Below are 56476 nucleotides of genomic sequence, written 5' to 3' on the forward strand. Positions count from 1 at the left end.
TGTCTTCAGTCATGCGCCAAGGCGGACAACCATGGCCTGACTGGAATGGCACGTTGCAACAAATGTGGGAGCGGGCTTGCCCCGCGAAGCGCCGCGCGGGCGGCGCTCGATTTGCGCCGCGCCCCAAATCTCAAGACAACCACTTCGCCACAAACAAAAAGGGCCGAGCATTCCACATGCCCGGCCCTTTCATGTTTCACCCAACCTCCATCTGATTACTGCTTGGCCACCTTGGTGCTGGCACTGAGGTAGTCAATCAAGATGCGCCCAGTTTCAGACAGGTAAGCATCATCTTCCGGCTTGGTGTTCTCATCCTCCACCGGCAGCGCATCCTCGTCCTCTTTCTTCAGCTCTTTCAGCGGCTCTTCACCCTTGGCCTTGCGGCGGGTGTTTTCCAGGGCCAGCTGCTTGGCCTCGACCTCGTCGTGGCGGGCGCGGCGGTCCTGCTCGTTGAGGCTGACGGTCTTCTCGTCCATCAGCTTCTTGGTCAGCGCCAGGCGGTCGCGGATGTAGGTGAATTCCGCATCCTTGTCGCTGCGCGCTTCATGCTGGGCCTTGAGCTGCGTCAGGTACGGCTTGAACGGGTCTGCCGCCGGCTTGACCACCGGGCGGATGGTATCCCACGGCATGGCCTCGGGCAGAGCGCTTTCACCGATTTCCTTGGTGTCGATGATCGACGGGTAATCGATGTCCGGCAGCACACCCTGGTGCTGCGTGCTTTGCCCGGAAACCCGGTAGAACTTGGCCAGGGTCAGCTTCAGCTCGCCATGGTTGAGCGGCTGGATAGTCTGCACGGTACCTTTGCCGAAGGTCTGGCCACCGATGATCAGGGCGCGGTGGTAGTCCTGCATGGCGCCGGCGAAGATCTCCGAGGCCGAAGCCGAGAGACGGTTGACCAGCAGCGCCAGCGGGCCTTTGTAGAAGGCGCCGGGGTTTTCGTCCTCGAGCACGTCGACACGGCCGTCGCTGTTGCGTACCAGCACGGTCGGGCCTTTCTCGATGAACAGGCTGGTCAGCTCGGTGGCTTCCTGCAAAGAACCACCGCCGTTGTTGCGCAGGTCGATGACCACGCCGTCGACCTTTTCCTTCTGCAGTTCGGTCAGCAGTTTTTTCACGTCACGCGTGGTGCTCTTGTACTCCGGATCGCCGGCACGGTATGCCTTGAAATCCAGGTAGAAGGCCGGGATCTCGATGATGCCCAGCTTGTAGTCACGGCCGTCCTGCTTGAGCTTGAGCACCGACTTCTTCGCCGCCTGCTCTTCAAGCTTGACCGCTTCACGGGTGATCGAAACGATCTTGCTGGTCTGGTCGCTAGGTGCGTTGCTGGCCGGAATGACTTCCAGGCGCACCACCGAGCCTTTCGGGCCACGGATCAGCTTGACCACTTCGTCCAGGCGCCAGCCGACCACGTCGACCATTTCCTTGTTGCCTTGGGCGACGCCGATGATCTTGTCGGCCGGGGCCACTTGCTTGGTCTTGGCGGCAGGGCCTGCCGGCACCAGGCGGACGATCTTGACCTGGTCGTTGTCGCTCTGCAGCACCGCGCCGATGCCTTCGAGCGACAGGCTCATGTTGATGTCGAAGTTTTCGGCGTTGTCCGGCGACAGGTAATTGGTGTGCGGGTCGTAGGACTGGGCAAAGGTGTTGATGTAGGCCTGGAAGATATCCTCGGCACGGGTCTGGTCCAGGCGCGCCAGCTGGTTCTTGTAGCGCTTGGTCAGGGTTTCCTGGATCTGCTTGGGCTCTTTGCCAGCGATCTTCTGGCGCAGCACTTCGTCCTTGACGCGTTTGCGCCACAGGTCGTCGAGCTCGGCCTGGTTCTTCATCCACGGGGCATCCTTGCGGTCGATCAGCAAGGTCTCCTTGGTGGTGAAGTCGATCTTGTCGACGCCCTTGTTCAGCTCGGCCAGGGCAAAGTCCAGGCGCTGTTTGACGCGATCGAGGTAGCGTTTGTAGATGGTGAAGCCAGGCTCGAGGTTGCCGCTTTTGAGGAAGTCGTCGAACTGCGTCTTCCACTTGTCGAACTCGGCGACGTCGGCCGCAGTGAAATAGCTGCGCGCAGGGTCGAGCAGCTTGATGTAGCTGTCGTAGATGATCACCGAGCGGGCGTCATCCAGTGGCGGCTTGCTGTAATGGTGGCGCTTGAGCAGCTCCACCACATTCAGGCTGGCGACGATTTCGTCACGGTCCGGCTGTAGGCTGTCCCACTTGTTGGCGGCCGCCGCATTGCCGCCGAGCGTGAGGCTGCCGAGGCCGATCATGAGGGCCAGGGCGGTGCTAGGTAGGAAATGCTTCATGCTGATTCGACGTGGAGGCAATTGATCACGCATAGTAGGCCGTCTTTTCCGTTGCCGGTTCCATGGAGCCGGACAAATACTGCAAAAAGCCCGGGGCGAGGGTTCCCCAGGCTCAGTCATGATTCAACTATGGAGGCACTGTGAAGGCATTGCAAGGCGAAGACGGACATGTGGAGTGGGTTGAGGCGGTGCGCCCGGCCCTTGACGCCGGCCAGGTACGCATTCGAGTGGCCGCTGCCGGGCTGAACCGCGCCGACCTGTTGCAAATGAAGGGGCTGTACCCGCCACCGCCAGGCGCCAGCCCCTACATGGGCCTGGAGTGCGCCGGGGTGATCGAGGAAGTGGGGCCAGGCGCCGACTGGCGCGTGGGCGACCGGGTCTGCGCGTTGCTGGCCAGCGGGGCGATGGCCGAGGAAGTGGTGGTGGATGCCCGCCATGTGCTGCCGGTGCCCGAGGGCCTGAGCCTGCACGAAGCGGCGGCGCTGCCCGAGGTGTATGCCACGGCGTGGTTGAACATCTTCCAGTTGGGCAACCTGAAAGCGGGCGAAAAGGTGCTGGTGCACGCAGGGGCCAGTGGCGTCGGCTCGGCGGCCATTCAGCTGTGCAAGGCGTTTGGCAACCCCGTGTATGTGAGCGTTGGTTCGCAGGACCGCCTGGCGTATTGCGAGGCTTTGGGGGCTGCCGGTGGGGTGGTGCGTAACGAGAACCTCGAAGCGCTTGAAGGTTTCGGGCCGTTCGACGTGATCCTCGACCCGGTCGGTGCCAGTTACGGGGAACTCAACCTCAAGCTGCTGGCGCGTGACGGGCGTTGGGTGATCATTGGCTTGATGGGCGGGCGCAAGTTCGAGCTGGACCTGGCGCAGGTGCTGGGCAAACGCCTGGAGATCACCGGTTCCACGCTGCGCAACCGCGACGACGGTTTCAAGGCCGAGTTGTTGCGCGAGTTGCTGCAGCAGGTGTGGCCGCTGTTCGCCGAAGGGCGCTTGTCGCCGCAACTGGTGGATACCTACCCGGTCGCGTTCGCCCAGGCGGCGTATGCCGCACTTGAGAGCAACCAGGTGTCGGGCAAGCTGGTGATGGTCATCGACCCGAGCTTGGTTTAACGCTTGAAGGCCTCATCGCCGGCTCCCACAGCAACCCCACACTATTTGAAGCTGTGGTGAACCTGTGGGGGCCGGCTTGCCGGCGATGAGGCCGGACCAGCCGCTGAAGTTTTTCAGCTCCAGCTCAGTATCGGCCACCCATTCTTCTCGGCATGCTCACGCAACACCGCATCCGGGTTCACCACATGCGGATGGTCCACTTTCAGCAACAGCGGCAAGTCGTTACGCGAATCGGAATAGAAACTCGCCCCCTCCAGATTCTCCTGCTCCTGATCCAGCCATTCCAGCAACCGAGTGATCTTGCCCTCTCGGTAGGTCAGCACCCCATGAGTGTTGCCGGTATACACCCCGTTCACCGCTTCCAGTTCGATCGCCAGGTATTCATCCACGCCTAGCCGCGCCGCAATCGGCCCCACCAGGTGCGTACCGCTCGCCGAGATGATCAGGATGCGGTCGCCACGCTTGCGGTGCTCGGCAATGCAGCGGCAGGCATCGCCAAATATGATCGGCTCGATCACCTCCTCGACCCACGGCTCGACCAAGTGCTCGACTTCTTCCAGCGTGCGCCCGGCAATCGGCTCGAGGCTGAAGGCCATGTAGTCCTCCATCGCCAGGTGGCCCTTGCCGTAGGCCTCCATCAGCTCATGATCGCGGCGCAGGAAGGCCTTGCCGTCGACCCAGCCCAGCCGCGCCATCTGCTCGCTCCACAGTGACGCGCAGTCCCCGTGGATGAGGGTTTCGTCGAGGTCGAAAATTGCCAGTGCCATGTGTTGAATCTCCTTAGGCCACTTCCCGTAGCGCCGTGGGGTTGATCGACAAGGATACCCGTTGCCCGTCCGCGTGCAGGTCGGCGGATGAGCGGTTGAGCACATCGACCACCAGTTCGACGTCGCGCACCCGCACCCGGTAGCGGATCACGTTGCCCAGCAGGCTGTGGCTGCGGACCTCGCCGTCCAGTTCGCCTTGGCGGCCCAGGGTGATCGATTCCGGGCGGATAGCCAGGCGGCTGGCTACCGGGCGCTGCAACAGGCGGCTGGCGCTGTCGGGGTCGAGCAGGTTGTAGTTGCCAATGAAGCCGGCGGCAAACAGGTCCACCGGCGCGGTGTAGAGGGTTTCGGCATCGCCGCTCTGGACGATGCGCCCCTGGTTCATCAGGAAGATGCGGTCCGACAGGGTCAGCGCTTCTTCCTGGTCATGGGTGACGAAGATGGTGGTCAGCCCCAGTTCGCGCTGGATGCCGCGAATCTGCTCGCGCAGGTGCTTGCGGATGCGCGCATCCAGTGCCGACAGTGGCTCGTCCAGCAGCAACAAGCGGGGGCGTGTGACCAGCGAGCGGGCCAGGGCCACGCGCTGGCACTGGCCGCCGGACAGCTGGTGCGGGTAGCGCCCGGCAAAGCTGCCCAGCTCTACCAGCTCCAGGGCCTCGCGCACCCGCGCCTGGCGCTCGTCGGCTTTCACTTTCTGCATGCGCAAGCCGAACGCGACGTTCTGCTCCACGGTCATGTTGGGGAACAGCGCGTAGCTCTGGAACACCATGCCGATGCCGCGCTTTTGTGGGCTGAGTGGCACGATGTCCTGGCCATCGAGCAGGATCTGCCCACTGTCCACCGGGGTCAGCCCGGCGATGCAGCGCAGCAGCGTGGACTTGCCGCAGCCGGACGGGCCGAGCAGCGTGACGAACTCGCCGCGTTCGATCTGGCAGTCGATGTTCTCGAACACCTGCGTGCCGGCGTAGCTCTTATGCAGTTTCTGTACGCTGACGAAGCTCATGTCAGGTCTTGTCCTTGTTCAAGCGGTTGGCGACCCAGGTCAACACCAGCACGAAGGCGAAGTACGAAATCACCAGGGCGCTGTTGAAGTGGCCGCTGCTGTTGCGCATGTTGTTCAGGTACACCTGCAGGGTTTCGTAGCGGGTACCGACCAGCAGGTTGGCGAACACGAACTCGCCGAACAGGAACGAGAACGACAGCAGCAGCGCCACCATCAAGCCCTTGCGCAAGTTCGGCAGCACCACCAGGAACGCTGCCTGCCAGGTGCTGGCGCCGAGCAGCTGGGCGGCGTCCATCAGGTCGCGCAGGTTGATCGCCTGCAGGTTGTTGGTGATCGCCCGATACATGAACGGCAGGGCGATGGTGAAGTAGCAGCCGATCAGGATCCACGGCGTGCCGACCATGGCCATCGGCCCGCTGCCGTACAGCTGCAGCAGGCCCACCGACGACACCACCGGGGGTACCGCGAACGGCAGCAGGATGAGGATGTTCATCAGCGCGTCGAGCTTGGGGAAGTGGTAGTGCACCACGAACAGCAGCGGCAGGATCAGCACCACCGACAGCAGCAGGGCGCCCATGCACACCAGCAGCGACTGGCCGAAGGCGGCCAGAAAGCGCGGCTCGCTCCACAGTGCCAGGTACCACTTCAGTGTCAGGCCGCTGGGCAGAAGGCTGGCCGACCAGCTGGTGGCCAGCGAATAGAGCAAGGTGCCAGCCAGCGGCAGCAGCAGGATCAGGAACAGCAGGTACACCACGAGGCGGTGGTACAGGCTGGCAGCGTTGGAATCAGCGCGCATGGTAGCTCCTCTTGAGCAGCCATTGATGCACCACCGTGACCAGGGTCATCAGGCCCACCAGCACCATGGCCAGGGCGCTGGCCAGGTTGGGGTCAAGGCTGATGTCGCCGGCCACCAGCCCGGCGATGCGGATCGGCAGCACGTTGAAGTTGCCGGTGGTCAGTGCATACACCGTGGCATAGGCGCCCAGGGCATTGGCCAGCAGAATGACGAACGTGCCGAGCAACGCCGGGGCCAGCACCGGCAGGCCGATGTGCCGCCAGAACTGCCAGTGGTTGGCGCCGAGCAGCGCGGCCGACTCGCGCCAGTCCTCGCGCAGGGCGTCGAAGGCCGGGTAGAGCAGCAGCACGCCGAGTGGGATCTGGAAGTAGGTGTACACCAGGATCAAGCCGCTTTTGGAGTAGATGCTGAAGTCCTCCAGCAGGCCGACCTGCTTGAGCAGCAGGGTCAGTGCGCCGTTGAAACCCAGCAGAATGATGAAGGCAAAGGCCAGCGGTACGCCGGCGAAGTTGCTGGTCATGTTGGCAAAGGCGCTGACGAAGTCGCGCAGGCGCGAATCCACCTGGCGCAGCGAGTAGGCGCCGAGGGTGGCGATGACGATGCCGAACAGGCTCGACCAGAAACTGATCTCCAGGCTGCGCTGCAGCGCCTGCAGGTAGAACTTCGAGGCAAACACCTTGCTGAAGTTTTCGATGCCCCAGCCGGCTTCCGATTGCACGCTGTTGATCGCCACCCAGGCCAGCGGTGCAATCTGGAAGATGACGAAGAACACGGCGAACGGCAGCAGGCAGAGCAGGGCCAGGTAGCGGCCACGGGCGCTGCGGCTGTGGGTGGTGGTCACTTGAGCAGCTCCCGGCAGACGGTCTTGTCGTGGGGCACGCCGAGCAATTCGCAGATGGTCCCGCACAGTTCGGTCTGCAGCGGCTTGGCGGCAGGGTCCAGGCTGAAGGCGTCGCCGAACACGAACAGCGGCACCTCGCGCTCCTCGGCCAGCAGGCCATTGTGCGAGCGGTCATTGTTCATGCCGTGGTCGGCGGTGACCAGTATCTGGTAACCCTCTTCGAGCCAGCGCGGCAGGTAGTCGGCCAGCAGGATGTCGGCGCTGCGCGCGGCGTTTCGGTACTGGCTGCTGTCCAGCCCGTGGCGGTGGCCGGTGTCATCGATGCTCATGGGGTGCACCAGCAGAAAATTCGGTGCATGGCGGCGGCGCAGGTATTCGGCGTCGGCCAGCAGGTGTGAATCGGGGTAACGGTCGTCCCAATAGAACAGGCCATGCTGGATCGGCAGCTTGGGCGCGTGGGTATGGCGGTCGCGTTGCGGGTCGAAGGGGGAGCGGTTGTACAGTTCGCTCATCCAGTGATAGGCCGCGGCGGCGGTGCCCAGGTTGGCCTCGCGGGCATAGTGGAACACGCTGCGCTGGTTGGACAGGCGGTTGACGTTGTTGTGCACGATGCCGCTGTCGATCGGTGGCACGCCGGTGAGGATGCACTCGTACAGCGGCCGCGACAGCGACGGCAGCTCGCATTCCACGCGGTACAGCGCGGCGCGGTCGGCTTCGACATAGGCGTGCAGGTGGCCCATGGCGTGGTGGGCGACCTGGTGGTTGAGGCCGTCGAGCAGGACCAGGATGACGTTGTGTTGCATGGTGGCTCCAGTCAATAACCGCGTTGCCTTCATCGCCGGCAAGCCGGCTCCCACAGGTACACCACAGGGCTGAAAACTGTGCTGCCCGGTGGGAGCCGGCTCGCCGGCGAAGAGGCCGGTTCAGGCGCTAGAAAACTAGCCCCTTACTCCATCTCGATGATCACTTGCTCCTGCCACATCTGCGGCAGCTTCTTCGAGGTCGCTTCCCACACTTCGGCATTCTTGATCGGCTGCGCAGCACCGTACTGCTCGTTGGGCAGCAGCTTGGCCTGCACGTCGGCCGGCAGTTTCAGGTGCTCGGCGCGGATCGGCCGGGCATGCCCCTTGGCGAGGTTGATCTGCCCGGCGTCGCTGAAGATGTATTCACGTGCCAGCTTGGCCGCGTTCGGGTGCTTGGCGTACTTGTTGATGATGGTGGTGTAGCCCGAGGTGATCGACCCGTCCGAGGGGATCAGCACTTCGAAGCGCTTGGGGTCGATCTGATCACGGTAGCTCAGGCCATTGAAGTCCCACACCACGCCGACTTCCACTTCGCCTTTTTCCAGGGTCTGGATGGTCGGGTTGGCCAGCGACAGGCGTTTTTGCTGGGCCAGCTTGGTGAACAGCTGCAGGCCCGGCGCGACGTTGCTCTCGTCACCTTTGTAGGCGATGGCCGCGGCCAGTACGCCGTTGGCAGCCTGGGCGGCGGTACCGACGTCACCGATGGCGACCTTGTACTTGCCTTTTTCCAGGTCATGCCAGGTTTTAGGGCGTTCCTCTTCCTTCACCAGGTCCTTGTTGATGATGAAGGCGATGGTGCCGGTATAGGCCAGCGCCCAGTGCCCGTCCTTGTCCTTGGCCCATTCCGGTACCTGGTCCCAGGTGCTCGGCTTGTACGGCTGGCTAACACCCTTGGCCACGGCTATCGGGCCGAAGGCTGCACCCACGTCACCGATATCGGCGCTGGCGTTGTCCTTCTCGGCCTCGAACTTGGCGATTTCCTGGGCCGAGCTCATGTCGGTGTCGCTGTGCTTGAGGCCGTACTTGCTGGCCAGGTCATCCCAGGTGCCTTTCCAGTTGGCCCAGGCATCGGGCATGCCCACGCTGTTGACGGTGCCTTCCTTGCGGGCGGCGTCTTCCAGGGCCTTGAGGTCGGTGCCGGCAGCCATGGCCGAAGTACACAGGGTGATGGCCGAGCCGAGCAGTGACGCCATGAACAACTTTTTCATCCGAAGCTCCTTGGGTGGGTGCCTTACGCGATCGTTGTTATGAGTGAAGCCTTTGCTTGGGAACCTTTGGTCTAGGTCAGCAAACCTTGCGCCAAGGTAGGCCGGTTGCATGACAGTTTGATGTAGGAGAGGGCCTGAACCGGCTGCTGGAGGTTCCTGGAAATACAGCGTAGCCCAGATCGCAAGGCCCGATTCATCAGGGTTGGCGCGAATCTGGCAGTCATCCTGAGGAGGCCGCTCAGCGCCTTTGTCACAGGATGTTCATCAGCCCTGCCTAGGCTTGCACTATTCTCCAAGTGCCCTGTTCTGGGGCTGGACTAGTCCAGATAGGTAACCCTTGATGCAGTCGATGCCACCGCGTGCGGTAACAGCCATCTGCCATGCGTTGCAGGAGCAGATCGAGCACGGCCTGTTGGCGCCGGGCGGCAAGCTGCCGGCCGAACGCAAGCTCAGCGACGTGTTCGACACCACGCGCATCACCCTGCGTGAGGCGCTGGCGCAGCTGGAAGCCCAGGGGCTGATCTACCGTGAGGAGCGGCGCGGGTGGTTCGTCGCGCCGCAACGGCTGACCTACGACCTGATCGAGCGGAGCCACTTTCATGCGATGGTGCGGGACCAGGGGCGGGAAGCAGCCACCGAGTTGCTCTCGGCGCGCCTGCAGCCGGCATCGGCGGCGATCTGCGCGCGTTTGCGCCTGCCGGCGCTGTCCAGCGTGGTGCAGATCTGCAGGTTGCGGCGCATCGATGGGCGGGCGGTGCTGTATGCCGAGCATTACCTCAACCCGCAGCATTTCCCGGCGATTCTCGAACAGGACCTGGCGCAGTCGCTGACCGAGATTTATGCACGTGTGTACGGCATTCGCTATGGGCAGGTGTGCTTCGAGATCTTGCCCACGGCGTTACCGGTGGACGCGGCGGCGGCACTGCGGGTGACCACGGGCAGCCCAGGGCTGCACATCACCCGGGTCAACAGTGACCAGCATGGGCATCTGATCGACTGTGACCTTGAGTATTGGCGGCATGATGCGATCCGCATCCGTGCCCATGCCGGGTAGGGCTTTGCAGCCCACTCGCCGGCAAGCCGGCTCCGTACAGCGCTGCCTTTGAGAGCAGTGGGGTGCTTGTGGGAGCCGGCTTGCCGGCGATGAGGCCTTAACTGGAGGCACCGGCCTCTGCCATGCCGCCACCGCCCGCGGTCACCACCTGCACCGACAACCGCGGCGTCGCCAGGTCCAACCCCGCTTCATCCAGCTGCCGCTTCAGTGCCAGGTTGAACGCCCGCGACACTTCCCACTGCTTGATCGGCGCGGTCTTGAAGCGTGCCCGCAAGATCGCCGAGCCCGACTCGAAACTCTCGACCCCCTGCAGTTCCAGCGGCGACCAGATATTGCGGCGCATCAGCGGGTCGTTGCGCAGCTTCTGCCCCACTTCACGGATCAACGTGATGGCCTGGTCGATATTCATGCTGTGCGGGATGGCCACGCGGAAGATCGCGTAGCCGAACTCGCGCGAGTAGTTCTTGATGCTCTTGATTTCGCTGAACGGGATGGTATGCACGATGCCGTCGATGTCGCGCAGGCGCACGGTACGGATGGTCAGGCCCTCGACCGTGCCCAGGTGGCCGCCAACGTCGACGTAGTCGTCGATGGCCAGCGAGTCCTCGATGATGATGAACAGACCGGTGATCAGGTCGGCTACCAGCGACTGCGCGCCAAAACCGATCGCCAGGCCGATCACACCGGCACCGGCCAGCAGCGGCGTCACGTTCATGCCCATGTTGGCCAGGGCGACGATCACCGCAATGATGAAAATCACCACGAACATCACGTTGCGGATCAACGGCATCATGGTTTGCGCACGGGCGTTGGCCAGGCCGCGGCGCGAACGCACCAGCGCGTGGTGCACGGCGGTGTCGGCGAGAATCCATACCAGCCAGGCGACAATCAGCGTGCCAGCCAGGCCCAGCAGGCGCAGGCTGACTTCATGGCCATCACCCTCGGCAAAGCTGATCATCGACTGGCCCCAGACGCGCAAGCCCAGCTCGATGAACACCAGCCAGATGAACAGGTGCACCAGCACATAACCGAAGTTGCGCAGGCGTTCGGTGTACACCGCCTGGCGCTTGTTGGCGCGTTTGGGGTTGGCGGCGTGGCGGCGCACCAGGCCGTTGAGCACCATGCACACCACCACCAGCACCGTGCACATCAGCGACTGGCGCAGGGCGGTGCTGGTGTCGCCGGCCGAAACGAAGGTGGCGAACAGCGAGATCGCCACCAGGATCATCGCCGGGACGAACCAGAAGCTGCCGAGAATCTCGATGGTGTCGCTGAGCGTGCGCCGGGTCAGGCGCCGGGACAGCGGCTGGTTGCGAATAAGGTGGGCGATCGGGCGGCGAAAGCGCAGCACGAACAACCCAGTGCACAGGGCGGCGATGACATTGGCCAGGGTGGCCAGCGCGTGTGCCAGGTGCGTGCCGAGGGCGACGGTCATGCGCGGGTCACTCATCGCCTCGCCAAACGCGGCGAAGCTGCCGATCAGCCACAGCGGGCGGAAAGCCTGGTGGCGCAGGATGTGCAGGGCACGGTGGCGGTGCGGGCCGTCGAGCAGCGAGAAGGCGATCACGCAGATGGCCGAGAAGCAGGTGCCCACCACCAGCGCGTAGGCCAGCACCATGGCCATCGACTTGCCCAGCGAAGAGGGCAGGGCAAAGCTCAGGTACACCGTGAACACCAGCGCCACCAGCCACGGCCCGAGCTTGCGCAGGGCGAAGCGCACCAGGTCCCAGGTACGCGGGTGCTGGGGCAGCTCCTCGGTCAGGCCGAAGCGCACCCGAACGCGGTGGCCGATCCAGTTGAAGGCATAGGCCAGCAGGCTCCACACGGCGATGATCGCGGCAAAGCCAAACAGGATCGCCGGCCATTGGTGCACCGGGACCACCAGCTCGACCAATTCGGCCTGGGCCTGCTCGAACTCCAGCGCCCAGCGGTTGAACGGGCTGGCGTCGCCACTGAATTGTTTTTCGAAGTCATGCAGCGCGCCGCCGATCAGGCCCAGCACGCCCTGTTCAGCGGTCGGTTGCGATTGCTTGGTGGCGTCGCGAAGTTTTTTCAGGTCGGCCAGCAGCTTGGCCCGTTGCTGGTCGTTTTCCAGGTTCTTGATCACCTCGTCCAGCGACTTGCCCAGCGGCTCGGTGGCCTCGGGCTGGGCGGGCGCACTGGAGCCCAGCAGGCTCGGCAGGCCCGCCGCCTGGACCGGGGCGATGAACAGAAACAACAGCAGGGCAAGGCAACGCAGAAGGGTTGGCACCGGGAAATCTACCTCAGGTCAAACGATTGCCCGAGTGTAGAGGTTTATGTGGGCAGTTTCTCCAGGATCTTCCAGCAAGTGAGGCCGAAGATACCCAGGGTGCCGATCCACATCATCAGCACGCCAATGTTGCGCTCGCGCAGGCTGAAGCCGATGGTCAGCAGCATCAGGAACAGGAACACCGGCACGAACAGGGACAGGAAGGGGGACATGGACTGCAATCCTTTTGCGTTGGGGCCATGTACTAAGCATAGCCCGTGGCAAGCGAAGCGGGATTGATCCTGGGCAGTTGCAGTGCCTGTGCCGGCCTCTTCGCGGGACAAGCCCGCTCCCACAGGTTCACCGCTGCTTGTGGGAGCGGGCTCGTCCCGCGAAGAGGCCAGTGCTTACAACTGCAGGCTCAAGGCAATTCGCGGCAACGATAGAACGCGGTGAGTACCTTCACCAGGTGCGCCAGGTCATGGCTGCCGCACAGCTCACGGATCGAGTGCATGGCAAAGGTCGGCAGGCCGATGTCGACCGTGCGCACGCCCAGGTTGCTGGCGGTGATCGGGCCGATGGTCGAGCCGCAGCCCATGTCGCTGCGCACCACGAAGCTCTGCACCGGCACTTCTTCGGCCATGCACAGGTGGCGGAAGAACCCGGCGGTTTCGCTGTTGGTGGCGTAGCGCTGGTTGTTGTTGACCTTGATCACCGGGCCGGCGTTGAGCTTGGGCCCGTGGTTGCCGTCGTGCTTGTCGGCGTAGTTCGGGTGCACGCCGTGGGCGTTGTCGGCCGATACCATCAGCGAGCGCTGGATGGTGCGCACAAAGGCGTCACCGTCTGGCAGCAGCCGCTGCAGCGTCTGTTCCAGCATCGGGCCGTCGGCGCCGCAGGCCGAGCAACTGCCGACCTCTTCGTGGTCGTTGCACACCAGCACGCAGGTTTCGTCACTGTCGGCGGCCAGCAGCGCTTGCAGGCCGGCATAGCACGACAGCAGGTTGTCCAGCCGGGCCCCGGCGATGAAGTCGCCGTGCAGGCCGATCTGGGCGGCATCCTGGGTGTCGTAGAAGCTCAGTTCGTAATCCAGCACCACGTCGGCGTTCAGCTGGTGTTCGCGGGCCAGCTGTTCGGTGAGCAGGGCGCGGAAGTCGATGCGCTCGTCGCCCGCGACCTGGGCCAGGATCGGCGGCAGTTCGGTCTGCGGGTTGATCATCCAGCCTTCGTTGGCGGTGCGGTTGAGGTGGATGGCCAGGTTGGGGATGATCGCGATCGGCAGCTTGAAGTCGATCAGCTGGCTTTCGACCTTGCCATCACGGCGGAAGGTGACCCGCCCAGCCAGCGACAGGTCGCGGTCGAACCACGGCGCCAGCAGGGCACCGCCGTACACTTCCACGCCCAGTTGCAGGAAGCCCTGGCGCTGCAGCTCGGGCTGCGGCTTGACCCGCAGGCACGGGCTGTCGGTGTGCGCGCCGACCATGCGGATACCGCTCAGCAGCGGTGCCTGCTTGCCCAGCTTGATGGCGATGATGGACGAATCGTTGCGGGTGACGTAGTAGCGGCCGCCGGGCACCGTGGCCCAGCTGTCACGCTCGTCCAGGCGCTGGTAACCGGCAGCCTCGAGGCGCTGGGCCAGGCTGGCGGTGGCGTGGAAGGGCGTGGGGGAGGCCTTGAGGAAATCGATCAGGCCGGTATTCAGTGCTTCGCGCATAACTCACTCCAGACAGCAGTGGCGCGAGTTTAGCGCAGATAGATCACAAATTGTGTCGGGCCCTTCAGAAGGGCGCCGGGCACTCGAACTTCAACCTTTCGCCGCTCACCGGGTGGGTGAAACCGAGCATTGCCGCATGCAGGCACAGCCGTTCATGCGCCGCCAAGGCTTCAGGGTTGGCGTACAACCGGTCGCCCAGCAGCGGGTGGCCGATCGACAGCATGTGCACGCGCAGCTGGTGCGAACGCCCGGTGATCGGGGTCAGCTCGACCCGGCAGTAATCGCCGCAACGTTCGATGATGCGCCAGAAGGTCAGGGCATGTTTGCCTTGCTCATGGTCCACCACATGCCGCGGCTTGGTCGGCGGGTCGTAGCGCAGCGGCAGGTCGATGCTGCCGCTGCCCAGCGCCGGTTGGCCCCAGCACAGTGCGGTGTAGGCCTTTTCGGTCTCGCGGTCATGAAACTGGCGTGACAGCTCGCGGTGGCTGTCGGCGTCGCGGGCCAGCAGGATGATGCCTGAGGTTTCCCAATCCAGGCGGTGGACGATCAACGCATCGGGGTAGCCGTTTTCCTGCAGGCGGGTGATCAGGCAGTCCTTGTTGTCGTCGGCACGGCCGGGTACCGACAGCAGCAGGGTCGGCTTGTTGACCACCAGGATGGCGGCATCTTCATGGAGGATCTGGACGTTCGACAGCGGCATTGCAGGTTCTCGGTCAAATTAACCATTGGGGCCGCTTTGCGGCCCATCGTCGGCAAGCCAGCTCCTACAGGTACAGCGCGGACTCTGTAGGAGCTGGCTTGCCGGCGATGGGCTGCGAAGCAGCCCCAATAATCAACCCAGGTCGCTGAGTCAGCGATCAGGCAAGGTGATGTTCAGCTCAAGAATCGAGCAACTGCCCTGGTTTTCCAGCTCGATATGCACATCATCGCTGCCGATGTTCACATACTTGCGGATCACCTCGAGCAGCTCTTTCTGCAGGGCCGGCAGGTAGTCCGGTTCGCTGCGCTGGCCGCGCTCGTGCGCCACGATGATCTGTAGACGCTCTTTCGCTACCGACGCGCTGCTCTGTTTCTGTCTGCCACGAAAGAAGTCAAAAAGGTTCATGGTTTATTTGCCTCCAAACAGGCGCGCGAAGAATCCTTGCTTCGGCACTTCGATGAACCGCAGTGGTTTTGGCTTGCCCAGCAGCCGGTCGACGGTGTCGCTGTAGGCCTGGCCTGCATCGCTCTGGTCGTCGAGGATAACCGGGATGCCCTGGTTGGATGCCTTCAGTACCGCTTGAGATTCCGGGATGACGCCCAGCAGTTCGACCGAGAGGATTTCCTTGACGTCTTCGACGCCCAGCATTTCGCCTTTCTCGACGCGCTCCGGGTGGTAGCGGGTGATCAGCAGGTGTTCCTTGATCGGATCATCGCCTTGCTCTGCCCGGCGCGACTTGCTCGACAGCAGGCCGATCATGCGGTCGGAGTCACGTACCGAGGAGACTTCCGGGTTGGTCACGACGATGGCCTCGTCAGCGAAGTACATCGCCAGGTGCGCACCTTTTTCGATACCGGCAGGCGAGTCGCAGACGACGAACTCGAACTGCTCCTTGAGCTCCATCAGTACCTTCTCGACGCCTTCCTTGGTCAGCGCGTCCTTGTCGCGGGTCTGGCTGGCGGCCAGCACGTACAGGTTCTCGAGGCGCTTGTCCTTGATCAGGGCCTGCTGCAGGTTGGCTTCGCCGTTGACCACGTTGACGAAGTCGTACACCACGCGGCGTTCGCAGCCCATGATCAGGTCGAGGTTACGCAGGCCCACGTCGAAGTCGACGATGACCGTCTTGTGGCCACGCAGCGCGAGGCCGGTGCCGATGGCGGCGCTGGTGGTGGTCTTGCCCACACCCCCCTTGCCGGAAGTAACGACGAGAATCTTGGCCAAGGTGTTTCACCCCTAAATAAGTCGGGACACGTGTCCCAGCAAAATGCAAAAACGGCAACAGGTAAAAAAGTTGCTCTAAAAATGACGGCAAGTATCCGTTAAAGACGGGTGATGTTCAACACATCACCGGACAGGCTGACTTGCACGCCGGCACCCCACAGCGGGTCGCGGCGCAGGTCTTCGCAGACCTTGTACTGCCCAGCGATGGAGACCATTTCGGCGGTCATCTGCTGGCAGAAGATACGGGCCTTGGTATTGCCTTTGATACCGGCCAGGGCGCGGCCGCGCATGGGGCCGTACACATGGATGTTGCCATCGGCAAGAAGTTCCGCACCCGGGCTGACCGCCGCGGTGACCACCAGATCGCCACCCTGGGCGTAGACCTGCTGGCCACCCCGCACGGGTGAGGTGATGATGCGGGTGGGACGGATTTCCGGCTCCGGGGCCGGCGCTGGCACCGGGGCCGGCTCGGGTTTCTTCACCTCGGGCTCGGGTTCCAGTGGCCGCTCGCGGGCGCCGGAGGGCGGCAACACCGGCAAGTCGATGGCGATCGCCGCCGCGATGTCCTCGATGCGGTTGGCGCGAATGGCCAGCGTCCGCAGGCCATGGTGGCGGCAGATGCGCATCAGCCCGGGCAGGTCGATCGCCCCTTCGCCGGCCGGCAGCTTGTCCAGCGCCAGCACCAACGGCGTGTTGCTGAAGAAATTGGGGGCTTGGGCCACTTTTGCCGCCAGCTGGCGGTCGAGGGCTTCAAGGTCGTTGCGCCCCAGCTCCAGCACAGTGATGGCGAGCATGCTGCCCTTGAGCTGGAACACGGAGGCGGTGTCGGGTGTGTGGTTTGGGCTCATGGTCTGCATAGACGGCTTGTTGCGAAAAAAGTGCCCTGACTTATAACGATAAGACCGGTTGGCCGCAACCGGCGCCGATCCGATGTAGAATGCTCGGCCTTTGACTTACCGGAAGCTTCAATGGAACGCCCGCGTTTTCGTCCCTATTTCCTCCACCCCAGGTTCTGGGGCTTGTGGCTTGGCCTGGGCCTGCTGTGGCTGGTGGTGCAGCTGCCGTACCGTGCCCTGCTGAAGCTCGGTGGCGCCCTGGGCGCGCTGATGTATCGGCTGGCGGGTGAGCGTCGACGCATTGCCGCGCGCAACCTGGAGCTGTGCTTCCCGGGACTGTCCGTCGACGAACGGCGCCGGTTGTTGAAGGCGAACTTCGCCTCCACCGGCATCGCCTTCTTCGAAATGGCCATGAGCTGGTGGTGGCCCAAGGCCAGGCTGGCGCGCCTGGCGCACATCGAAGGTCTCGAGCACCTGCAAGCCGCCCAGCAGGCGGGGCAGGGCGCGATCCTGATGGCCGTGCACTTCACCACCCTGGAGATCGGCGCCGCGCTGCTCGGCCAGGAGCACACCATCGACGGCATGTACCGCGAGCACGGTAACCCGCTGTTCGATTTCATCCAGCGCAGCGGCCGCGAGCGGCACAACCTCGATTCGCTGGCGGTAGAGCGTGAAGACGTGCGCGGCATGCTCAAGCTGCTGCGCTCGGGCCGGGCGATCTGGTATGCCCCAGACCAGGACTACGGCGCCAAGCAGAGCCTGTTCGTGCCGTTGTTCGGTATCCCGGCGGCGACGGTCACCGCCACCACCAAGTTTGCCCGGCTGGGCAAGGCGCAGGTCATTCCGTTCACGCAGAAGCGCCTTGAGGATGGCAGCGGCTATCGTCTGGTGATCCATCCGCCGCTGGAGAATTTCCCCGGTGAAAGTGAAGAGGCCGATTGCCTGCGCATCAACCAATGGATCGAAAGCGTGTTGCGCGAGTGCCCCGAGCAATACCTGTGGGCGCACCGGCGCTTCAAGTCGCGGCCCGAGGGTGCGCCGCGGCTGTACGACAAGAAAAAGCGCTGAAATGTGTGCTGGCAGGGCCGGCCTCTCGCGGGCCCTGACAGCCGATAACCCTGGGAGCACTCCATGGCCCCACCCCCAACCACCGGCCTGATCCTCTCTGGTGGCGGCGCCCGCGCCGCCTATCAGGTCGGCGTGCTGGCCGGCATCGCCGAGCTGCTGCCACCCGCCGCGCCCAACCCCTTCCCGGTGATCGTCGGCACCTCGGCCGGGGCCATCAACGCCGTGGCCCTGGCCAGCGGCGCCACCCACTTCAATGAAGCCGTGCAGGCGCTCACCCGGTTCTGGCAAAACTTTCGCAGCCACCTGGTGATCCGCAGCGACTGGCCAGGGGTCGTCCGCCAGGCCAGTCGTTTTGTCGGCCACAGCCTGCTGGGCCTGGGCAGCCATGCGCCGGTCGCCTTGCTCGACAGCAGCCCGTTGCGCCGGTTACTGCAATCCCACCTCGACCTGAACGGTATCCACCAAGCGCTGGCCGCCGAGCACCTGCGCGCGGTGGCGGTGACCGCGTTCGGTTACGAGTCGGGCCAGGCCGTGACCTTCTACCAAGGCCGCGGCACCATCGACGCCTGGCTGCGGCACCGGCGCATCGGCGTGCCCACACCCTTGACCGTCGATCACCTGCTGGCCAGTGCAGCGATTCCGTTGTTGTTCGCCCCGGTCCGGCTGGGTGACGAGTACTACGGCGACGGCGCGGTACGCCAGTCGGCGCCGATCAGCCCAGCCTTGCACCTGGGGGCCAGCCGTGTGCTGGTGGTGGGGGTCAGCGGCAACCCGCAGCGGCCAGCGCCACCGTTGCCCACCCAGCGAGTGTTCAGTGGCCAGCAGCCGAGCCTGGCGCAGATTGGTGGGCACATGATCGAATTGCTCTCTGAATCGCTGGAAGGGCTTTCCGCCGCCATGATCGCCGAGCTGGGACGCTACCGGCATCAAGTCTTCATCGAGAAGCTGGGCTGGGACGTGGTCTCCACCTCCAGGGTCCGCGACCAGGAATTCGACCAGTTCGACCATCCGCAAACCCGCTACATCGTCGCCATGGGCCGCCAGGGCATCTGCGGTTGCGCCCGCCTGCTGCCGACGACCGACGCCTACCTGCTCAAGGACGTCTTCGCCTACCTGTGCAGCGAAACCCCGCCGAGCGATCCGTCGGTCTGGGAGCTTTCGCGCTACGCCGCCAGCGCGGCGGACGATCCGCAGCTGGCGATGAAGATATTCTGGTCCAGCCTGCAATGCGGCTGGTACCTGGGGGCCAGTTCGGTGGTGGCGGTGACCACCACGGCCATGGAGCGCTATTTCGTTCGCAACGGCGTGATCCTCCAGCGCCTCGGCCCGCCGCAGAAGGTCAAGGGCGAGACGCTGGTCGCGATCAGCTTCCCGGCCTACCAGGAGCGCGGCCTGGAGATGCTGTTGCGCTACCACCCGGAATGGCTGCAGGGTGTACCGCTGTCGATGGCGGTGTGAATGCTCAACAGCACCTTCATCGACAGCCTGGAGGACGATATCGAGCTGTTGCAGCGCCTCAACCACTTGAGCCACCTGCTGCCGGCCCACCTGGATGCACGCCGCCTGGGCCTGGCGCCGATCGATGTACTGGTGGTGGCGCCCAGCCAGCCGCTGGACGAGATTGCCGCGCGGCATCGGCGTGAGCTGCCGGCAGCGCTGCGGCTGTTCCTGCGCGGGCCGGGGGCGACCCGGACCAGCGGGGCAGGGGTGTTGAGCTATTTGCTGTTCGAGGCCAGCTATTGCAGTGAGCTGATCGAGCTGGGGCGGCGCGATGCCTTGGCCAAGCGGCGGGAGCTGGAGCGGTTTCTGGGGCTGTAGGAGCGCCCCGGCAGGGGCGCTCCTACACAGGCGGCGCGTTATTCGGCTATCTGCAACTTGCGCGCCTGGGTGTACACATAGCGCACCTTCTCGTACTCGAACGGCGAGTTGAGTTGGCCGTAGCGGAATTTGGTGGTGTAGCGCTTGTCCACCGCGCGCAGCAGGAAGATCTCGGGATGATCGGTGCTGGCCTGCGCCACGTTGAGGAAGTTGACCGCCTGTTCGCCGGCGTAATCCACCACCACCCCGGTGGTGTCGCGCAGGTTCGATGGCCCCAGCACCGGCAGCATGATGTAAGGCCCCTCAGGCACGCCATAGAAGCCCAGCGTCTGGCCAAAGTCCTCGCTCTGGCGCGGCAGGCCCATGCTGGTGGCCGGGTCCCACAGCCCACCCACGCCGATGATGGTATTGAACATCAGCCGCGCGGTGATCTCCGCCGAGCGTTTGGCCTTGAGCTGCAGCACGCTGTTGAACAGGTTCGGCACATCGCCCAGGTTGTTGAAGAAATTGCTCACCCCGGTGCGCAGGAACCTGGGCGTGACGTACTGGTAGCCATCGACCAGCGGCAGCAGCACCCATTGGTCCAGCCGGTAGTTGAAGTGGTAGATACGCCGGTTCAGCGACTCCAGCGGGTCGTAGATATTCAGCGCGCCCAGGGTGGAGCGCTCGAACTCGCGCTGGTCCAGGCCAGGGTTGAATTTCAGTTCGCGCAGTGGGTCGATGAAGCCGTCCGCTTCGGGGGCCAGCGGCTGGGCGGTGACCTGCGGGTCGGCCTCGATCACACTGGTGCGTGGCGCGGTTTCCGCGGCCAGGGCATTGCCGGCGGCGACGAGCAGCGCGGTGGCGAGGAGGAATTTGTTAGCCACGGAAGAACTCCAGCATGGCGTCGCTGTTGACGCGGTAATTGAGGTTGCCGCAATGGCCGCCATGGGGGTAAAGGGTCAGCCGGTCACCGAACACCTTGCGCAGGAAGCCGATATCGCCCGGGCCGAGGATGACGTCGTCGGCGTTGTGCATGACCTGGATTTTCGGGCTGTCGCGCAGGTAATCCTCCAGTGCGTACAGGCTGACCTGGTTGACCAGTTGCAGGATGCTGTTGCCGTCGGTGCGGGCCCGCCACATCGGGATCACCTGCTCGGTCAGGTAGCAGTCGAAGTCGCACTGCAGGGCGCGCTTGAAGAACGGCGTGAGGCTGCTGCCTTCGGTGATCGGGAATTTCGGCGGAATGATCAGGCCGCGGCGGTTGATCAGGTCGGAGGTGAAGGCGATGTCGGCCGCCGAGAAGCGGAACGAGGTACCGATGAGCATGGCCATCTGTTCGTTGGACAGGTGCTGGCGCGACTGCTGGAAGTCGTACAGCAGGGCGTCGTTGAGGTCGATGTAGCCCTTGTCCTGGAAGTAACGGGTGAGTTTTTCCAGCATCAGCTCATAAAACGTGGTGCTGCGGTCGATGCCCTTGACCTGGGTCTGCACCAGCTTGTCCAGGTTGTTGATCGAGGTGTACAGGTTGACCGGCGGGTTGAGCAGCAGCACGCGCTTGAAGTTGAAGCTGCGGCGGGTTTCGTCAAGGTGGCTGACAAACGCTGCGTCCAGCGCGCCCAGGCTGTAGCCGGTGAGGTAGAACTCGCTGATCGGCAGGCGCGGGTGCTGGGCGCGTACCCCTTGCATCACCCGGTACATGTCTTCGGCATCTTCCGTGCTGATGCCCGGGGTGGCGAAGCGCGAGGCGGCGCTCATGAAGTCGTAGCTGGTTGGCGACGACAGTTGAACCACGTGGAAGCCGGCCTGGTAGAACAGCTTCTTGAGGTATTCGTTGATGGTGCTCGAGTACGGCGCACCGGTGCCGGCGATGATGAAGATCAGCGGCGCCTCGTGGTCCTGGCGGGCCAGGCGGTACTTGAGCTTTTTAACCGCCCAGAAGTTGTCGGGCAGGGTGAACTCACGTTCCGGGCGCAGGTTCAGGCTGTAATCGCTCTGGTCGATCTCGTCATCGCTGGGCAGCGTCGGGCGCTGGTCGGGCGGCGTGGTGGCGATGGTCGCCTCGAACGGGTTGGTCAAGGGGAAGCCGTAGGTCGCGGCGTCGATGTCCCGCGCCGAAGCGGCCGCAGCCATTAGCAGGCCGCCAAGTAGGGCGGCTAGGCGCCAAGATCGAAGCATGTAATCCCCCAGAAAGAACGCGAGCAAGGTAGTGCGTTATGCAGCCTAGGACCACAAGAGCCTCGGCAAAGTTGCCAAGTGCAGTGGCCTTTGGTGTGCTTGTTATCTGCAACATAGCTGCAGGGTTGCGATTTTGCCTTACAACCGGCCTTGGGCGATCATGGACGCTTTCGATTACCGCTATTGGAGAACTGGATGTCTCGTTCGTTGCCAGCCGTTTTGCTGCTGCTGTTCCTCGCCCTGTGGCTGCTTGCCAGTTATGGCGTGCGCTACGGGTTGATGGAGGATGCGCAGTGGGTTGGCCTGTGCACGGCGCCAGGCGAGTACTGGCAATGCCAGGCGCGCTCGCTGCTGGGCCTGGGCATTCACTTTCAGGTGATGGGCTGGGCCGGGCTGGGGCTGGCGTTGCTGGCGCAGCTGGTGCCTGGCCGGGGTGGATGGTGGCTGGCGGTGCTCGCCCTGGTGTTTGGGGTGCCGGCGCTAGTGCTGTATACCGCCAGCATGGCCGTATTTGCCCTGGTGCTGGCCGGGTTGCGCCTGGTGCGGCAAGCGCGTCGTGGTTGACAGGGGCTGCTGCGCAGCCCATTCGCCGGCAAGCCGGCTCCCACAGGCATGGGCGCCGCCGGCCCTGTGGGAGCCGGCTTGCTGGCGATGGCCGCACTTGTGTTTCAAGCCTTGCGCACCCGCAAGCTGCGCCACAACGCCGCCGTCATCAGCACACTGACCACCGCCCAACTCCAGGCCTGCTGACTGTCCAGCCCTTCCCGATACAGCTGTGGCATCACCCCCGCGCCAACGATAAAGGCCAGCAACGCCACCTCAGCCCGCGCTGCCGCCACCGGCCGCAGCAGGTAAACCACCGCCGGCAACACCAGTGCCGGCGTGGGAAAGCTGCGATAACGCGGGTCGAAGACCATCGCCAGCATGCTCACCGCCGCCGCAAAGCCGGCAGCCAGCAACAGCCACCCCGCACGCGCCTCGAACCAGGCAAACAACCTTTCACGCCAACCTGCCCGGCGCGCCAGCGCCAGCACGGCATGGGCCAGCACCAGCAGGTTCAGTCCTGCCAGCACGGCGGCCCAGAGCCATTCCCCGGCAAATCGCGCGTGGGTCCGCATCAGCTCGCCCCACAACCCCAGGCAGCCCGCGCCCAATGCCGCCAGCAGCGGCAACAGCAGGGCGGCACGCGTGCTGGCCGGGCGCCCGGCGAACAGCAGCATGGCGGCCATCAGCACCGCACTGGCCAGCCACCACTGTGGCCAGTGGTGCAGGTTGCTCACCGGCCCTTCGAGTACGCCTTTGTCCTGCCTGTCTGCATCGTACAGCCCCCAGTAACCACCCACGGCGCCCTCGCTGGCACGCTTCCAGGGCTGGTCGAAGGCCTCGATCAGGTTGTAGTGCCAACCATTGGCCTCGGCCATGGCGACAAAGCCGCGGATGAAGCGCGCCTCGTTGGCGCGGCTGGGCACGGCGGTCTCGCGCTGGCGGCCTTCGCTGGGCCAGCCGGTCTCGCCGATGAGGATATCCTTGGGCGCAAAGCGCGTGCCGAACACCCGGCGCACATCGGCGACATGCGCCAGGGCATCGTCAATGCCGCGTGGCTCATCCTCCCAATAGGGCAGCAGGTGGATGGTCAGGAAGTCCACCGCGGGCGCTACCTGCGGGTGCTGCAGCCAGAACTCCCACACGTCGGCATAGGTGACCGGCACCTTCACCTGGCTTTTCACCTTGTTGATCAACCCGGCCAGGCGCTCGCCGGTGACTTCCTTGCGCAGCAGCGCCTCGTTGCCGACGATCACCGCGCTTACCACGTCCGGGTTGGCATTGGCGGCAGCGATCAGCAAGTCCACTTCCTTGTCGGTGTCGACCGGGTTGGCATTGACCCAGGCCCCGAGCATCACTTTCAGCCCATGCTTGCGCGCCAGCGCCGGGATTGCCTCCAGGCCGGTCATGGAATAGGTACGGATGCACTGGAATCGCTCGGCCAGCAGCGCCAGGTCGGCGTCCATGCGTGCCGGGCGCAGGCGGAACGGCTGGTCGAACGGCGACTGGTCCTTGTCGAACGGGGTGTACGAGGCGCACTGCAGCTTGTGCGTCGGGCTGGCCGCGTCGGGCAGCTGTATCGGCTTGCCGAGCCCGTACCAGAGCGCGCCGAGGCCGAGCAGGGCAAGCAGGCAGGCGAGCAGGTAAAACGGTGTCAGCAAGCGGGCAGGGGTGGGCATCAGGCGGTCCATCGTCAGCGCAAAGCGTTAGATAGTAGCCCGGCGCCAATCATTTGGCATGCAAGGATCGCGCAGAACCGCGTAGGCCGATGCCGCTAATGGCACAGTGCTGTCGCAAAGCAATCGGTACAGGTCGCAGCTGGAGCAGGTCGCGCGTTGTTGCAGGACCATGATGCAATCTCCGAGACCTGACGAGGGGATGCTTTGATGGCGACTTTGAAGACAGTGCGACGTTTTCTGGGGGTGGGCACCGCCCTGGTATTGGCCATGAGCGCTGCACAGGCAATGGCCAAAGAAGTAAGCATTGGTTACGTGGACGGTTGGGCCGACAGTGTGGCGACCACCAACGTGGCCGCTGAAGTGATCAAGCAGAAACTCGGCTACGACGTGAAGCTGCAGGCCGTGGCCACCGGCATCATGTGGCAAGGCGTGGCCACCGGCAAACTCGACGCCATGCTCTCGGCCTGGCTGCCGGTCACGCACGGTGAGTACTGGACCAAGAACAAAGACAACGTGGTGGACTACGGCGCCAACTTCAAGGACGCCAAGATCGGCTTGATCGTCCCCGAATACGTCAAGGCCAACAGCATCACCGACCTCAAGACCGACACCACCTTCAAGCAGAAAATCGTCGGCATCGACGCAGGTTCCGGGGTGATGCTCAAGACCGACCAGGCCATCAAGGATTACGACCTGACAGGTTACAAACTGCAGGCAAGCTCCGGCGCGGCAATGACTGCCGAGCTGGGCCGTGCCTATGCCAAGCAGCAGTCGATTGCGGTAACCGGCTGGGTGCCGCACTGGATGTTCGCCAAGTGGAAGCTGAAGTTCCTCGAAGACCCGAAAGGCGTTTACGGTGCCGCCGAGACGGTCAACAGCATCGGCAGCAAAGCGCTGGCGACCAAGGCGCCGGAGGTGGCCGAGTTCCTCAAGAAATTCAGCTGGCAGTCCAAGGACGAGATCGGCGAGGTGATGCTGGCGATCCAGGAAGGTGCCAAGCCTGAAGCGGCGGCGAAGGATTGGGTGGCCAAGCACCCGGACCGGGTCAAGGAGTGGACCGGCAAGTAATTGATTTCAGGGCCAGCGTGCCCCCAATCGCCGGCAAGCCGGCTCCCACAGGGCCATCACAGGCATCGGGCCATGTTGTGACTGTGTGGGCGCCGGCTTGCCGGCGATTGGGGCACACTGGCCTTCTGGTTGTTACCGATCCTGCAAGACAGTGTTGCATCTAAGACTAAGGTCGTCTGGTTGGCGTCCAACGGCAGCATAAAGTGACGGTGTGGGTTCCATCCCCTATCTGTGCTGCTAGGACAAAAACAATGAACGACAGCATTTACCTCTCGATACAAAACAGCCCCCGCTTCAAGGAGCTGGTCACCAAACGCGAACGGTTCGCCTGGATTCTCTCGGCGATCATGCTCGGCCTGTACTGCGCCTTCATCCTCCTGATCGCCTACGGTCCTCATCTGCTGGGCGCCAAGCTCAGCCCTGAGTCGTCGATTACCTGGGGCATTCCCTTGGGCGTCGGCCTGATCGTTTCGGCATTCGTCCTGACCGCCATCTACGTACGCCGCGCCAACGGCGAATTCGATGAGCTGAACAAGGCCATCCTGAAGGAGGCGCAACAATGATTCGCCACGCCAAAGCCCTGGCCGTACTGGCCTGCGGCGCTTTTGCACCCGCCGTGTGGGCCGCTGATGCCCTGACCGGCGAGGTGCAGAAACAGCCGCTGAACATTTCTGCGATCGCCATGTTCGTGGCCTTCGTCGCCTTCACCCTCGGTATTACCTACTGGGCCTCCAAACGCAACAAGTCGGCGGCCGACTACTACGCGGCCGGTGGCAAGATCACAGGCTTCCAGAACGGCCTGGCGATTGCCGGCGACTACATGTCGGCAGCCTCCTTCCTGGGTATTTCCGCCCTGGTGTTCACCTCCGGCTACGACGGCCTGATCTACTCGATCGGTTTCCTGGTCGGCTGGCCGATCATCCTCTTCCTGATAGCCGAACGCCTGCGCAACCTGGGCAAGTACACCTTCGCCGACGTGGCCTCGTACCGCCTCGGGCAGAAGGAAATCCGCACCCTGTCGGCCTCCGGGTCGCTGGTGGTGGTGGCGTTCTACCTGATCGCGCAGATGGTCGGCGCCGGCAAGCTGATCGAGCTGCTGTTCGGCCTGGACTACCACGTCGCGGTCATCCTGGTGGGCATCCTGATGTGCCTGTACGTGCTGTTCGGCGGCATGCTGGCCACCACTTGGGTGCAGATCATCAAGGCCGTGCTGCTGCTGTCCGGTGCCAGCTTCATGGCGCTGATGGTCATGAAACACGTGGGCTTCGACTTCAACACGCTGTTCTCCGAAGCGATCAAGGTGCACAGCAAGGGTGAAGCGATCATGAGCCCGGGTGGCCTGGTCAAAGACCCGATTTCGGCCTTCTCGCTGGGCCTGGCGCTGATGTTCGGTACTGCCGGCCTGCCGCACATCCTGATGCGCTTCTTCACCGTCAGCGATGCCAAGGAAGCCCGCAAGAGCGTGCTCTACGCCACGGGGTTCATCGGCTACTTCTACATCCTGACCTTCATCATCGGCTTTGGCGCGATTCTGCTGGTCAGCACCAACCCGGACTTCAAGGACGCCGCCGGCGCCCTGCTGGGTGGCAACAACATGGCGGCGGTGCACCTGGCCGATGCCGTGGGTGGCAGCATCTTCCTCGGCTTCATCTCGGCGGTGGCGTTCGCCACCATCCTGGCCGTGGTCGCAGGCCTGACCCTGGCCGGTGCCTCGGCGGTGTCCCACGACCTGTACGCCAGCGTCTGGCGCAAAGGCAAGGCCAACGACAAGGACGAGATCCGCGTGTCGAAGATCACCACCATTGCACTGGGCGTGCTGGCGATCGGCCTGGGCATTCTGTTCGAGAAGCAGAACATTGCGTTCATGGTCGGCCTGGCCTTCTCCATCGCCGCCAGCTGCAACTTCCCAGTGCTGCTGCTCTCGATGTACTGGAAGAAACTGACCACCCGCGGCGCCATGATCGGCGGCTGGCTGGGCCTGGTAAGTGCGGTTGGCCTGATGATCCTTGGCCCGACCATCTGGGTGCAGATACTCGGCCACGAGAAAGCCATCTACCCGTACGAGTACCCGGCACTGTTCTCGATGCTGATTGCATTCGTGGGTATCTGGTTCTTCTCGGTCACCGACAAGTCCAAGGCCGCTGAAAGCGAGCGTGCGCTGTTCTTCCCGCAGTTCGTGCGTTCGCAGACTGGCCTGGGTGCCAGCGGGGCGGTCTCACACTAACGTTAACGCGATGCAATGAAAAACGCCCCGCTTGTCGGGGCGTTTTTTATTGCATGCAGTTCGTCAGACGTTTCCTACATACCTAGTAATGTTCTGCTCGTACAGTTCCCTGATGTCGCAAGTGCTAGATAGATGCCGGCACTTTTGGGAGCTGCTCAATGAAATTACGCTGTTTAATTACCCTTGTTCTCGTTGGCGTGTCGGGCACTGTAGGGGCGAAGGAAATACCGCAGGACATCAGTGTCCGGGCTGTCGTGTCGACCCCAGAGTTTCAGGTGGCCTCGGCCGGTAGTTGGTGGGATGAAGATCTTGAGATGGAATATGACCCGAGTAGGCTCACCTTCAAGGACGTTACTAAAGAAATTTTTGTAAAGAGTCACTATGGGCCGATTTACGCGAAAACAGATAGTTCACATTATTTTTTCAAGCGGGACGGCGGTGCGCAAGATACTCGTCGATACCAAATCCAGTTGAATCGCATACGGATGCAGCCAACGCCGACTGAAATAGTCAGCGCTGCTGACGCCGCCCAAGGAACAACCATTCCATTCAGGTTCTATGGGTTCTCTGGGGTAGGGTCTAGCCTGCCCGGCACCTACAGGACGCATGTCACCCTGACGTTTGAAACGGGTGCGCCCTGATTCGGGTTTTTATTGGGTGCTGCCTGTGTGCCTGCTATTTGATGATGTGTAACCCCAAAAGGAAACTTATTGTGAAACCCTATGCATTGGCTGTCCCATTCATTGCATTGTTTGCCGGTGCCGCTGTTGCGTCCGCCCCTGAGCCGATCAGCCAGGAAATTTCAGTGAAGGCGATCATTCCCGGGAATGATTTTTCAGTGGAGCCCAAAGGGGATTGGATTCAGCGGGGCGTGACGCTTGAGTACCAGCCGCAGAGCGATGCGTTCACGGCGGTAACCGAAGCTTTCACAGCCCAGAGTGATGCCGGCGCTATTCAGGCCAAACTGCTGGAAGCCGCAGAGTTGCGAGAGCAAACCAACAACGACCAGAAAATTGATCTTGTCATCACGGTAGGGGGCAAACAGTTGGCGTTAATGGCCGAGGAAGTCATGAGCGCAGAAGATGCTAAAGCCGGTAACGAACTTCCCATTACCTTTGCCGCTGTAAAACCTCAGGCAGGTTATGTGAAGGGGGAATATAACGGGGTCGTGAAAGTACTGTTTGAAACTTCCTCCAGCAGCCTTTGATCGATGCAGTGCCGCCTACCTCACCTCGCCAGATGGTTGCCTGCGGTGAGGCAGGCGTTGAAGTGGATTGAATCATGTTCCAGTTTGCTGCACCCGGCCGTGCACTCGCTGCCTGGCTGCTGGGTGCTGCCTGCCTCTTACCCCTCCAAGTATCGGCCGAGCGCGCGTCCAGTGCTGTCGGCCTGAACACGTTCGGGCGTTTGCCAGAAGACTTTGAGGCGCATTTTTTCGATGTACCGCTTGCCGTGCGAGTGGAACTGGATCAGCGTTACCTCGGTGATGCCATGGTGGTGCTGAGCCGTGATAACCGTGTGCAGTTGCTGGCGTTTACCGACACTGAACAAAGTAAAGAGCCGTCCACACTCAGGCAGTTATGGCAGCAACGGCTGGCGGACGGGCGCGTGCTGGGCGACTGCCTGCAAAACTGCCCCGACGGGTTGCAGGCTATTCATTACAGCCTGGCCAATTCCCAGTTGTCGTTGCTGACGTCCAATGCCGAAAAGCTGGAACAGGACGCGCTCTACCACCGCCTCCCGGAGCAGAGCGGCGCCGGGCTGCTGCTGCGTAACCAGCTCAACCTGGTCAACGATGGCAACCAGACCACGGGCAGGCTCGGCCTGCTCGGCCAGGGCAATCTGCATAATTGGACCACGCTTGCCGATGCACGCGTCGATCGCAGCGCAACTGAGCAAGGCGATGTACGCTATCGCATGCACCAGCTTTACGCCGAGAGCCTGCACGACGAGCACTTCTTTCGGCTGGGGTACATCTCCGTTGGCGCGCAAGGCCTGGTGCGCCAGCCCACGCTACTGGGGCGCCGCCCCGATAGCACGCTTGGCTTGATGCTAGGCAGCAGTGACAGCCTGCTGGTCGACAGTGGCCAGGCCAGCGCTGTGCCGGTCTATGTCACCCCAAACCGTCCCGGCATCGTGGAGATCTACCGCAATGGTTCACTGATCAACAGTCAGCCGGTACAGCCTGGTTTGCAGGCGCTCGATACGCGGGTGTTGCCCGGCGGCATCTACGACGTGGAGCTGCGCTTGCTTGAGGACGGCCTGGAGACTTCGCGCAGTGAAGTGTCCATCTACAAGCCGAGCCGATGGCAGAACATGGACAACCGCTGGCGCTACAACCTCTACCTGGGCCAGCAGGTCGAGCTGCTGAGTAACTGGAATGACCCGCGTGAACCGAGCCCAGCGTTCGGTGCCCTCTCCAACTACCTTGTGCATCCTGCCGCGATACTGGGGCTGTCGGTGCAACAGGTCGATGCCGACCTGCAGTTAGGTACCTCGCTGGACTGGGATGTGCATGAGCGGTTCAAGTTTTACGCCAGCCTCAATCGGACCCGGGGCATGGGCAACAGCGGCGATCTGCAGGTGACCCATACCTACCCTTCGGGCTCGCTGTTGCTGACCCACAACCAGAGCTGGCTCGAGCCTCGCGAAAACGCTCGGGACGATACTTCACAGCGGCAGGTGCGCAGTCGTACCGCCTTTTCGGTAAACCACCGGGTAACCTCGCGCAGCTCAGCGACGCTGCGCCTGGAACACAGCGCAGGCTCGGCAAGTGGCTTGGGCGCCGACCTGAGCTGGGCGTTCAACGGAACACTGCGGGGGCATCGAAGCAGTGTTCGCCTGTCTCTTTTCGACAGGCCTGGAACACGCAGCAGCGCCGGTGCCCGAAGCCGCGGCGTTAACCTCGCCATGAGCATGAACCTTGAACGCGAGGGCAGGCAGCTTGGGGTCGATGCCGGTAGCCGCGCCTCGCGTGAGGGGGGCAATGACCCTTACGCTTCGCTGTGGTATCGGCGCAACGTCGACCTTGGCCCGGTGCACAGCCTGGGGGGCAGCGCGACGCTCGACAGCTATGGCACCAGCCTGGCCGCCAACGGGCGGTTTCATAGCCAGGCGCTGCAGGGCGATGCTTATGCCCAGAGTTCTTCTTTCAACAATAACCTCAGTGCTGGCCTCAACCTGGAAAGCACCCTTGCGCTGGGTGCGGGGAAGCTGGCCATCGGTGGCCATAACCTACCGTTCGAAGCCGGCTTGATCATCGATGTCGAAAGCGACCTGCCAGGTATGAAGCTGCGGGCCAACGATGGCCAGGGCTTGAGTGCAGTGCTGCGCCCGGGGCGCAATATCGTGCCGGTGACGGCGTTCAAATCGGGCCATGTGCGCTTCGACTTCGACGCCAAGGACGTGCCGCCCGCTCAGATCCAACCCCTCGCTGTCGACTACCACCTCAACCGCGGTGGGGTGGGGTACCACTCATTGAAGGTGATGCGCACGGTCACCGTGTTTGGCCGGCTGCTCGATGGGCAAGGCCAGCCACTGCACGGCGCGCACGTGGTCAACGACGCCGGGCGCACGGTGGCCGAGGTGGATGGCTATTTCAGCGTCGAGATGAGTGAGTCACGGCCCACCTTGGAAATTCGTCATGGCGCGGCAGGTAATTGTCTTCTGACATTAACGCCGGCCAACTTCGATCGCGAGGATGACGTACTGATCGTGGGTGATCAGCGCTGTGTGCCGAGTAAGGGCTGAACCGGTTTTCAGCATGACGCTGTAGCGGGCCCGATTCCGGGGCCGATGGATGAATGTTGAGCAAGCAGAGGTTGAAGATGCACAGATTCACATTTCAGTTATCCCCCATGTTGTTCGTAGCACTGATGCTGCCGTGGTTTGCTCAGGCCGGGCCACAGCTGGATGTCGGGGCTCTGTACGATTACCTCGAACCGGGCAAGGGCACCTACGCCAAACGCATCTACAACAGAGGGGACAGTACCGCGTTCGTCAAGGTCAGCGTGCTGGAACTGGTCTACGACGGGCAAGCCGAGCCCCGTGAAGTGGAAATCGATCAGTTGCCCTTCGATCAGCGCAGCGTTGTCGCCAGCCCCGCACGGATGATCATCCCGGCACGCGGCATGCAGGCCGTACGGTTGCTGTATCGCGGTGAGCGGGACCAGGAGCGTTATTACCGGCTGCGCTTCATCCCGGTGGTACCGCAACAGGATGACAGCTTCGCGCTGGATGAAACGGAGCTTGAGGCTTACCGCGAGGAACTCAGTGCCGGTGTGCAGTTTCTGGCTGGCTTCGGCACCATTTTGATTACCAAACCTGCTGCCACGCGCTACCAGACATCGATTGAGCAAGCCGGCGGAAAATGGACCGTGCGCAACGAGGGCAATGCCACGGTACTGCTCGACAACGTCCAGGCCTGTGTACTGCTCGATGACCAGTGTGATCCTCCGGCCAAGCAGCATCTTCGCCCTGGGCGTACACGTGAGTTCGTCGAAAAACCGGGTGTCGAGTATCGCTTCGAACTGGTGGAAGGCGATGCGCGCAAAGCCATGAACTTCAAGGCAGGGTGAGAGGGCGGGCGATGTTTCGTAAGTGTGCAATGCTCGCGCTGGCTTCTGGCGTGTTCGGCGGGTCCTGGGCGCAGGCGGCCGACGTTACGCTGAAGCTGCGTTACCGCGGCGAGACCCGGCAATTTGAAAACCTGACACCCAGGTCGTCGCCTGTCTGCACTCAGCTGCCGCAGCTGTGTAGCCAGCCGCTGGCGAATCTGCTGGATGTGAATGTCGAGTACTCGAAAACAGTGGATGGCGAGGGTGCTGACGGCTTCTACCTATCAGCCCCTGTTCAGCCGACTGCGCTAGTAATGGTCCGTGATCAATCCGGTGAGCAGGTCAGCATGGACTTTGCCATCACCCACCTGGGCGGCGCAGTAACCTCGGACGATGGGTTGCCTGCGCCTACGGCGCGCACGGGCCTTGACTCGAGTGGTTGTCAGGTTGCCTTGGCCAGTGCTGCGCACCGCTTGTTTCTGTGGTCGCTGGCCAGCAGCGGGTGTTGGGCCAACCTCAACACGGCTGATGCGAGCACTTACCATGTCAGCCATCTGACGCTGGGTTACGCGCTGAAGACGCCATTGCCGGCGAGCTTGAAGGCGGGTGTCTATCGAGGGCGCGTGGTCTATTCGATTGGGCCGGACAGGGATATAGGCCTGGGGGCGAGCCGAACGGTCTCCGGGCTCACTGCCGACTCGGTGGCGATCAACGTCGAGCTGGAGGTGGTGCATGACCTTCAGGTGCGCTTTGAACCGGGCGCCGAGCAGGTGGCGTTGGTGCGACCGAAGGGCAATGGACGCAGCCTGGCAGATAAACTGGAAAAGGACGTCGCCTTCAGCCTGACTGCCAGTGGGCCCTTCAAAGTCTGGGCACTGTGCAGCACCGGGCTGGGTAGCACGTGCAGCCTACGGTCCGCCAAGGGCCACGGTATACCGCTGTTTCTGGCGATGACCTTGCCAGGTGTTTCATACCAGGGCCGTTCGCTCCATCGGCAGGCACTGACCTTTGGCGGGGTTGCGGACGCCATCACCCTCGAAGTCCCCCCAGAGGGCGTGACCGGCAGCCAAGGGCAGTTGCACTTTCATGTGAACCCCCGCGGCCCCACCAGGCAACAGGACATGTTGCCTGGCATCGAGTATCAGGCGGTCGTGACAACGGTGTTCGATGCCAACCTATAGGGGGCTAGCCGGGTGCGTGCGCCGTTCAGCACTGACCCACCGGCAATGAAAAACCGCGCTACGGCTGTTGCCCGTAGCGCGGTTTTTTCATTCCGGACGCTAGATCTAGATCATGCCAAGTAACAACAGCACCAGCAGTATCACCAGCACCACGCCGATGATGCCGGACGGGCCATAGCCCCAGCTGCGTGAGTGTGGGAAGACCGGTAAGCCACCAATCAACAGCAGGATCAGGATGATGATGAGGATAGTGGTCATGACGGAGTCCTTGCGTGGTTAGGGGTCAAGAGCCTCGGATTGCTGGCCTCTTGTTAATTCGGACCGGTGCCGCTTGCGAAAGATTCCATTTGCTCGGCACTGACCGCTTGGTCATGCCCGCCCATTCACTACCCTGATGAACCCTCCCACTCGGCAGGGCCTTGATTAGACTGGCCTGACAACCCATAAGCACAAGGCCTGCCACCATGCAAAACCGCATCATGATCACGGGCGCCGGGTCCGGCCTCGGCCGCGAGATCGCCCTGCGCTGGGCGCGCGAGGGCTGGCGTTTGGCGCTGGCCGATGTCAACGAACCCGGCCTGCGCGAAACCCTGGAGCTTGTGAGTAGCGCGGGTGGCACGGGCTTCACCCAGCGTTGTGACGTGCGCGACTACAGCCAGCTCACCGCTTTGGCCCAGGCCTGCGACGAGCGGTTTGGTGGTATCGACGTGATCGTCAACAATGCGGGCGTGGCCTCGGGCGGGTTCTTCGCCGAGCTGTCGCTGGAGGACTGGGACTGGCAGATCGCGGTCAACCTGATGGGGGTGGTCAAGGGCTGCAAGGCCTTCTTGCCGCTGCTCGAGCGCAGCAAGGGGCGGATCATCAACGTGGCCTCGATGGCGGCGCTGATGCAGGGCCCGGGCATGAGCAACTACAACGTTGCCAAGGCCGGTGTGCTGGCACTGTCGGAGAGCTTGCTGGTGGAGCTGCGGCAGTTGGAGGTGGCCGTGCACGTGGTGTGCCCGTCGTTCTTCCAGACCAACTTGCTGGACTCCTTCCGCGGCCCCAACCCGGCAATGAAAGCCCAGGTCGGCAAGCTGCTGGAAGGCTCGCCGATCAGCGCGGCAGACATCGCCGAGCATATCCACCAACAGGTCGCTGCCGGCGAATTCCTGATTCTGCCCCATGAGGCCGGGCGCCAGGCGTGGGCGCTGAAGCGGCAGGCGCCGGAGCGGCTTTACGACGAGATGGCGCAGATGGCGGTGAAGATGCGAGGCAAAGCTCAAATACGCTGATTGTAGGCTGCGTCTGTAGGGGGAATTACCTGCTTGAGTAGGCCCGTTCTGAATTATTGCGAAGGCGTTGAATAGCCGGATATCCCCATGCAGTCTACGGTTTTCCCTGTTGCCGGAGGACCGCAGCATGTTGGTCATTGGACGCGAAGTCGGCGAAGTCATCACCATAGGTGACGATATTCAGATCAAAGTGGTGGAAACCCGCGATGGCATGGTGCGTTTTGGCGTCAGTGCGCCGCGCGAGGTGCCGGTGCACCGGGCCGAGGTGTACAAGCGGATCAAGGCGGGCGAGGTGCGCAAGGGCAATTCGGCTTGAGCCGACTGTGCCGGCCTCATCGTGGGCTCCCCCGCGATGAGGCCAGTCTTGTCAGTCGAGCAGCTCGCGCGGCACATCATGTTTGGCCAGCAGCTGGCACTGCTGGCTCTCCAGGTCGAACAGGATGAACGCCTGGCCCTTGGCCAACGCCTGGCGCACCCGCAGCACGCGGGTTTCCAGCGGCGTGTCGTCGCCGTTGTCGGTACCGTCACGGGTGACGAAATCCTCGATCAAACGGGTCAGGGTTTCGGCTTGCAGTTGCTCGTAGGGGATCAGCATGGGCGGTATTCGGCTTCATTGAACAATACGCCCATGCTACGCGAAACCCGTTGGCTGTGGCTCACCCCTTGTTGCCGACCAGGCTGTCGACGGCCGGCACCCGCGTGTCACTCTCCATCTGCGCGTCGTGCTCCAGCTGATGGCTGAAGCGCTCGAGCGAGGCATTGGCCGGGTTGGAGTCGCTGGCGAACACTGGCGGGCTCAGCAGGTAGCCCGACAGCAGGCGGCTGAGCGCGGCCAGGCTGTCGATATGGGTGCGCTCGTAGCCATGGGTCGCATCACAGCCGAACGCGATCAGCGCGGTGCGGATGTCGTGCCCTGCGGTCACCGCCGAGTGGGCATCGCTGAAGTAGTAGCGGAACACATCGCGGCGCACCGGCAGGTCCTGGTCGCCGGCCAGTTTCAGCAGGTGGCGCGACAGGTGGTAGTCGTAGGGCCCCGAGGAGTCCTGCATGGCCACGCTGACGGCATGTTCGCTGGACGCTTGGCCAGGCGCGACCGGGGCGATGTCGATGCCGACGAACTCGCTGACGTCCCAGGGCAGGGCAGCGGCGGCGCCGGAGCCGGTCTCCTCGGTGATGGTGAACAGCGGATGGCAGTCGATCAGTGGCTGGCGGCCGCTCTCCACCACCGCCTTGAGGGCAGCCAGCAGCGCCGCGACGCCGGCTTTGTCATCCAGGTGGCGGGCGCTGATATGGCCGCTTTCGGTGAACTCCGGCAGCGGGTCGAAGGCGACGAAGTCGCCGATCGACAGCCCCAGCGCTTCGCAATCGGCGCGGGTGGCGCAGTAGGCGTCCAGGCGAACCTCCACGTGCTCCCAACTGACCGGCATCTGGTCGATGGCGGTGTTGAAGGCATGCCCGCTGGCCATCAGCGGCAGCACGCTGCCACGAAACACGCCGGTGTCGGTGAACACGCTGACCCGGCTGCCCTCGGCGAAGCGGCTTGACCAGCAGCCCACCGGCGCCAACGCCAGGCGGCCATTGTCCTGCAGCTGGCGCACGCTGGCACCGATGGTGTCGAGGTGGGCCGAGACGGCGCGGTCGGGGGAGCTTTGCCGGCCCTTGAGGGTGGCGCGGATGGTACCGCGGCGGGTCAGCTCGAAGGGGATGCCCAGTTCATCCAGGCGCTCGGCGACGTAGCGCACGATGGTGTCGGTAAAGCCGGTGGGGCTGGGGATGGCGAGCATCTCCAGGAGCACGCGTTTGAGGTAGTCGAGATCGGGTTCGGGGTGTCGTTCAGACATGTGTACTCCTTTGCCGGCCTCTTCGCGGGGCAAGCCCGCTCCCACAGTTTGCCGCTGGGCTCAAGGGCAACAGTGAACCTGTGGGAGCGGGCTTGCCCCGCGAAGAGGCCTTCATTGATTCACGCCAACGCCCGGCTATGCGGGAACAGCAGGTCGACAAAGCGCTCCGCCGTTGGCTGCGGTTCATGGTTGGCCAACCCAGCCCGCTCGTTGGCCTCGATGATCACGTAATCCGGGTGCTCGGCGTCGCGCACCATCAGGTCCAGGCCCACTACCGGAATGTCCAGCGCCCGCGCCGCGCGCACCGCCGCATCGGCCAGCACCGGGTGCAGGCGTTCGGTCACGTCTTCCAGCGTGCCGCCGGTGTGCAGGTTGGCAGTCCGGCGCACGGCCAGGCGCTGGCCGGCGGGCAGCACGCTGGTGTAGTCGAGGCCGGCATCGCGCAGGGTGCGTTCGGTCTCGTCATCCATCGGAATGCGGCTTTCGCCACCGGTCGCGGCCTGACGACGACGGCTCTGGGCTTCGATCAGCGCCTTGACGCTGTGCTTGCCGTCACCGATCACCTGCGCCGGGTGGCGGATGGCCGCGGCCACCACTTCATGGCCGATTACCAGGATGCGCAGGTCTTGCCCGGGGTGGAAGCTTTCCAGCAGCACGCGGCTGTCGAAACGCCGGGCGTGCTCGATGGCCTGGCTGACTTCATCGTAAGTCCTCAGGTTGACCGCCACCCCTTGGCCCTGCTCGCCATCCACCGGCTTGACCACCACGGCGCCGTGCTCATCGAGAAACGCCAGGTTGTCGTCAGCGTTGCCTGCCAGCTGCTGCATCGGTACCTGCAGGCCGGCGTTGTGCAGGGCCTGCTGGGTAAGGCGCTTGTCCTGGCAGAGGGTCATGCTGACCGCACTGGTCAGGTCGCTGAGTGATTCGCGGCAGCGTACCCGACGCCCGCCAAGGCTGAGGGTGAACAGCCCGGCGCTGGCATCGTCCACCTGCACTTCGATGCCACGGCGATACGCCTCATCGACGATGATCCGCGCATACGGGTTGAGCCCGGCTTCCGGGCCGGGGCCGAGGAACAGTTGCTGGTTGATGCCGTTCTTGCGCTTGACCGCGAAGGTCGGCAGGTTGCGGAAACCCAGCTTTTCATAAAGCCGCTTGGCCTGGCGGTTGTCATGCAGCACCGACAGGTCCAGGTAGGCAAGCCCGCGGCTCATGAAGTGCTCGATCAGGTGGCGCACCAGCACCTCGCCCACACCGGGGCGGGTGCAGTGCGGGTCGACGGCCAGGCACCACAGGCTGCTGCCGTGTTCGGGGTCGTCAAACGCCTTGCTGTGGTTCAGGCCCATGACACTGCCGATCACCGCATGGGTGTCTTCGTCCTCGGCCAGCCAGTACACCGGCCCGCCCAGGTGGCGTGGGGTCAGCAGTTCGGGTTGCACCGGCAGCATGCCGCGCGCCTGGTAAAGGCTGTTGATCGCCTGCCAGTCGGCGTCGCTCTGCGCCCGGCGGATGCGAAAGCCGCGGAACACCCGCTGCGCCTGGCGGTAGTCGGAGAACCACAGGCGCAAGGTGTCGGAGGGGTCGAGGAACAACTGTTGCGGTGCCTGCGCCAGCAGCTGTTGCGGCGCCGCCACATACAGGGCGATGTCACGCTCACCGGGGCGCTCCTCCTGCAGCGCCTCGGCCAGGGTCGCGGGGTCCGGATAGGTGTGGCCGATCAACAGCCGGCCCCAGCCGCAGTGCAGGGCGCGCGGCTGGTCGTGGGGCTCGCTGCCATCGCCGGCCAGGCGCGCCTGCAGGCGCTCGTAGGACGGCGTCTGGCCGCGCAGCAGGCGCTGGCCGTAAGCGGTTTCATGGGGCTTCATGGGTCAGATTCCTTGTTCGCTGAGCCACAGGTTCAGCGCCGCCAGCTGCCACAGCTTGGAGCCGCGCAGTGGGGTCAGCTGGCCATGCGGGTTGCTCAGCAGGCGGTCGACCATGGCAGGGTTGAACAGGCCGCGGTCCTGGCTAGGGTCGGTCAGCAACTCGCGTACCCAGTCCAGGGTGGCGCCTTGCAGGTGTTTGAGGCCGGGCACCGGGAAGTAACCTTTCTTGCGGTCGATCACTTCGTGGGGGATCACGCGGCGCGCGGCCTGCTTGAGCACCTGCTTGCCGCCGTCCGGCAACTTGAAACGCGCCGGGATCCGCGCCGACAGTTCCACCAGGCGGTAATCGAGGAACGGCGTACGCGCCTCCAGGCCCCAGGCCATGGTCATGTTGTCGACGCGTTTGACCGGGTCGTCCACCAGCATCACCGTGCTGTCCAGGCGCAGCGCCTTGTCCACCGCATCGGCGGCGCCGGGGCGGGCGAAGTGTTCGCGCACGAAATCGCCGGCCGCGTCGGTCTCCAGCAGCCACGGGGCCTGCACCGTATCGCGGTACTCCGCATGGCTGCGGTCGAAGAAGGCATCGCGATAGGCGCCAAAGGCATCCTCTGCGCCGTCCACCTGCGGGTACCAGTGGTAGCCGGCAAACAGCTCGTCGGCGCCCTGGCCGCTCTGCACACCCTTGCAATGCTTGGCCACTTCCCGCGACAGCAGGTAGAAGGCAATGCAGTCGTGGCTGACCATCGGTTCGCTCATGGCGCGGAACGCGGCCGGCAGCTGCTCGATGATTTCACGCTCGTCGATGCGCAACTGGTGGTGGCGGGTGCCGTAGTGCTTGGCGATCAGGTCGGAATACTGGAATTCGTCGCCACGTTCGCCACCGGCATCCTCGAAGCCGATGGAGAAGGTCGACAGGTCCTCCACGCCCACGTCGCGCAACAGGCCGACCAACAGGCTGGAGTCGACACCGCCCGACAGCAGCACGCCCACATCTACGGCAGCCCGTTGGCGGATGGCCACCGCATCACGGGTGGCATCGAGCACACGGGTGGTCCAGCCTTCCAGGTCGAGTTCGCGCTCGTCCGGGTTAGGGCCGTACTGCAGCTGCCACCAGGTCTGGCGCTCCACTTCACCGTGGCGGTCGACCCGCATCCAGGTGCCGGGCTCGAGCTTCTGCACGTTGGCCAGCAAGGTGCGTGGTGCGGGCACCACGGCGTGGAAGTTGAGGTAGTGGTTGAGCGCAACCGGGTCGATCATCGGGTCGATGTCGCCGCCTTTGAGCAGCGCTGGCAGCGTCGAGGCAAAGCGCAGGCGCTCGCCGTTGCGCGACAGGTACAGCGGCTTGACGCCGAGGCGGTCGCGGGCCAGGAACAGGCGCTGGTTGTCGCGCTCCCAGATGGCCAGGGCGAACATGCCGTTGAGCTTGGGCAGCAAGGCTGCGCCCCAGGCGTGGTAGCCCTTGAGCAACACCTCGGTGTCGCCGTCGGACCAGAAGGTGTAACCCAGGTCCTGCAGCTCCTGGCGCAGTTCGGGGAAGTTGTAGATGGCCCCGTTGAAGGCCAGCGACAGGCCCAGGGTGTTATCGACCATGGGCTGTGCCGAACCGTCGGACAGGTCCATGATTTTCAGCCGGCGGTGGCCGAGGGCGATCGGGCCCAGGCTATGGAAGCCCCAGGCGTCGGGGCCGCGAGGCGCCAGGTGATGGGTCATGCGCTCTACCGCGGCGAGGTCCGCCGGGCGAGGGGCTTGGTCGATGGGGGTGAAACGCAACTCTCCAGCTAATCCGCACATAGGTCCTTACCGGTTTTTCCGTTGGGGAATCAGTGCCCCGGATTAGGGCACCTGTAAGGAACTGACCTGAGCGATTTATGAGAGTTTTAGATCAATCTGTTATATGGGGGCGGTTTGGGGGCTGGCTTGGGGGTTTTATGGGGGTAAGCGCCGTCCTCGCGACGTGCTCGTCTTGGGATCTTTAGCGCGTTTGAGATCGAGCGCCGCCCGCGCGGCGCATCGCGGGCAAGCCCGCTCCTACATTTGTTGCAACGTGCCATGGCCTGTGAGGCCATAGTTGTCAGCCTTGTTGGCACGACGCGATCTTTCCATTAGTGCTGCCGGCGCCCCACCTGTCTTCAGCCATGCACCAAGGCGAACAACCATGGCCTGGCTGGAACGGCGCGTTGCAACAAATGTAGGAGCGGGCTTGCCCGCGATGCGCCGCGCGGGCGGCGCTCGATCTCAAGAGCCCTAGATACCTCCCGACCTGCACCAGGCATCACCCCCTAACCCCACCATGCCATTCCCCAGACCCGAATCCATCACTTGCCCCGAATCAACCTGCGCAACCCAAACCGATTCGGATGACACGCCTCAGCCACCGCCCGAGGCAGCGGCAGCGGCTCACCGCTGGCCCAGGCTGCAATCAATTCACCGGCAATCGGCGCCGTGATCAACCCTCGCGAGCCATGCCCGCTGTTCACATACAACCCTGCCAACCAAGGGCAGGGCACGTCGGGCACCTGGCGCGCGTCCTTGCCCAGCGCGGCGTAGGCCTCGGCAAAGGCGGCGGGGTCGGCAACCGGGCCGACAATCGGCAGATAATCCGGGCTGGTGCAACGAAACGCCGCGCGACCTTGCAACTGCTCAGGGTCGAGCGCTGCAGCACCCAGGCGCTGAGCCAGGTCTGTGGAGATTTCGTCCAGCAGCGCCAGGTTGCCCTGGTGCTCGGCCACGGTCGGCGCCAGGTCGTCGCTGTGGAAGTCGAAGCTGGCGCCCAGCGTGTGTTCGTCACCCCGCGGCGGCGCCACGTAGCCCTCGGCGCACACCACGGTCCCCAGCGCCCGGCTGCCCTCGGTCGCCGGCAGGCGGGTGATCTGCCCGCGTATGCGCTTGAGCGGCAGTTGCGCACAGGCTTCGAAGCGCTTCACATCGGCCGCCCCCGCCAGCACCACCAGCGGGGCGCTGGCCAACAGCCGCTCGCCACCCCAGGCCTGCCACAGGCCATCGGCCTTGCGCAGTTCGAGCACCTCCTGGTGAGCCAGCAGGCGAATGTTCGGGTGCTTCAGTTGCGCCTGGCACAACGCCGGCGGGTGCACCCAGCCGCCTTCCGGGTAAAACAGCCCGCCCGCAGGCAGCGCGATCCCGGCAATCGCTTCGGCTTCCTCGCGCCCCAGGGCGCGCAGCAAGCCGCTGTCGAAGGCCGCGGCGAGCTTGCCCTGGCGCTCGGCCTCTTTGCTATCGAAGGCCAGTTGCAGCACGCCGCAGTCGTCCCAGTCCTGCCCGCGCTGCAACTGCTGCAGTTGGCGTCGGGTGTAGCCGAACCCAGACAGGATCATTTGCGACAAGGCCGTACCATGTGCGGACAGCTTGAGGTACAGCACGCCCTGAGGGTTGCCGGAGGCTTCGCATGCAGGTGCGTCGTGGCGCTCCAGCACGGTCACCTGCCAGCCGCGTCGAGCCAGGCTGGCGGCGGTGCAACTGCCGGCCAGCCCGGCACCGATCACCAGGGCCTGGCGTGGGCCTTGGTCACCGCGCGGGCGGTCATACCAAGGCAGGTATTGATGCGAGGATGTCGGCCCGGTGTACATGCCGCTCATCACCTCCCATTTCTTGCCGATCCCCGGCACCTTTTTCATGGCGAAGCCGGCCTCGACCAGGCTGCGTCGCACCCAGCCGGTGGTGGTGAAGGTGCCCAGCACGGTGCCTGAATGCGACAGCCGTGCCAGTTGCGCGAACAGCTCGGGGGTCCACATGTCGGGGTTCTTGGCCGGGGCGAAGCCATCGAGAAACCACACGTCGATGGGCGCATCGAGCTGCGGCAACTGTTCCAGCGCATCGCCAATCAACAGGGTCAAGGTGACGCGCCCGTTGGCGAACGTGAACTGCTGGAACCCTGGGTGCACCGCCACGTACTGCGCCAGCAGTGGCTCGGTATAGGCGGCCAGCTCTGGCCACAGGCGTACCGCCTTGGCCATGTCGTCGTAGCCGAGCGGGTATTTTTCGACGCTGACAAAATGCAGCCGGGCGTCGGCGTGGGCGTGGGCGTCGAACAATTGCCAGGCACAGAAAAAATTCATGCCGGTCCCAAAACCGGTTTCGCCTATGACCAGACAAGCGTGCGGGGGCAGGGCAGTGAAACGCTCGGCCAGGCGGGTTTGGCCGAGGAAGACATGTTTGGTTTCTTCGATGCCTTCGTTGACGGCGAAGTACACGTCGTCGTACTGCCGCGAATGTGGGCGGCCCTGGTCGTCCCAGTCGATCTGGGCATGCTGGAGGAGGGTGGACATGGTTGGCTCGGTTGCAGCGGATGAGCGATTTTATGTCATCTGCAGGTTTTGCGCAGGGCTACAGGCCGATCACAAATCCGCTAGTCTTGCTTATCCATTGAAGGAGCCAGTGCATGTTCGAATCCGCCGAAATCGGTCACAGCATCGACAAGGAAACCTACGAGGCAGAAGAGCCCGCCCTTCGCGAGGCATTGCTCGAAGCCCAGTACGAACTCAAGCAACAGTCGCGCTTCCCGGTGATCGTGCTGATCAATGGCATCGAAGGTGCCGGCAAGGGCGAGACGGTCAAGCTGCTCAACGAGTGGATGGACCCGCGCATGATCGACGTGCTCACCTTCGACCAGCAGACCGACGAAGAGCTGGCCCGGCCACCGGCCTGGCGCTACTGGCGGGCGCTGCCGCCGAAGGGGCGGATGGGGGTGTTTTTCGGCAACTGGTACAGCCAGATGCTGCAGGGCCGGGTGCACGGGTTGTTCAAGGACGCCGTACTCGACCAGGCCATTGCCGGTGCCGAACGCCTGGAGCAGATGCTGTGCGATGAGGGCGCGCTGGTCATCAAGTTCTGGTTCCACCTGTCCAAGAAGCAGATGAAAGCGCGGCTCAAGGCGCTCAAGGACGACCCGCTGCACAGCTGGCGCATCAGCCCGCTGGACTGGCAGCAGTCGGAAACCTACGACCGTTTCGTGCGGTTTGGCGAGCGCGTGTTGCGCCGCACCAGCCGCGACTATGCGCCGTGGCACATCGTCGAAGGTGCCGACCCGCACTACCGCAGCCTGGCCGTGGGCCGCATCCTGCTCGAAAGCCTGCAGGCCGCGCTGGCCGTGAACCCCAAGGGCAAGCACCAGGGCAACATCGCGCCCTTGGGGCGCAGCATCGACCAGCGCAGCCTGCTGGGCGCGCTGGACATGACCCTGCGCCTGGACAAGCACGACTACCAGGAGCAACTGGTGACCGAGCAGGCGCGCCTGGCCGGCCTGCTGCGCCACAAACACATGCGCCGGCATGCCCTGGTGGCGGCCTTCGAGGGTAACGATGCAGCGGGCAAGGGTGGGGCGATCCGCCGCGTCGCCGCTGCGCTCGACCCCCGCCAGTACCGCATCGTGCCGATTGCCGCGCCCACTGAAGAAGAGCGTGCGCAGCCCTACCTGTGGCGGTTCTGGCGGCACATCCCGGCGCGCGGCAAGTTCACCATCTTCGACCGCTCCTGGTACGGCCGTGTGCTGGTGGAGCGCGTCGAGGGCTTTTGCAGCCCGGCCGACTGGATGCGCGCTTATGGGGAAATCAACGATTTCGAGGAGCAGCTGGTAAACGCCGGCGTGGTGGTCGTCAAGTTCTGGCTGGCCATCGACCAACAGACCCAGCTTGAGCGTTTCGAGGAGCGCGAGCAGATCCCGTTCAAGCGCTACAAGATCACCGAGGACGACTGGCGCAACCGCGATAAATGGGACCAGTATGTCGATGCGGTGGGCGACATGGTCGACCGTACCAGCACCGAAATCGCGCCCTGGACGCTGGTGGAGGCCAACGACAAGCGCTGGGCGCGGGTGAAGGTGCTGCGCACCATCAATGAAGCGCTCGAGGCGGCATTTGCCAAGCACAAGAAGTGAGCCATGCCCCTGCGGAATGACCTGATGAATTCTTTTCCCTGGTTTTTCCGCCGGTGGCAGGCAGCAAGCCCGTAGAATCCAGGCTCCCCCACCACGGGCACGATCGAGGATTTTATGCACATCACTTCCGGGCGCTGGGTCCACGGCCTGCTGCTGGCGCTGCTCACAGCGCTGCTCTGGGGCATCCTGCCGATCAAGCTCAAGCAGGTGTTGCAGGTGGTCGACCCGGTTACCGTCACCTGGTACCGCCTGCTGGTATCTGGCAGCCTGCTGTTCGCCTGGTTGGCGGCCAAGCGACAGTTGCCGTCGTTCGCCAGGCTGGGCAGCAAGGGCAAAGGTCTGGTGGCCGTAGCCGTCTGCGGGCTGATGGGCAACTACGTGCTCTACCTGGTCGGCCTCAACCTGCTCAGCCCCGGCACAGCCCAATTGGTGGTGCAGTTGGGCCCGGTGCTGTTGCTGGTGGCGAGCGTCTTTGTGTTCAAGGAGCGCTTCAGCCTGGGCCAAGGCCTGGGGCTGGTGGTGCTACTGGGCGGTTTCGGCCTGTTCTTCAACCAGCGCCTGGAAGAGCTGCTCACCTCGTTGGGCGCTTACACCACCGGGGTGCTGACCATCCTGCTGGCCACCAGCATCTGGGTGTTCTATGCCTTGAGCCAGAAGCAGCTGCTGACGGTGTGGCATTCGCAGCAAGTGATGATGGTGATCTACCTGTGTTGCGCGGCGCTGCTGACGCCGTGGGTGCACCCGCTGGAAGCGCTGCAGTTGACCCCGTTGCAAGGCTGGTTGCTGCTGGCCTGCTGCCTGAACACGCTGGTGGCCTATGGGGCGTTTGCCGAGGCACTGGCGCATTGGGAGGCCTCGCGGGTGAGTGCCACGCTGGCGCTGACGCCGCTGGTGACCTTCGTTGCGGTGGCGATTGCGGCCTGGCTGTGGCCGGACTACGTGCAGGCCGAGGACATCAATGCCTTGGGCTATGTCGGCGCGGTGACGGTGGTGCTGGGCTCGTCGCTGGTGGCCCTGGGGCCATCGCTGGTGGCTGGGTGGCGAGCGAGGAGGGCGCGCTTGGCGCAGCTGGGTTGATAACCTGTTCCGGCCCTAATCGCCGGCAAGCCGGCTCCCACAGGATCACCCCGGGGGTGCCGGCGTGCCGGCGATAGGGCCTTGAGTACCAGCCGATCAATCAGCCCTTGCCACCCGGCGCCAGCATGTTCTCCGGCCTTACCCACTCATCGAACTGCTCGTTGGTCAGGTACTTCAATTCCAGCGCAGCCTCGCGCAGCGTCTTGCCCTCGCTGTACGCCTTCTTGGCAATCTCCGCTGCCTTGTCATAGCCGATATGCGGGTTCAACGCCGTCACCAGCATCAGCCCGCGCTCCAGGTGCGCCGCCATCTGCTCGGCATCCGGCTCGATCCCCGCCACGCAGTGCTGCTGGAAGTTGCGGCAGCCATCAGCCAGCAGTTCGATGGACTGCAACAGGTTATGAATGATCACCGGCTTGAACACGTTCAACTGCAAGTGCCCCTGGCTTGCGGCAAAGCCGATTGCCGCGTCATTGCCCAGCACCTGGCAGGCCAGCATCGACAGCGCTTCGCACTGGGTCGGGTTGACCTTGCCCGGCATGATCGAGCTGCCCGGCTCGTTGGCCGGCAGGCGCACTTCGGCCAGCCCTGCGCGCGGCCCGGAGCCCAGCAAGCGCAGGTCGTTGGCAATTTTCATCAACGCCACCGCCAAGGTCTTGAGCGCGCCCGCCAGGCTGGTCAGCGGCTCATGGCCGGCGAGGGCGGCGAACTTGTTGGGCGCTGTGACGAACGGCAGGCCGGAGAGGGCGGCGAGCTCGGCAGCGATGGCTTCGGCGAAACCCTGCGGGGCATTCAGCCCAGTGCCCACGGCAGTGCCGCCCTGGGCCAGCTCGCACACGGCCGGCAAGGTGGCGCGGATGGCGCGCGTGGCGTAGTCCAGCTGGGCGACGAAGGCCGACACCTCCTGGCCGAACGTGATGGGTGTGGCATCCATCATGTGCGTGCGGCCGGTCTTGACCAGTTGGTGGTGGCGCGCCGACAGCTCGGCCAGCCCCGACGACAGCTCGGCGATTGCTGGCAGCAGTTGGTCATGCACCGCCTGCGCAGCCGCGATGTGCATGGCGGTGGGGAAGCAGTCGTTGGAGCTCTGCGAGCGGTTGACGTGGTCGTTGGGGTGCACCGGCGCCTTGCCGCCGCGGCCCTGGCCGGCCAGTTCGTTGGCGCGCCCGGCGATCACTTCATTGACGTTCATGTTGCTCTGGGTGCCGCTGCCGGTCTGCCAGACGACGAGCGGGAACTGGTCGTTGTGCTCGCCGTCGAGCACTTCGTCGGCGGCCTGCTCGATCAGCCGGGCGATGTCCGCCGGCAGGTCGCCATTGCGGTCGTTGACGCGTGCAGCGGCTTTCTTGATCAAAGCCAGGGCGTGCAGCACCGCGAGCGGCATGCGTTCCTTGCCAATGGCAAAGTTGATCAGCGAGCGCTGGGTCTGCGCGCCCCAGTAGGCGTTTTCAGGAACTTCGACTGCGCCCAGGCTGTCTGTCTCGATACGGCTCATGCTGCATTCACTCCTTTGTCAGTCAGAATCAGCAGTTTAGGCCCTCATGCGAACGAGCGGTTCATTCGCTCGTCGTGCCACTTGAGCGCTGCACCTTCGCAGGAGCAGAATGCTCTACTCTGAGGTACCGCCTCCCCCTCTTGAAGGAAATGCAATGACCCGTCTCCGTGTCCTCTGTGCTGCCGTTGCCCTGGCCTGTGCCAGCGGCCAGGTACTCGCTGCCACCGCCAGCCACAACGCTGCCGCCGAGAAATTCCTGACCCTGGCCCACGCCGACAAACTGGGCACCCCGGTGTACATGCAGGTCCAACAGATGTTCGCCCAGCGCTTTGCCCAGACCAAGGCCCCGGCCGCCAAGCAGCCTGTTCTGCAGAGCTACCAGGCCAAGGCCAACGCCGCGCTGGACAGCGCCATTGGCTGGAACAAGCTGAAGCCGAAGATGGTCGACCTGTATACCCAGACCTTCACCGAGCAGGAGCTCAAGGACCTGGTCAAGTTCTACGAGTCGCCGCTGGGCAAGAAAGTCCTCACCGAGATGCCCAAGGTTACCCAGCAGTCGGCCCAGCTGACCCAGCAGAGCCTGGAGCCTGCGGTGCCGGTGGTCAACAAGCTGCTCGAGGACATGACCAAGGAACTTGACCCCAACGCCGGCAAGGCCGCTGCCCCGGCGAAGAAGTGAGTAATACCCGATGACCATGCAGCAACGCATCGAGCAGCAGCTGGCCGCGCTGGCGCCGCAACACCTTGAAGTGCTCAACGAAAGCCACATGCACAGCCGTGGCCAGGAAACCCACTACAAGGCAGTGATCGTCAGCGAGCAGTTTGCCGGGCTCAACAGCGTCAAGCGCCACCAGAAGGTCTACGCCACCATGGGTGAGCTGATGGGCGAAATCCACGCCCTGGCGATTCACACCTACACGGCCGAGGAATGGGCCACGGTAGGCGCTGCACCGGCTTCACCGGTGTGTGCAGGTGGCGGCAAGCACTGAATCCTTTCCGTCATTCTGGTACAATCCGCAACATCCCAAGGGGGCCGCCGCGCGGCCCATCGCCGGCAAGCCCGGCTCCCACAGGTACAGCGCATTCCTCAAAGGTTGTGCTGGCCCTGCAGGAGCTGGCTTGCCGGCGATGGGCTGCACAGCAGCCCCCTGTTTCATGTCCACCCCGGTCCGCCCCTTACGAGGGCACCCACCTGGAGATCCACCTGAATGTCCCAACCCATCGTCGTGGCGGCGCTGTACAAGTTCGTCACCCTGGAAGATTACGTCGCGCTGCGTGAGCCGCTGCTCAAGGCCATGGCCGACAACGGCGTCAAAGGCACCTTGCTGCTGGCCAACGAAGGTATAAACGGCACGGTCTCGGCCACCCGCGAAGGCATCGACGGCCTGCTCGCCTGGCTGCGCAACGACCCGCGCCTGGTCGATATCGACCACAAGGAATCCTACTGCGACGAGCAGCCGTTCTACCGCACCAAGGTCAAGCTGAAGAAAGAGATCGTCACCCTCGGCGTCGCAGGCGTGGACCCGAACCAGGCAGTCGGCACCTACGTCGAGCCCAAGGACTGGAACGCCCTGATCAGCGACCCGCAAGTGCTGCTGATCGACACCCGCAATGACTACGAAGTGGCCATCGGCACCTTCAAGGGCGCCATCGACCCCAAGACCGAGACCTTCCGCGAGTTCCCCGAGTACATCAAGGCCAACTTCGACCCGAGCAAGCACAAGAAGGTCGCCATGTTCTGCACCGGCGGCATCCGTTGTGAAAAAGCTTCCAGCTACATGCTCGGTGAAGGCTTCGAGGAGGTCTATCATCTTAAGGGTGGCATCCTGAAATACTTCGAGGAAGTGCCTCAGGAACAAAGCCTGTGGGACGGCGACTGCTTCGTCTTCGACAACCGCGTCACGGTGCGCCATGACCTGAGCGAGGGCGAGTACGACCAGTGCCACGCCTGCCGCCACCCGATCAATGCAGAGGAACGCGCGTCCGAACACTATTCGCCAGGCGTGAGCTGCCCGCACTGCTGGGACAGCCTGAGCGAGAAGACCCGGCGCAGCGCCATCGACCGGCAGAAGCAGATCGAGCTGGCCAAGGCCCGCAACCTGCCGCATCCGATCGGTTACAACTACAAAGCCGAGGCCTGATGCATGACTGCACGCCTGCTTTATGTGATGGACCCGATGTGCTCCTGGTGCTGGGGTTTCGCACCGGTGGCCGAGGCCCTGATCGCCCAGGCGCGTGAAGCGGGCGTGGCCACCCAGCTGGTGCCCGGTGGCCTGCGCAGCGGTGGCACCGCGCTGGATGCCTCAACCCGCAAGTACATCCTCGATCATTGGCAGGCCGTGGCCGAGGCCACCGGCCAGCCGTTCCGCTTCGAAGGGGCCATGCCCGATGGTTTCGTCTACGACACCGAGCCCGCCTGCCGTACCCTGGTAGCCGCTCGCGAGCTGGACGCCGAGCGCGTCTGGCCGCTGCTCAAGCTGATCCAGGGTGCGTTCTACGAGCAGGGCTTGGACGTTACCACCGCGCCCCGGCTGGTCGAGCTGGCCGAGCAGGCCGGCTTCGATCGCGCAGCCTTCGCCGAAGCCCTGACCCGCGCCGATACCCGCGCCGCCACCGCCGCCGATTTCAACTGGGTGCAGGGCCTGGGCATCGCCGGCTTCCCGACCCTGCTGGCCGAGCGCAACGGCCAACTGGCGCTGTTGACCAATGGCTACCAGCCGCTTGGCAGCCTGCAACCCTTGCTTGGCCGCTGGCTGCAGCAGGCCGCCTGTGCTTGATGTGCCAGGGTCGCCCGACCCTGTGCCAGGGAAGCCCGCTGCTGTGCCTGATCGCCTGAGCTGGGCAGAAATCCGCCGCCTGGCGCTGCACCACAAGAAAAACCTCTGGACTGCCAACCTGATCGCCGTGCTTGCCGCCTGCTGCAGCGTGCCGATCCCGTTGCTGCTGCCCTTGTTGGTCGACGAAGTGTTGCTCGGCAACGGTGATGCTGCCCTGAAATTCATGAACCACCTGCTCCCCGACGGCTGGCAGGTGGCGGCCGGTTACATCGGCCTGATGCTGGTGGTCACGCTGTGCCTGCGCCTGTTCGCGTTGGCGTTCAACGTGGTCCAGGCCAGGCTCTTCGCAGGCCTTGCCAAGGACATCGTCTACCGCCTGCGCATACGCCTGATCGAGCGCCTCAAGCGCATCTCGCTCAAGGAATACGAAAGCCTCGGCAGCGGCACGGTGACCACGCACCTGGTCACCGACCTGGACACCCTCGACAAGTTTGTCGGCGAAACCCTCAGCCGCTTCCTGGTGGCCATGCTGACCCTGACCGGCACGGCGGCCATCCTGATCTGGATGCACTGGCAGCTGGCCATGCTGATCTTGCTATTCAACCCGCTGGTGATCTACTTCACCGTGCAGTTGGGTAAGCGCGTCAAACACCTGAAAAAGCTCGAGAACGACAGCACCTCGCGGTTCACCCAGGCGCTGGCGGAAACCCTCGATGCCATCCAGGAGATCCGCGCTGGCAACCGCCAGGGGTATTTCCTCGGCCGCCTTGGCGTGCGTGCCCGGGAAGTACGCGATTACGCCGTGGATTCGCAGTGGAAAAGCGACGCCAGTGGCCGCGCCAGTGGCCTGTTGTTCCAGTTCGGTATCGATATCTTTCGCGCTGCCGCCATGCTCACGGTGCTGTTCTCCGATTTGTCGATCGGGCAGATGCTCGCCGTGTTCAGTTACCTGTGGTTCATGATCGGCCCGGTCGAACAGCTGCTGAATCTGCAGTACGCCTATTACGCTGCGGGTGGTGCGCTGAGCCGGCTGAACGAGCTGCTGGCGCGTGATGACGAACCGCAATACCCGGCAGCCAGCGACCCGTTCGCCGGCCGTGAAACGGTGGGCATCGAGGTGCGCGACCTGCGCTTCGCCTACGCCGACGAGCCGGTGCTGGACCAGCTTGACTTGTCCATCGCCCCTGGCGAGAAGGTCGCCATCGTCGGCGCCAGCGGCGGCGGTAAAAGCACCTTGGTGCAGTTGTTGTTGGGCCTCTACAGTGCCCAGGCCGGGACCATCCGTTTCGGCGGTGCCAGCCTTCAGGAAATCGGCCTGGAAACTCTGCGCGAGAACGTCGCGGTTGTGCTGCAGCACCCTTCGCTGTTCAACGACACGGTGCGCGCCAACCTCACCATGGGCCGCGACTGCACCGACGAAGCCTGCTGGCAGGCGCTGCGCATCGCCCAGCTGGATGCCACCATTGCCGCCTTGCCGCAGGGGCTGGACAGCGTAGTGGGGCGTTCGGGTGTGCGCTTGTCGGGCGGCCAGCGCCAACGCCTGGCGATTGCCCGTATGGTCCTGGCCGAGCCGAAGGTGGTGATCCTCGACGAGGCCACCTCGGCACTGGATGCCGCGACCGAGTACAACCTGCACAAGGCCTTGGCGCGCTTCCTCAATGGCCGCACCACGCTGATCATCGCCCACCGCCTGTCGGCGGTGAAGCAGGCTGACCGGGTGCTGGTATTCGATGGCGGGCATGTGGCCGAGGACGGCGACCACCAGCAGCTGATTGCCGACGGTGGGCTGTATGCCAAGCTGTATGGGCATTTGCAGCAGACCTGACCCAGTTGTTCCGGCTGGCCCCATCGCCGGCAAGCCGGCTCCCACAGGTACAGCGCTGCCTTTGAGCACTGCGCCATACCCGTGGGAGCCGGCTTGCCGGCGATAGGCCAGTGCAGGCAACCCAGCATCCAGATCGGTGTTATAAAAAACCCCTCCACATAGATGGCAGATGGCCTACGCTGTGCTTGTCTGGGTTGATTCGAGCCTTATCTGCTCTGTGACAGGGACTTCATGAAGGGAAATCGCACGCTAGAGGCGCCAAGGTTGCTGGGTATCATCTGGCCCTTCATCGCCGTTGTAGTCTTCCAGGTCCTGTTGGGCAGTCTCAGCCTTTATGCGCTGTCGGCCGTGCGGGCTTATGTCGCGGGCGAAAGTCTGTGGTCCAAGGCCCAGAAAGACGCCATCTATTACCTCAACCTGTATGCCGACAGCGGCGACGAAAGTGCCTACCAGCGCTATCGCCAGGTCATCAGCGTGCCCCAGGGCGACCACCAGTTGCGCGAGGTGCTCGACCAGCCCGATCCGGACCTCGAGGCCGCGCGCCAGGCCGTGCTGCAAGGTGGCAACCACCCAGACGACGTCGACCGCATCATCTGGTTCTATCGCAACTTCAGCCAGATCAGCTACATGCAGACGGCGATTGCCTACTGGAACATCGGTGATGACTACCTCGGCCAGCTGGATGTGCTGGCCAATGACATGCGCGAGGGCTTTGCCAAGGGCCAGGCCAGCCCCCGCCAGGTCAGCGATTGGCGGGCGCGCATCGTTGCCATCAACGAGGGCGTGACGCCGGCGGCCAAGGCCTTCAGCGATGCCTTGGGCGAGGGCTCGAGGATGCTCTTGCGGGTGTTGTTGATCACCAACCTGCTGACAGCGCTGTTCCTCATCACCATCGCCTGGCGCCGTTCGAGCAAGCTGCTGGCGCAGCGCCAGGCGTTCGCCAGTGCCCTGCAGGAAGAGAAAGAGCGCGCGCAGATTACCCTGCAGGCGATCGGCGACGCGGTAATCACCACCGATGTCGATGGCTGTATCGGCTACATGAACCCGGCGGCCGAACAACTCACCCACTGGCAGGCCGGGCAGGCCCAGGGCCTGCCGCTCACGGCGCTGTTCAGCCTGGTGGACGAGCAGGCCGAGAACGAAAGCGGCAGCCTGCTCGAGCAGGTGCTCAGCGGTAGCCTCAAGGGCGGGGCCGAACACGCGCGGCTGATCCAGCGCCTGGATGGCAGCACGATGTCGATCAACCTGGTGGGCTCTCCCATCATCAACGACGGGCAAATGGCGGGCATTGTCCTGGTGCTTCACGACATGACCCAGGAGCGTCAGTACATCGCCAACCTGTCCTGGCAGGCCACCCACGACGCCCTCACCGGCCTGGCCAACCGCCGCGAATTCGAGTACCGCCTGGAGCAGGCGCTCAACGCCCTGGCCCGTCAGGCCGGGCGTCATGCGTTGATGTTCCTCGACCTCGACCAGTTCAAGCTGGTCAACGACACCTGCGGCCATGCCGCTGGCGACGAGCTGCTGCGGCATATCTGCGCCGTGCTGCAATCCGGGCTGCGCGAGGGGGATACCTTGGCGCGCCTGGGTGGCGACGAGTTCGGCGTGCTGCTGGAGAACTGCCCGCCCGAGCAGGCCGAACGCATTGCCGAAAGCTTGCGCCAGGCCGTGCAGAGCCTGCATTTCGTATGGAAGGGCCGGCCGTTCGTGACCACCGTCAGCATCGGGCTGGTGAACATGGCGCAGGCGCCCTCGACGTTGGAAGCGTCCCTGCGCGCGGCCGATATGGCGTGCTACATGGCCAAGGAAAAGGGCCGCAACCGTGTCCAGGTGTACCACGCCGACGACAGCGAGCTGTCGATGCGTTTCGGCGAAATGGCCTGGATCCAGCGCTTGCATGTGGCCCTGGAAGAAAACCGCTTTTGCCTGTATGCCCAGGAAATCGCCCCGCTTACCGCCATCGAAGGGCAGGGCCACATCGAGATTCTGTTGCGCCTGCACGATGAAAGCGGCCGCACCATCTTGCCCGACAGCTTCATCCCGGCAGCCGAGCGCTACGGTCTGATGACCGCGATTGACCGCTGGGTGGTGCGCAATGTGTTCCAGGTCATTCGCCAGTGCCTGGACGAGCAGCGCGAGGGGCCGTTGTCGATGTGCGCGATCAACTTGTCGGGGTCGAGCATCGGTGACGACAAGTTTCTCGACTACCTGCAGCGACTGTTCGTCGAATATTCCATCCCGCCGCGGCTGATCTGCTTCGAGATCACCGAAACCAGTGCCATTGCCAACCTCGGCAGCGCCATCAGATTCATCAACGAATTGAAAGGGCTGGGCTGCAGGTTCTCGCTGGATGACTTTTGTGCCGGAATGTCGTCATTCGCTTATTTGAAACATTTACCCGTCGACTTCTTGAAGATCGACGGAAGTTTTGTCAAAGATATGCTGGATGATCCGGTCAACCGGGCCATGGTCGAGGTGATCAACCACATCGGCCACGTAATGGGTAAGCGGACCATTGCCGAGTTTGTCGAAACACCGTTGATCGAGCAGGCCTTGCAGGAGATCGGCGTGGACTACGCCCAGGGCTATCTGATCGAAAGACCGCAGGTCTTCACCTGCGACAGTCTGCAGCGCCAACGGATTGCTGCACGGCCCCTGCTGCATCGGGCGCCTGGAACCTTTCGCTGAACAAGCGTCGGCAAAATCACAAGGATCAAGGAGCTGAAACGTGATTGATGCATTCGTTCGTATCGGGCCACTGATGGACCCCGCCAGTTACCCCCAATGGGCCCAGCAGCTGATCGAGGATTGTCGCGAGAGCAAGCGACGCGTCGTCGAGCATGAGTTCTACCAGCGCTTGCGCGACGGCCAGCTGCGCCAGGCGACCATTCGCCAGTACCTGATCGGCGGCTGGCCGGTGGTCGAGCAGTTCTCGCTGTACATGGCGCACAACCTGACCAAAACCCGCTTTGCCCGCCACCCCGGCGAAGACATGGCGCGGCGCTGGCTGATGCGCAATATCCGCGTCGAACTCAACCATGCCGACTATTGGGTGCACTGGTGCCATGCGCATGGCATCCACTTGCACGAGCTGCAGTCCCAGGAAGTACCGGCAGAGCTCAATGGCCTCAACGACTGGTGCTGGCGGGTATGTACCACCGAGTCGCTGGCGATCGCCATGGCGGCCACCAACTACGCCATCGAAGGGGCGACGGGTGAGTGGTCGGCGGTGGTCTGCGCTGAAGACACCTATGCCATGGGCTTCCCGGAAGACCAGCGCAAGCGCGCCATGAAGTGGCTGAAGATGCATGCGCAGTATGACGATTCACACCCGTGGGAGGCGCTGGAAATCATTTGCACCCTGGCCGGCGAGAACCCGACCCAAGGGTTGCGCAATGAATTGCGCAGGGCGGTCTGCAAGAGCTATGACTGCATGTACCTGTTCCTGGAGCGGTGCATGCAGATGGAAGGGCGCCAGCAAGGGCGGATGCGCCCGGCGTTGGCTGCGGGTTGAAAAGCTTGGGGTCGCGAAGCGACCCCGACGCTCTCAACCTTTACTGGGCGTTGAACGCCTGCCCATTCACCCCGGTACTGTCCGGCCCCATCAGGTACAGGTACACCGGCATGATCTCTTCCGGCAGCGGGTTGTTCTGCGGGTTCTCGCTTGGGTAGGCCTGTGCCCGCATCGCCGTGCGCGTAGCGCCGGGGTTGATGCTGTTGGAGCGCACGGGTGCCACGCCTTCCAGCTCGTCTGCCAGGGTCTGCATCAGGCCCTCGGTAGCAAACTTCGAAACCCCGTAGGCGCCCCAGTAGGCACGGCCCTTGCGCCCGACGCTGCTGGAAGTGAACACCACCGAGGCGTCTTCCGACAGCTTCAGCAACGGCAGCAAGGTGCTGGTCAGCATGAACGTGGCATCGACGTTGATGTGCATCACGCGCATGAAGTTGTCGCCCGAGAGCTGCTCCAGCGGCGTGCGCGGTCCGATGATCGAGGCATTGTTGAGCAGCCCGTCGAGGCGGCCGAACTGGTCCTCGACCATCACCGCCAGTTCGTCGTACTGGTGGGGCAGGGCGGTTTCCAGGTTGAACGGGATGACCACAGGCTGTGGGTGGCCGGCGGCTTCGATCTCGTCGTAGACCTCGTTCAGGTTGGCTTCGGTCTTGCCCAGCAGCAGCACGGTGGCGCCCAGGGCGGCATAGGCCTTGGCGGCGGCGGCACCGATGCCGCGGCCGGCACCGGTGACCAGGATGACGCGGCCCTTGAGCAGGTCAGGGCGGGCGGTGTAGTCGAACATTGAAGTTTCCCTGTGTCCTTTAAAGCAAATACGACCCCATCGCGGGCAAGCCCGCGCCTACAGGATCAGCAGCCGCACAAGGCGCTGTCGAGCACCTTGCGCAACTCCAGCGGGTGGTCCACCACCACGTCGGCGCCCCAGTTGTTCGGGTTGTCCTCTGGATGAATATAACCGTAGCGCACCGCCGCCGTGCGGGTGCCGGCATCGCGGCCAGACTCGATATCGCGCAGGTCGTCGCCGACGAACAGCACGCTGGCCGGGTCCAGGTTCAGGGTCTTGCAGGCCAGGATCAGCGGTTCGGGGTCGGGCTTGCTGTTTTTCACGTGGTCCGGGCAGATCAACAAGGCCGAACGCTCGGCCAGGCCCAGGCGCTGCATGATGGGTTCGGCGAAACGTACCGGCTTGTTGGTCACCACGCCCCACAGCAGGTTGCCTTTCTCGATGTCGGCCAGCAGTTCGGCCATGCCGTCGAACAGCTTGCTGTGCACGGCGCAATCACGCTGGTAGCGCTCGAGGAACTCCAGGCGCAGGGCTTCGAAGCCCTCGCTGTCCGGGTCCATGGCAAAGGTGGCCGCAACCATGGCCCGGGCGCCGCCGGAGATCACGTCGCGGATCAATTTGTCGTCAACGGCGGGCAGGCCGCGCTCGGCGAGCATGGCCTGGCAGATGGCGATGAAGTCCGGCGCCGTGTCGAGCAGGGTGCCGTCCATGTCGAAGAGTACTGCTCGCAAACGCATGCTCATTCCTCGCGCAGGGTCTGGATCATGTAGTTGACGTCCACATCGCTGCTCAGCTTGTAGTGCTTGGTCAGCGGGTTGTAGGTCAGGCCGATGATGTCCTTGACTTCAAGGCCGGCAACGCGGCTCCAGGCGCCCAGCTCGGACGGACGGATGAATTTCTTGAAGTCGTGGGTGCCGCGCGGCAGCATCTTGAGGATGTACTCGGCGCCGACGATGGCCAGCAAGTAGGCCTTCGGGTTGCGGTTGATGGTCGAGAAGAACACCTGGCCGCCCGGCTTGACCATGCGGTAGCAGGCGCGGATGACCGAGGACGGGTCAGGCACGTGCTCGAGCATTTCCAGGCAGGTGACCACGTCGAACTGCTCTGGCATTTCTTCGGCCAGGGCTTCGGCGGTGATCTGCCGGTATTCAACCTGCACGCCCGATTCCAGCTGGTGCAGCTGGGCCACGGCCAGCGGTGCTTCGCCCATGTCGATGCCGGTGACGGTGGCGCCGCGCAGGGCCATCGCCTCGCTGAGGATGCCGCCGCCGCA

General features: G+C 63.7%; 52 protein-coding genes and 2 pseudogenes (1 of these 54 cut by a window edge). 27 read left to right on the forward strand and 27 right to left on the reverse strand.

What is annotated here, in order from left to right:
- Positions 1–215: hypothetical protein (locus tag ACNQPL_RS17850; RefSeq protein ID WP_416467431.1), on the forward strand; the 215-nt coding region annotated here is incomplete at its 5' end.
- Here the strand turns inward: ACNQPL_RS17850 and ACNQPL_RS17855 are convergent.
- On the reverse strand, positions 216–2297 hold the full coding sequence (locus ACNQPL_RS17855) for a carboxy terminal-processing peptidase (RefSeq protein ID WP_346615640.1): 2082 nt from the start codon (positions 2295–2297) through the stop codon (positions 216–218).
- A 140-nt stretch (positions 2298–2437) separates the two neighbouring features.
- On the opposite strand from ACNQPL_RS17855, the gene ACNQPL_RS17860 reads away from it, so the two are divergent.
- The gene (locus tag ACNQPL_RS17860) at positions 2438–3400 is read left to right on the forward strand and encodes an NAD(P)H-quinone oxidoreductase (protein ID WP_416467433.1); all 963 of its coding nucleotides are present in this window, start codon (positions 2438–2440) and stop codon (positions 3398–3400) included.
- 113 nt (positions 3401–3513) lie between these two features.
- On the opposite strand, the gene ACNQPL_RS17865 is transcribed toward ACNQPL_RS17860, so the two are convergent.
- From ACNQPL_RS17865 to ACNQPL_RS17890, 6 genes are all read right to left on the reverse strand, one after another.
- A complete protein-coding gene (locus ACNQPL_RS17865; protein WP_416467434.1) occupies positions 3514–4167 on the reverse strand; it encodes an HAD family hydrolase in 654 nt (217 codons plus the stop codon).
- Between the two features lie 13 nt (positions 4168–4180).
- Positions 4181–5170 carry an ABC transporter ATP-binding protein gene (locus tag ACNQPL_RS17870; RefSeq protein ID WP_416467435.1) on the reverse strand — a complete coding sequence of 330 codons (990 nt, stop codon included), beginning with the start codon at positions 5168–5170 and terminating at the stop codon, positions 4181–4183.
- A 1-nt stretch (position 5171) separates the two neighbouring features.
- A complete protein-coding gene (locus tag ACNQPL_RS17875; RefSeq protein ID WP_346615644.1) occupies positions 5172–5966 on the reverse strand; it encodes an ABC transporter permease in 795 nt (264 codons plus the stop codon).
- Positions 5956–6807, reverse strand: coding sequence for an ABC transporter permease (locus ACNQPL_RS17880; RefSeq protein ID WP_416467436.1), 852 nt, complete (start codon positions 6805–6807; stop codon positions 5956–5958). The genes ACNQPL_RS17875 and ACNQPL_RS17880 overlap by 11 nt, the downstream gene beginning before the upstream one ends.
- Positions 6804–7610: an alkaline phosphatase family protein gene (locus tag ACNQPL_RS17885; RefSeq protein ID WP_346615646.1), complete on the reverse strand. Its 807-nt coding sequence runs from the start codon at positions 7608–7610 to the stop codon at positions 6804–6806. Before ACNQPL_RS17885 ends, ACNQPL_RS17880 begins: the two co-directional genes overlap by 4 nt.
- 143 nt (positions 7611–7753) lie before the next feature.
- A complete protein-coding gene (locus ACNQPL_RS17890; protein WP_346615647.1) occupies positions 7754–8818 on the reverse strand; it encodes an ABC transporter substrate-binding protein in 1065 nt (354 codons plus the stop codon).
- A 340-nt stretch (positions 8819–9158) separates the two neighbouring features.
- On the opposite strand from ACNQPL_RS17890, the gene ACNQPL_RS17895 reads away from it, so the two are divergent.
- Entirely contained in the window at positions 9159–9872 is a 714-nt protein-coding gene (locus ACNQPL_RS17895; protein WP_346615648.1) for a UTRA domain-containing protein, read from the forward strand.
- A 97-nt stretch (positions 9873–9969) separates the two neighbouring features.
- Here the strand turns inward: ACNQPL_RS17895 and ACNQPL_RS17900 are convergent, their stop codons facing one another.
- The 7 genes from ACNQPL_RS17900 to minC form a co-directional block, all read right to left on the reverse strand.
- A complete protein-coding gene (locus ACNQPL_RS17900) occupies positions 9970–12123 on the reverse strand; it encodes a mechanosensitive ion channel family protein (protein WP_346615649.1) in 2154 nt (717 codons plus the stop codon).
- A gap of 44 nt (positions 12124–12167) precedes the next feature.
- A complete protein-coding gene (locus tag ACNQPL_RS17905) occupies positions 12168–12335 on the reverse strand; it encodes a hypothetical protein (protein ID WP_011532728.1) in 168 nt (55 codons plus the stop codon).
- Positions 12336–12523: 188 nt separating this feature from the next.
- Positions 12524–13813, reverse strand: a complete 1290-nt coding sequence (locus ACNQPL_RS17910) for a M18 family aminopeptidase (protein ID WP_346615650.1) — start codon at positions 13811–13813, stop codon at positions 12524–12526.
- Positions 13814–13877: 64 nt separating this feature from the next.
- Positions 13878–14513, reverse strand: coding sequence for an RluA family pseudouridine synthase (locus ACNQPL_RS17915; RefSeq protein WP_416467437.1), 636 nt, complete (start codon positions 14511–14513; stop codon positions 13878–13880).
- Positions 14514–14663: 150 nt separating this feature from the next.
- Positions 14664–14918: a cell division topological specificity factor MinE gene (gene minE, locus ACNQPL_RS17920; protein WP_043206650.1), complete on the reverse strand. Its 255-nt coding sequence runs from the start codon at positions 14916–14918 to the stop codon at positions 14664–14666.
- 3 nt (positions 14919–14921) lie between these two features.
- Positions 14922–15734: a septum site-determining protein MinD gene (gene minD / locus ACNQPL_RS17925; protein ID WP_110996258.1), complete on the reverse strand. Its 813-nt coding sequence runs from the start codon at positions 15732–15734 to the stop codon at positions 14922–14924.
- A gap of 98 nt (positions 15735–15832) precedes the next feature.
- Positions 15833–16591, reverse strand: coding sequence for a septum site-determining protein MinC (gene minC, locus ACNQPL_RS17930; protein WP_346615652.1), 759 nt, complete (start codon positions 16589–16591; stop codon positions 15833–15835).
- Between the two features lie 111 nt (positions 16592–16702).
- Here minC and ACNQPL_RS17935 point away from each other — a divergent pair, with 111 nt between their 5' ends.
- From ACNQPL_RS17935 to ACNQPL_RS17950, 4 genes and pseudogenes are all read left to right on the forward strand, one after another.
- Positions 16703–17638: a lipid A biosynthesis lauroyl acyltransferase gene (locus ACNQPL_RS17935; protein WP_346615653.1), complete on the forward strand. Its 936-nt coding sequence runs from the start codon at positions 16703–16705 to the stop codon at positions 17636–17638.
- Between the two features lie 63 nt (positions 17639–17701).
- A pseudogene (locus ACNQPL_RS17940) lies at positions 17702–18523 on the forward strand (patatin-like phospholipase family protein); the annotation flags it as partial.
- 12 nt (positions 18524–18535) lie between these two features.
- A complete protein-coding gene (gene rhlI, locus ACNQPL_RS17945; RefSeq protein ID WP_416467489.1) occupies positions 18536–19096 on the forward strand; it encodes an acyl-homoserine-lactone synthase in 561 nt (186 codons plus the stop codon).
- Positions 19097–19456: pseudogene (locus tag ACNQPL_RS17950) on the forward strand (patatin-like phospholipase family protein); the annotation flags it as partial.
- A gap of 38 nt (positions 19457–19494) precedes the next feature.
- On the opposite strand, the gene ACNQPL_RS17955 reads toward ACNQPL_RS17950, so the two are convergent.
- Positions 19495–20322, reverse strand: coding sequence for a VacJ family lipoprotein (locus tag ACNQPL_RS17955; protein ID WP_346615655.1), 828 nt, complete (start codon positions 20320–20322; stop codon positions 19495–19497).
- Entirely contained in the window at positions 20315–21613 is a 1299-nt protein-coding gene (locus ACNQPL_RS17960; protein ID WP_416467439.1) for a serine/threonine protein kinase, read from the reverse strand. Before ACNQPL_RS17960 ends, ACNQPL_RS17955 begins: the two co-directional genes overlap by 8 nt.
- Before the next feature lie 195 nt (positions 21614–21808).
- Here ACNQPL_RS17960 and ACNQPL_RS17965 point away from each other — a divergent pair, with 195 nt between their 5' ends.
- Positions 21809–22177 (forward strand): hypothetical protein, encoded by a 369-nt coding sequence (locus tag ACNQPL_RS17965; RefSeq protein WP_416467440.1) that lies wholly within the window; start codon positions 21809–21811, stop codon positions 22175–22177.
- A 104-nt stretch (positions 22178–22281) separates the two neighbouring features.
- Here ACNQPL_RS17965 and ACNQPL_RS17970 read toward each other — a convergent pair whose 3' ends face one another.
- Entirely contained in the window at positions 22282–23847 is a 1566-nt protein-coding gene (locus ACNQPL_RS17970; protein WP_416467441.1) for a beta (1-6) glucans synthase, read from the reverse strand.
- Between the two features lie 195 nt (positions 23848–24042).
- Between ACNQPL_RS17970 and ACNQPL_RS17975 the strand changes: the two genes are divergently transcribed.
- The 8 genes from ACNQPL_RS17975 (at position 24043) to ACNQPL_RS18010 (ending at position 32864) form a co-directional block, all read left to right on the forward strand.
- Positions 24043–24903: a glycine betaine ABC transporter substrate-binding protein gene (locus ACNQPL_RS17975; RefSeq protein ID WP_346615659.1), complete on the forward strand. Its 861-nt coding sequence runs from the start codon at positions 24043–24045 to the stop codon at positions 24901–24903.
- A gap of 251 nt (positions 24904–25154) precedes the next feature.
- On the forward strand, positions 25155–25466 hold the full coding sequence (locus ACNQPL_RS17980; protein ID WP_016501040.1) for a DUF485 domain-containing protein: 312 nt from the start codon (positions 25155–25157) through the stop codon (positions 25464–25466).
- The gene (locus ACNQPL_RS17985; RefSeq protein ID WP_346615660.1) at positions 25463–27127 is read left to right on the forward strand and encodes a cation acetate symporter; all 1665 of its coding nucleotides are present in this window, start codon (positions 25463–25465) and stop codon (positions 27125–27127) included. The genes ACNQPL_RS17980 and ACNQPL_RS17985 overlap by 4 nt, the downstream gene beginning before the upstream one ends.
- A 158-nt stretch (positions 27128–27285) precedes the next feature.
- The gene (locus ACNQPL_RS17990; RefSeq protein WP_416467442.1) at positions 27286–27768 is read left to right on the forward strand and encodes a hypothetical protein; all 483 of its coding nucleotides are present in this window, start codon (positions 27286–27288) and stop codon (positions 27766–27768) included.
- Between the two features lie 71 nt (positions 27769–27839).
- Positions 27840–28334, forward strand: a complete 495-nt coding sequence (locus ACNQPL_RS17995; protein ID WP_416467443.1) for a CS1 type fimbrial major subunit — start codon at positions 27840–27842, stop codon at positions 28332–28334.
- A 74-nt stretch (positions 28335–28408) separates the two neighbouring features.
- Positions 28409–30877, forward strand: a complete 2469-nt coding sequence (locus tag ACNQPL_RS18000) for a TcfC E-set like domain-containing protein (RefSeq protein ID WP_416467445.1) — start codon at positions 28409–28411, stop codon at positions 30875–30877.
- 53 nt (positions 30878–30930) lie between these two features.
- The gene (locus ACNQPL_RS18005; RefSeq protein WP_416467446.1) at positions 30931–31704 is read left to right on the forward strand and encodes a molecular chaperone; all 774 of its coding nucleotides are present in this window, start codon (positions 30931–30933) and stop codon (positions 31702–31704) included.
- Between the two features lie 11 nt (positions 31705–31715).
- Entirely contained in the window at positions 31716–32864 is a 1149-nt protein-coding gene (locus ACNQPL_RS18010) for a hypothetical protein (protein WP_416467448.1), read from the forward strand.
- 105 nt (positions 32865–32969) lie between these two features.
- Here the strand turns inward: ACNQPL_RS18010 and ACNQPL_RS18015 are convergent, their stop codons facing one another.
- Positions 32970–33122 carry a DUF3309 family protein gene (locus tag ACNQPL_RS18015; RefSeq protein WP_003252624.1) on the reverse strand — a complete coding sequence of 51 codons (153 nt, stop codon included), beginning with the start codon at positions 33120–33122 and terminating at the stop codon, positions 32970–32972.
- A gap of 206 nt (positions 33123–33328) precedes the next feature.
- Between ACNQPL_RS18015 and ACNQPL_RS18020 the strand changes: the two genes are divergently transcribed.
- Together ACNQPL_RS18020 and csrA are read left to right on the forward strand one after the other, a co-directional pair.
- On the forward strand, positions 33329–34138 hold the full coding sequence (locus tag ACNQPL_RS18020) for an SDR family oxidoreductase (protein WP_416467450.1): 810 nt from the start codon (positions 33329–33331) through the stop codon (positions 34136–34138).
- A 127-nt stretch (positions 34139–34265) separates the two neighbouring features.
- Positions 34266–34454, forward strand: a complete 189-nt coding sequence (gene csrA / locus ACNQPL_RS18025) for a carbon storage regulator CsrA (RefSeq protein WP_346615667.1) — start codon at positions 34266–34268, stop codon at positions 34452–34454.
- Positions 34455–34505: 51 nt separating this feature from the next.
- On the opposite strand, the gene ACNQPL_RS18030 is transcribed toward csrA, so the two are convergent.
- The 5 genes from ACNQPL_RS18030 to mnmC all read right to left on the reverse strand — a co-directional run bounded on the left by ACNQPL_RS18030 (position 34506) and on the right by mnmC (position 42127).
- Entirely contained in the window at positions 34506–34733 is a 228-nt protein-coding gene (locus ACNQPL_RS18030; protein ID WP_054900489.1) for a YheU family protein, read from the reverse strand.
- Between the two features lie 61 nt (positions 34734–34794).
- Positions 34795–35979, reverse strand: coding sequence for an osmoprotectant NAGGN system M42 family peptidase (locus ACNQPL_RS18035; RefSeq protein ID WP_387533013.1), 1185 nt, complete (start codon positions 35977–35979; stop codon positions 34795–34797).
- Positions 35980–36098: 119 nt separating this feature from the next.
- Positions 36099–37844 carry an N-acetylglutaminylglutamine synthetase gene (ngg, locus tag ACNQPL_RS18040; protein ID WP_416467452.1) on the reverse strand — a complete coding sequence of 582 codons (1746 nt, stop codon included), beginning with the start codon at positions 37842–37844 and terminating at the stop codon, positions 36099–36101.
- 3 nt (positions 37845–37847) lie between these two features.
- Positions 37848–39635: an N-acetylglutaminylglutamine amidotransferase gene (locus ACNQPL_RS18045; RefSeq protein WP_416467453.1), complete on the reverse strand. Its 1788-nt coding sequence runs from the start codon at positions 39633–39635 to the stop codon at positions 37848–37850.
- A 524-nt stretch (positions 39636–40159) separates the two neighbouring features.
- Positions 40160–42127: a bifunctional tRNA (5-methylaminomethyl-2-thiouridine)(34)-methyltransferase MnmD/FAD-dependent 5-carboxymethylaminomethyl-2-thiouridine(34) oxidoreductase MnmC gene (mnmC, locus tag ACNQPL_RS18050; protein WP_416467454.1), complete on the reverse strand. Its 1968-nt coding sequence runs from the start codon at positions 42125–42127 to the stop codon at positions 40160–40162.
- Between the two features lie 113 nt (positions 42128–42240).
- Between mnmC and pap the strand changes: the two genes are divergently transcribed.
- Together pap and ACNQPL_RS18060 are read left to right on the forward strand one after the other, a co-directional pair.
- Positions 42241–43734 (forward strand): polyphosphate:AMP phosphotransferase, encoded by a 1494-nt coding sequence (gene pap / locus ACNQPL_RS18055; RefSeq protein WP_416467455.1) that lies wholly within the window; start codon positions 42241–42243, stop codon positions 43732–43734.
- Positions 43735–43848: 114 nt separating this feature from the next.
- Positions 43849–44811 carry a DMT family transporter gene (locus ACNQPL_RS18060; protein WP_416467456.1) on the forward strand — a complete coding sequence of 321 codons (963 nt, stop codon included), beginning with the start codon at positions 43849–43851 and terminating at the stop codon, positions 44809–44811.
- A gap of 100 nt (positions 44812–44911) precedes the next feature.
- Here ACNQPL_RS18060 and ACNQPL_RS18065 read toward each other — a convergent pair whose 3' ends face one another.
- Positions 44912–46306: a class II fumarate hydratase gene (locus ACNQPL_RS18065; protein ID WP_387532413.1), complete on the reverse strand. Its 1395-nt coding sequence runs from the start codon at positions 46304–46306 to the stop codon at positions 44912–44914.
- 154 nt (positions 46307–46460) lie between these two features.
- Between ACNQPL_RS18065 and ACNQPL_RS18070 the strand changes: the two genes are divergently transcribed.
- From ACNQPL_RS18070 to ACNQPL_RS18100, 7 genes are all read left to right on the forward strand, one after another.
- On the forward strand, positions 46461–46985 hold the full coding sequence (locus tag ACNQPL_RS18070) for a DUF2059 domain-containing protein (protein WP_387532416.1): 525 nt from the start codon (positions 46461–46463) through the stop codon (positions 46983–46985).
- A 10-nt stretch (positions 46986–46995) separates the two neighbouring features.
- The gene (locus ACNQPL_RS18075; RefSeq protein WP_416467457.1) at positions 46996–47295 is read left to right on the forward strand and encodes a BolA family protein; all 300 of its coding nucleotides are present in this window, start codon (positions 46996–46998) and stop codon (positions 47293–47295) included.
- A gap of 219 nt (positions 47296–47514) precedes the next feature.
- A complete protein-coding gene (locus ACNQPL_RS18080) occupies positions 47515–48447 on the forward strand; it encodes a rhodanese-related sulfurtransferase (RefSeq protein WP_416467458.1) in 933 nt (310 codons plus the stop codon).
- A 3-nt stretch (positions 48448–48450) separates the two neighbouring features.
- The gene (locus ACNQPL_RS18085) at positions 48451–49083 is read left to right on the forward strand and encodes a DsbA family protein (protein ID WP_416467459.1); all 633 of its coding nucleotides are present in this window, start codon (positions 48451–48453) and stop codon (positions 49081–49083) included.
- Complete coding sequence (locus ACNQPL_RS18090) at positions 49076–50908, forward strand: ABC transporter ATP-binding protein (protein WP_416467461.1); 1833 nt, start codon at positions 49076–49078, stop codon at positions 50906–50908. Before ACNQPL_RS18085 ends, ACNQPL_RS18090 begins: the two co-directional genes overlap by 8 nt.
- A 231-nt stretch (positions 50909–51139) precedes the next feature.
- The gene (locus ACNQPL_RS18095) at positions 51140–53596 is read left to right on the forward strand and encodes an EAL domain-containing protein (RefSeq protein WP_416467462.1); all 2457 of its coding nucleotides are present in this window, start codon (positions 51140–51142) and stop codon (positions 53594–53596) included.
- Positions 53597–53636: 40 nt separating this feature from the next.
- Positions 53637–54422 (forward strand): TenA family transcriptional regulator, encoded by a 786-nt coding sequence (locus ACNQPL_RS18100; protein ID WP_346615681.1) that lies wholly within the window; start codon positions 53637–53639, stop codon positions 54420–54422.
- A 40-nt stretch (positions 54423–54462) separates the two neighbouring features.
- Here ACNQPL_RS18100 and ACNQPL_RS18105 read toward each other — a convergent pair whose 3' ends face one another.
- The 3 genes from ACNQPL_RS18105 to ubiG form a co-directional block, all read right to left on the reverse strand.
- Positions 54463–55203: a YciK family oxidoreductase gene (locus tag ACNQPL_RS18105; RefSeq protein ID WP_346615682.1), complete on the reverse strand. Its 741-nt coding sequence runs from the start codon at positions 55201–55203 to the stop codon at positions 54463–54465.
- 65 nt (positions 55204–55268) lie between these two features.
- Positions 55269–55940 carry an N-acetylmuramic acid 6-phosphate phosphatase MupP gene (gene mupP / locus ACNQPL_RS18110; protein WP_346615683.1) on the reverse strand — a complete coding sequence of 224 codons (672 nt, stop codon included), beginning with the start codon at positions 55938–55940 and terminating at the stop codon, positions 55269–55271.
- A 2-nt stretch (positions 55941–55942) separates the two neighbouring features.
- On the reverse strand, positions 55943–56476 hold the 3' portion of the coding sequence (ubiG, locus tag ACNQPL_RS18115; protein ID WP_346615684.1) for a bifunctional 2-polyprenyl-6-hydroxyphenol methylase/3-demethylubiquinol 3-O-methyltransferase UbiG. Its footprint extends 165 nt past the window's final position; 534 of the gene's 699 nt are visible here — the last part of the coding sequence; its start codon lies off the right edge, out of view; its stop codon occupies positions 55943–55945.

The organism is Pseudomonas sp. LFS044, from assembly GCF_047978245.1.
Taxonomy (GTDB): domain Bacteria; phylum Pseudomonadota; class Gammaproteobacteria; order Pseudomonadales; family Pseudomonadaceae; genus Aquipseudomonas.

Coding starts and splice junctions, on each gene's coding strand:
- ACNQPL_RS17970 (WP_416467441.1), bottom strand. CDS start 23,847: ATGGACCGCCTGATGCCCACCCCTGCCCGCTTGCTGACACCGTTTTAC.
- ACNQPL_RS18095 (WP_416467462.1), top strand. CDS start 51,140: ATGAAGGGAAATCGCACGCTAGAGGCGCCAAGGTTGCTGGGTATCATC.
- ACNQPL_RS17895 (WP_346615648.1), top strand. CDS start 9,159: ATGCAGTCGATGCCACCGCGTGCGGTAACAGCCATCTGCCATGCGTTG.
- ACNQPL_RS18075 (WP_416467457.1), top strand. CDS start 46,996: ATGACCATGCAGCAACGCATCGAGCAGCAGCTGGCCGCGCTGGCGCCG.
- ACNQPL_RS18020 (WP_416467450.1), top strand. CDS start 33,329: ATGCAAAACCGCATCATGATCACGGGCGCCGGGTCCGGCCTCGGCCGC.
- ACNQPL_RS18035 (WP_387533013.1), bottom strand. CDS start 35,979: ATGTCTGAACGACACCCCGAACCCGATCTCGACTACCTCAAACGCGTG.
- ACNQPL_RS18005 (WP_416467446.1), top strand. CDS start 30,931: ATGTTGAGCAAGCAGAGGTTGAAGATGCACAGATTCACATTTCAGTTA.
- ACNQPL_RS17985 (WP_346615660.1), top strand. CDS start 25,463: ATGATTCGCCACGCCAAAGCCCTGGCCGTACTGGCCTGCGGCGCTTTT.
- ACNQPL_RS17915 (WP_416467437.1), bottom strand. CDS start 14,513: ATGCCGCTGTCGAACGTCCAGATCCTCCATGAAGATGCCGCCATCCTG.
- ACNQPL_RS17910 (WP_346615650.1), bottom strand. CDS start 13,813: ATGCGCGAAGCACTGAATACCGGCCTGATCGATTTCCTCAAGGCCTCC.
- ACNQPL_RS17965 (WP_416467440.1), top strand. CDS start 21,809: ATGTCTCGTTCGTTGCCAGCCGTTTTGCTGCTGCTGTTCCTCGCCCTG.
- ACNQPL_RS17990 (WP_416467442.1), top strand. CDS start 27,286: ATGAAATTACGCTGTTTAATTACCCTTGTTCTCGTTGGCGTGTCGGGC.
- ACNQPL_RS18060 (WP_416467456.1), top strand. CDS start 43,849: ATGCACATCACTTCCGGGCGCTGGGTCCACGGCCTGCTGCTGGCGCTG.
- csrA (WP_346615667.1), top strand. CDS start 34,266: ATGTTGGTCATTGGACGCGAAGTCGGCGAAGTCATCACCATAGGTGAC.
- mupP (WP_346615683.1), bottom strand. CDS start 55,940: ATGCGTTTGCGAGCAGTACTCTTCGACATGGACGGCACCCTGCTCGAC.
- ACNQPL_RS17870 (WP_416467435.1), bottom strand. CDS start 5,170: ATGAGCTTCGTCAGCGTACAGAAACTGCATAAGAGCTACGCCGGCACG.
- minE (WP_043206650.1), bottom strand. CDS start 14,918: ATGAACCTTTTTGACTTCTTTCGTGGCAGACAGAAACAGAGCAGCGCG.
- ACNQPL_RS18080 (WP_416467458.1), top strand. CDS start 47,515: ATGTCCCAACCCATCGTCGTGGCGGCGCTGTACAAGTTCGTCACCCTG.
- ACNQPL_RS17855 (WP_346615640.1), bottom strand. CDS start 2,297: ATGAAGCATTTCCTACCTAGCACCGCCCTGGCCCTCATGATCGGCCTC.
- ngg (WP_416467452.1), bottom strand. CDS start 37,844: ATGAAGCCCCATGAAACCGCTTACGGCCAGCGCCTGCTGCGCGGCCAG.
- ACNQPL_RS18085 (WP_416467459.1), top strand. CDS start 48,451: ATGACTGCACGCCTGCTTTATGTGATGGACCCGATGTGCTCCTGGTGC.
- ACNQPL_RS17865 (WP_416467434.1), bottom strand. CDS start 4,167: ATGGCACTGGCAATTTTCGACCTCGACGAAACCCTCATCCACGGGGAC.
- mnmC (WP_416467454.1), bottom strand. CDS start 42,127: ATGTCCACCCTCCTCCAGCATGCCCAGATCGACTGGGACGACCAGGGC.
- pap (WP_416467455.1), top strand. CDS start 42,241: ATGTTCGAATCCGCCGAAATCGGTCACAGCATCGACAAGGAAACCTAC.
- ACNQPL_RS18105 (WP_346615682.1), bottom strand. CDS start 55,203: ATGTTCGACTACACCGCCCGCCCTGACCTGCTCAAGGGCCGCGTCATC.
- ACNQPL_RS17905 (WP_011532728.1), bottom strand. CDS start 12,335: ATGTCCCCCTTCCTGTCCCTGTTCGTGCCGGTGTTCCTGTTCCTGATG.
- ACNQPL_RS18015 (WP_003252624.1), bottom strand. CDS start 33,122: ATGACCACTATCCTCATCATCATCCTGATCCTGCTGTTGATTGGTGGC.
- ACNQPL_RS17960 (WP_416467439.1), bottom strand. CDS start 21,613: ATGCTTCGATCTTGGCGCCTAGCCGCCCTACTTGGCGGCCTGCTAATG.
- ACNQPL_RS17935 (WP_346615653.1), top strand. CDS start 16,703: ATGGAACGCCCGCGTTTTCGTCCCTATTTCCTCCACCCCAGGTTCTGG.
- ACNQPL_RS17980 (WP_016501040.1), top strand. CDS start 25,155: ATGAACGACAGCATTTACCTCTCGATACAAAACAGCCCCCGCTTCAAG.
- rhlI (WP_416467489.1), top strand. CDS start 18,536: ATGATCGCCGAGCTGGGACGCTACCGGCATCAAGTCTTCATCGAGAAG.
- ACNQPL_RS18070 (WP_387532416.1), top strand. CDS start 46,461: ATGACCCGTCTCCGTGTCCTCTGTGCTGCCGTTGCCCTGGCCTGTGCC.
- ACNQPL_RS18030 (WP_054900489.1), bottom strand. CDS start 34,733: ATGCTGATCCCCTACGAGCAACTGCAAGCCGAAACCCTGACCCGTTTG.
- ACNQPL_RS17890 (WP_346615647.1), bottom strand. CDS start 8,818: ATGAAAAAGTTGTTCATGGCGTCACTGCTCGGCTCGGCCATCACCCTG.
- ACNQPL_RS18065 (WP_387532413.1), bottom strand. CDS start 46,306: ATGAGCCGTATCGAGACAGACAGCCTGGGCGCAGTCGAAGTTCCTGAA.
- ACNQPL_RS17875 (WP_346615644.1), bottom strand. CDS start 5,966: ATGCGCGCTGATTCCAACGCTGCCAGCCTGTACCACCGCCTCGTGGTG.
- minC (WP_346615652.1), bottom strand. CDS start 16,591: ATGCAGACCATGAGCCCAAACCACACACCCGACACCGCCTCCGTGTTC.
- ACNQPL_RS18000 (WP_416467445.1), top strand. CDS start 28,409: ATGTTCCAGTTTGCTGCACCCGGCCGTGCACTCGCTGCCTGGCTGCTG.
- ACNQPL_RS17885 (WP_346615646.1), bottom strand. CDS start 7,610: ATGCAACACAACGTCATCCTGGTCCTGCTCGACGGCCTCAACCACCAG.
- ACNQPL_RS18045 (WP_416467453.1), bottom strand. CDS start 39,635: ATGTGCGGATTAGCTGGAGAGTTGCGTTTCACCCCCATCGACCAAGCC.
- ACNQPL_RS17975 (WP_346615659.1), top strand. CDS start 24,043: ATGGCGACTTTGAAGACAGTGCGACGTTTTCTGGGGGTGGGCACCGCC.
- ACNQPL_RS18010 (WP_416467448.1), top strand. CDS start 31,716: ATGTTTCGTAAGTGTGCAATGCTCGCGCTGGCTTCTGGCGTGTTCGGC.